Annotated in this window: 55 protein-coding genes, 1 pseudogene and 1 other annotated feature (2 of these 57 only partly in view); of the genes and pseudogenes, 28 read left to right on the top strand and 28 right to left on the bottom strand. The window is 68.0% G+C overall.

The window, feature by feature from the left end; translation table 11 throughout:
- Positions 1-364 carry the end of a SulP family inorganic anion transporter gene (locus FHX71_RS08305; protein ID WP_182615249.1) on the top strand. 1,355 nt of this gene lie to the left of the window's left edge, so the window shows 364 of its 1,719 coding nt (coding positions 1,356-1,719); its start codon lies beyond the left edge, outside the window; it ends in the stop codon at positions 362-364.
- Positions 365-887: 523 nt separating this feature from the next.
- On the opposite strand, the gene FHX71_RS08300 is transcribed toward FHX71_RS08305, so the two are convergent.
- Together FHX71_RS08300 and FHX71_RS08295 are read right to left on the bottom strand one after the other, a co-directional pair.
- Complete coding sequence (locus FHX71_RS08300) at positions 888-2,000, bottom strand: amidohydrolase family protein (RefSeq protein ID WP_182615248.1); 1,113 nt, start codon at positions 1,998-2,000, stop codon at positions 888-890.
- A 241-nt stretch (positions 2,001-2,241) separates the two neighbouring features.
- Complete coding sequence (locus FHX71_RS08295; RefSeq protein WP_312876968.1) at positions 2,242-3,864, bottom strand: sensor histidine kinase; 1,623 nt, start codon at positions 3,862-3,864, stop codon at positions 2,242-2,244.
- Positions 3,865-4,037: 173 nt separating this feature from the next.
- On the opposite strand from FHX71_RS08295, the gene FHX71_RS08290 reads away from it, so the two are divergent.
- From FHX71_RS08290 to FHX71_RS08280, 3 genes are all read left to right on the top strand, one after another.
- A complete protein-coding gene (locus tag FHX71_RS08290; RefSeq protein WP_182615247.1) occupies positions 4,038-4,901 on the top strand; it encodes a universal stress protein in 864 nt (287 codons plus the stop codon).
- 1,155 nt (positions 4,902-6,056) lie between these two features.
- On the top strand, positions 6,057-6,617 hold the full coding sequence (locus tag FHX71_RS08285; protein ID WP_182615246.1) for a hypothetical protein: 561 nt from the start codon (positions 6,057-6,059) through the stop codon (positions 6,615-6,617).
- A 358-nt stretch (positions 6,618-6,975) separates the two neighbouring features.
- Positions 6,976-7,158 carry a hypothetical protein gene (locus FHX71_RS08280; RefSeq protein WP_182615245.1) on the top strand — a complete coding sequence of 61 codons (183 nt, stop codon included), beginning with the start codon at positions 6,976-6,978 and terminating at the stop codon, positions 7,156-7,158.
- A gap of 12 nt (positions 7,159-7,170) precedes the next feature.
- On the opposite strand, the gene FHX71_RS08275 is transcribed toward FHX71_RS08280, so the two are convergent.
- Positions 7,171-8,031, bottom strand: coding sequence for a hypothetical protein (locus tag FHX71_RS08275; protein ID WP_182615244.1), 861 nt, complete (start codon positions 8,029-8,031; stop codon positions 7,171-7,173).
- Positions 8,032-8,446: 415 nt separating this feature from the next.
- Here FHX71_RS08275 and FHX71_RS08270 point away from each other — a divergent pair, with 415 nt between their 5' ends.
- Entirely contained in the window at positions 8,447-9,010 is a 564-nt protein-coding gene (locus tag FHX71_RS08270) for a TetR/AcrR family transcriptional regulator (protein WP_312876967.1), read from the top strand.
- Between the two features lie 170 nt (positions 9,011-9,180).
- Here the strand turns inward: FHX71_RS08270 and FHX71_RS08265 are convergent, their stop codons facing one another.
- From FHX71_RS08265 to FHX71_RS08245, 5 genes are all read right to left on the bottom strand, one after another.
- Positions 9,181-10,407, bottom strand: coding sequence for a cytochrome P450 (locus FHX71_RS08265; protein WP_182615242.1), 1,227 nt, complete (start codon positions 10,405-10,407; stop codon positions 9,181-9,183).
- A gap of 280 nt (positions 10,408-10,687) precedes the next feature.
- A complete protein-coding gene (locus FHX71_RS08260) occupies positions 10,688-11,086 on the bottom strand; it encodes an ester cyclase (RefSeq protein WP_182615241.1) in 399 nt (132 codons plus the stop codon).
- Between the two features lie 346 nt (positions 11,087-11,432).
- Positions 11,433-11,735: a GNAT family N-acetyltransferase gene (locus FHX71_RS08255; protein WP_312876966.1), complete on the bottom strand. Its 303-nt coding sequence runs from the start codon at positions 11,733-11,735 to the stop codon at positions 11,433-11,435.
- A 71-nt stretch (positions 11,736-11,806) separates the two neighbouring features.
- Positions 11,807-12,313, bottom strand: coding sequence for a DUF4188 domain-containing protein (locus FHX71_RS08250; protein ID WP_182615240.1), 507 nt, complete (start codon positions 12,311-12,313; stop codon positions 11,807-11,809).
- Positions 12,314-12,414: 101 nt separating this feature from the next.
- Positions 12,415-13,128 carry a CPBP family intramembrane glutamic endopeptidase gene (locus FHX71_RS08245; protein ID WP_182615239.1) on the bottom strand — a complete coding sequence of 238 codons (714 nt, stop codon included), beginning with the start codon at positions 13,126-13,128 and terminating at the stop codon, positions 12,415-12,417.
- Positions 13,129-13,462: 334 nt separating this feature from the next.
- Here FHX71_RS08245 and FHX71_RS08240 point away from each other — a divergent pair, with 334 nt between their 5' ends.
- Positions 13,463-13,654 (top strand): hypothetical protein, encoded by a 192-nt coding sequence (locus tag FHX71_RS08240; protein WP_182615238.1) that lies wholly within the window; start codon positions 13,463-13,465, stop codon positions 13,652-13,654.
- Positions 13,655-13,664: 10 nt separating this feature from the next.
- On the top strand, positions 13,665-14,783 hold the full coding sequence (gene trpA, locus FHX71_RS08235) for a tryptophan synthase subunit alpha (protein ID WP_312876965.1): 1,119 nt from the start codon (positions 13,665-13,667) through the stop codon (positions 14,781-14,783).
- Positions 14,784-15,215: 432 nt separating this feature from the next.
- On the opposite strand, the gene FHX71_RS08230 is transcribed toward trpA, so the two are convergent.
- Entirely contained in the window at positions 15,216-18,917 is a 3,702-nt protein-coding gene (locus FHX71_RS08230) for a S8 family peptidase (protein WP_182615236.1), read from the bottom strand.
- Positions 18,918-19,985: 1,068 nt separating this feature from the next.
- Between FHX71_RS08230 and FHX71_RS08225 the strand changes: the two genes are divergently transcribed.
- Positions 19,986-21,221, top strand: coding sequence for a tyrosine-type recombinase/integrase (locus FHX71_RS08225; RefSeq protein WP_182615235.1), 1,236 nt, complete (start codon positions 19,986-19,988; stop codon positions 21,219-21,221).
- 81 nt (positions 21,222-21,302) lie between these two features.
- On the opposite strand, the gene FHX71_RS08220 is transcribed toward FHX71_RS08225, so the two are convergent.
- The gene (locus tag FHX71_RS08220; RefSeq protein ID WP_182615234.1) at positions 21,303-21,722 is read right to left on the bottom strand and encodes a hypothetical protein; all 420 of its coding nucleotides are present in this window, start codon (positions 21,720-21,722) and stop codon (positions 21,303-21,305) included.
- Between the two features lie 284 nt (positions 21,723-22,006).
- On the opposite strand from FHX71_RS08220, the gene FHX71_RS08215 reads away from it, so the two are divergent.
- Complete coding sequence (locus FHX71_RS08215; RefSeq protein ID WP_182615233.1) at positions 22,007-22,381, top strand: hypothetical protein; 375 nt, start codon at positions 22,007-22,009, stop codon at positions 22,379-22,381.
- Positions 22,382-22,749: 368 nt separating this feature from the next.
- Positions 22,750-23,937, top strand: a complete 1,188-nt coding sequence (locus FHX71_RS08210; RefSeq protein ID WP_182615232.1) for a chymotrypsin family serine protease — start codon at positions 22,750-22,752, stop codon at positions 23,935-23,937.
- A gap of 672 nt (positions 23,938-24,609) precedes the next feature.
- Here FHX71_RS08210 and FHX71_RS08205 read toward each other — a convergent pair.
- Positions 24,610-25,356: a hypothetical protein gene (locus FHX71_RS08205; protein WP_182615231.1), complete on the bottom strand. Its 747-nt coding sequence runs from the start codon at positions 25,354-25,356 to the stop codon at positions 24,610-24,612.
- Positions 25,357-25,451: 95 nt separating this feature from the next.
- Here FHX71_RS08205 and FHX71_RS08200 point away from each other — a divergent pair, with 95 nt between their 5' ends.
- Complete coding sequence (locus FHX71_RS08200) at positions 25,452-25,799, top strand: hypothetical protein (protein WP_182615230.1); 348 nt, start codon at positions 25,452-25,454, stop codon at positions 25,797-25,799.
- Between the two features lie 358 nt (positions 25,800-26,157).
- The gene (locus FHX71_RS08195) at positions 26,158-28,737 is read left to right on the top strand and encodes a tetratricopeptide repeat protein (RefSeq protein WP_182615229.1); all 2,580 of its coding nucleotides are present in this window, start codon (positions 26,158-26,160) and stop codon (positions 28,735-28,737) included.
- Between the two features lie 27 nt (positions 28,738-28,764).
- Here the strand turns inward: FHX71_RS08195 and FHX71_RS08190 are convergent.
- Positions 28,765-30,001 (bottom strand): annotated as a pseudogene (locus tag FHX71_RS08190) (IS3 family transposase).
- Positions 29,610-29,723 (bottom strand) — a sequence feature (AL1L pseudoknot). Its footprint overlaps the pseudogene before it by 114 nt.
- Before the next feature lie 264 nt (positions 30,002-30,265).
- Here FHX71_RS08190 and FHX71_RS08185 point away from each other — a divergent pair.
- Positions 30,266-30,790, top strand: coding sequence for a hypothetical protein (locus FHX71_RS08185; protein WP_182615228.1), 525 nt, complete (start codon positions 30,266-30,268; stop codon positions 30,788-30,790).
- Between the two features lie 354 nt (positions 30,791-31,144).
- Here the strand turns inward: FHX71_RS08185 and FHX71_RS08180 are convergent, their stop codons facing one another.
- The 5 genes from FHX71_RS08180 to FHX71_RS08160 are packed head-to-tail and all read right to left on the bottom strand — an operon-like array spanning position 31,145 to position 34,682.
- Positions 31,145-31,753, bottom strand: a complete 609-nt coding sequence (locus FHX71_RS08180; protein WP_182615227.1) for a TetR/AcrR family transcriptional regulator — start codon at positions 31,751-31,753, stop codon at positions 31,145-31,147.
- The gene (locus FHX71_RS08175) at positions 31,750-32,163 is read right to left on the bottom strand and encodes a VOC family protein (protein WP_182615226.1); all 414 of its coding nucleotides are present in this window, start codon (positions 32,161-32,163) and stop codon (positions 31,750-31,752) included. Before FHX71_RS08175 ends, FHX71_RS08180 begins: the two co-directional genes overlap by 4 nt.
- 58 nt (positions 32,164-32,221) lie before the next feature.
- Complete coding sequence (locus FHX71_RS08170; RefSeq protein WP_182615225.1) at positions 32,222-33,196, bottom strand: ornithine cyclodeaminase family protein; 975 nt, start codon at positions 33,194-33,196, stop codon at positions 32,222-32,224.
- On the bottom strand, positions 33,193-34,143 hold the full coding sequence (locus tag FHX71_RS08165; protein WP_182615224.1) for a threonine ammonia-lyase: 951 nt from the start codon (positions 34,141-34,143) through the stop codon (positions 33,193-33,195). Before FHX71_RS08165 ends, FHX71_RS08170 begins: the two co-directional genes overlap by 4 nt.
- A complete protein-coding gene (locus FHX71_RS08160; protein WP_246402930.1) occupies positions 34,140-34,682 on the bottom strand; it encodes a TetR/AcrR family transcriptional regulator in 543 nt (180 codons plus the stop codon). Before FHX71_RS08160 ends, FHX71_RS08165 begins: the two co-directional genes overlap by 4 nt.
- Positions 34,683-34,881: 199 nt before the next feature.
- Between FHX71_RS08160 and FHX71_RS08155 the strand changes: the two genes are divergently transcribed.
- Positions 34,882-35,538, top strand: a complete 657-nt coding sequence (locus FHX71_RS08155) for a cysteine hydrolase family protein (protein WP_182615222.1) — start codon at positions 34,882-34,884, stop codon at positions 35,536-35,538.
- Positions 35,531-35,881 (top strand): EthD domain-containing protein, encoded by a 351-nt coding sequence (locus FHX71_RS08150; RefSeq protein WP_182615221.1) that lies wholly within the window; start codon positions 35,531-35,533, stop codon positions 35,879-35,881. The genes FHX71_RS08155 and FHX71_RS08150 overlap by 8 nt, the downstream gene beginning before the upstream one ends.
- Here the strand turns inward: FHX71_RS08150 and FHX71_RS30340 are convergent.
- Positions 35,868-36,746, bottom strand: coding sequence for an SDR family NAD(P)-dependent oxidoreductase (locus FHX71_RS30340; protein ID WP_425566322.1), 879 nt, complete (start codon positions 36,744-36,746; stop codon positions 35,868-35,870). The genes FHX71_RS08150 and FHX71_RS30340 overlap by 14 nt on opposite strands.
- Positions 36,747-36,821: 75 nt before the next feature.
- On the opposite strand from FHX71_RS30340, the gene FHX71_RS08140 reads away from it, so the two are divergent.
- Entirely contained in the window at positions 36,822-37,403 is a 582-nt protein-coding gene (locus FHX71_RS08140) for a TetR/AcrR family transcriptional regulator (RefSeq protein WP_182615220.1), read from the top strand.
- A 123-nt stretch (positions 37,404-37,526) separates the two neighbouring features.
- Here FHX71_RS08140 and FHX71_RS08135 read toward each other — a convergent pair whose 3' ends face one another.
- Positions 37,527-38,015, bottom strand: coding sequence for a nuclear transport factor 2 family protein (locus tag FHX71_RS08135; protein WP_182615219.1), 489 nt, complete (start codon positions 38,013-38,015; stop codon positions 37,527-37,529).
- A gap of 29 nt (positions 38,016-38,044) precedes the next feature.
- Between FHX71_RS08135 and FHX71_RS08130 the strand changes: the two genes are divergently transcribed.
- Complete coding sequence (locus tag FHX71_RS08130; protein ID WP_182615218.1) at positions 38,045-38,407, top strand: winged helix-turn-helix transcriptional regulator; 363 nt, start codon at positions 38,045-38,047, stop codon at positions 38,405-38,407.
- A gap of 56 nt (positions 38,408-38,463) precedes the next feature.
- Here FHX71_RS08130 and FHX71_RS08125 read toward each other — a convergent pair whose 3' ends face one another.
- Positions 38,464-39,636, bottom strand: coding sequence for an MFS transporter (locus tag FHX71_RS08125; RefSeq protein ID WP_312876964.1), 1,173 nt, complete (start codon positions 39,634-39,636; stop codon positions 38,464-38,466).
- Positions 39,637-39,820: 184 nt separating this feature from the next.
- On the opposite strand from FHX71_RS08125, the gene FHX71_RS08120 reads away from it, so the two are divergent.
- Positions 39,821-40,684: a helix-turn-helix transcriptional regulator gene (locus tag FHX71_RS08120; RefSeq protein ID WP_312876963.1), complete on the top strand. Its 864-nt coding sequence runs from the start codon at positions 39,821-39,823 to the stop codon at positions 40,682-40,684.
- 21 nt (positions 40,685-40,705) lie between these two features.
- Here the strand turns inward: FHX71_RS08120 and FHX71_RS08115 are convergent, their stop codons facing one another.
- The gene (locus FHX71_RS08115) at positions 40,706-41,062 is read right to left on the bottom strand and encodes a VOC family protein (protein ID WP_182615216.1); all 357 of its coding nucleotides are present in this window, start codon (positions 41,060-41,062) and stop codon (positions 40,706-40,708) included.
- Positions 41,063-41,217: 155 nt separating this feature from the next.
- Here FHX71_RS08115 and FHX71_RS08110 point away from each other — a divergent pair, with 155 nt between their 5' ends.
- Positions 41,218-42,096 (top strand): SDR family NAD(P)-dependent oxidoreductase, encoded by an 879-nt coding sequence (locus tag FHX71_RS08110; RefSeq protein WP_182615215.1) that lies wholly within the window; start codon positions 41,218-41,220, stop codon positions 42,094-42,096.
- Between the two features lie 11 nt (positions 42,097-42,107).
- On the opposite strand, the gene FHX71_RS08105 is transcribed toward FHX71_RS08110, so the two are convergent.
- A complete protein-coding gene (locus tag FHX71_RS08105; protein ID WP_182615214.1) occupies positions 42,108-42,689 on the bottom strand; it encodes a TetR/AcrR family transcriptional regulator in 582 nt (193 codons plus the stop codon).
- Between the two features lie 98 nt (positions 42,690-42,787).
- Here FHX71_RS08105 and FHX71_RS08100 point away from each other — a divergent pair, with 98 nt between their 5' ends.
- Complete coding sequence (locus FHX71_RS08100) at positions 42,788-43,624, top strand: SDR family NAD(P)-dependent oxidoreductase (protein ID WP_182615213.1); 837 nt, start codon at positions 42,788-42,790, stop codon at positions 43,622-43,624.
- A gap of 128 nt (positions 43,625-43,752) precedes the next feature.
- On the opposite strand, the gene FHX71_RS08095 is transcribed toward FHX71_RS08100, so the two are convergent.
- Positions 43,753-44,385: a TetR/AcrR family transcriptional regulator gene (locus FHX71_RS08095; protein WP_182615212.1), complete on the bottom strand. Its 633-nt coding sequence runs from the start codon at positions 44,383-44,385 to the stop codon at positions 43,753-43,755.
- Positions 44,386-44,513: 128 nt separating this feature from the next.
- Between FHX71_RS08095 and FHX71_RS08090 the strand changes: the two genes are divergently transcribed.
- Entirely contained in the window at positions 44,514-46,106 is a 1,593-nt protein-coding gene (locus FHX71_RS08090) for a tannase/feruloyl esterase family alpha/beta hydrolase (RefSeq protein ID WP_220489565.1), read from the top strand.
- Between the two features lie 75 nt (positions 46,107-46,181).
- On the opposite strand, the gene FHX71_RS08085 is transcribed toward FHX71_RS08090, so the two are convergent.
- From FHX71_RS08085 to FHX71_RS08075, 3 genes are all read right to left on the bottom strand, one after another.
- Positions 46,182-46,604, bottom strand: a complete 423-nt coding sequence (locus FHX71_RS08085) for a nuclear transport factor 2 family protein (protein ID WP_182615211.1) — start codon at positions 46,602-46,604, stop codon at positions 46,182-46,184.
- 52 nt (positions 46,605-46,656) lie between these two features.
- Positions 46,657-47,100 carry an Rrf2 family transcriptional regulator gene (locus tag FHX71_RS08080; RefSeq protein WP_220489562.1) on the bottom strand — a complete coding sequence of 148 codons (444 nt, stop codon included), beginning with the start codon at positions 47,098-47,100 and terminating at the stop codon, positions 46,657-46,659.
- A 103-nt stretch (positions 47,101-47,203) separates the two neighbouring features.
- Positions 47,204-47,680 (bottom strand): VOC family protein, encoded by a 477-nt coding sequence (locus tag FHX71_RS08075; RefSeq protein ID WP_182615210.1) that lies wholly within the window; start codon positions 47,678-47,680, stop codon positions 47,204-47,206.
- Positions 47,681-47,769: 89 nt separating this feature from the next.
- On the opposite strand from FHX71_RS08075, the gene FHX71_RS08070 reads away from it, so the two are divergent.
- The 3 genes from FHX71_RS08070 to FHX71_RS08060 all read left to right on the top strand — a co-directional run bounded on the left by FHX71_RS08070 (position 47,770) and on the right by FHX71_RS08060 (position 49,905).
- Positions 47,770-48,342, top strand: a complete 573-nt coding sequence (locus FHX71_RS08070) for a TetR/AcrR family transcriptional regulator (protein ID WP_182615209.1) — start codon at positions 47,770-47,772, stop codon at positions 48,340-48,342.
- 52 nt (positions 48,343-48,394) lie between these two features.
- Positions 48,395-49,066, top strand: a complete 672-nt coding sequence (locus FHX71_RS08065) for an NADPH-dependent F420 reductase (RefSeq protein WP_182615208.1) — start codon at positions 48,395-48,397, stop codon at positions 49,064-49,066.
- 74 nt (positions 49,067-49,140) lie between these two features.
- A complete protein-coding gene (locus FHX71_RS08060) occupies positions 49,141-49,905 on the top strand; it encodes an SDR family NAD(P)-dependent oxidoreductase (protein ID WP_182615207.1) in 765 nt (254 codons plus the stop codon).
- 434 nt (positions 49,906-50,339) lie between these two features.
- Here the strand turns inward: FHX71_RS08060 and FHX71_RS08055 are convergent, their stop codons facing one another.
- Complete coding sequence (locus FHX71_RS08055) at positions 50,340-51,554, bottom strand: sulfotransferase family protein (protein ID WP_182615206.1); 1,215 nt, start codon at positions 51,552-51,554, stop codon at positions 50,340-50,342.
- A 197-nt stretch (positions 51,555-51,751) separates the two neighbouring features.
- Complete coding sequence (locus tag FHX71_RS08050) at positions 51,752-52,819, bottom strand: cytochrome P450 family protein (RefSeq protein ID WP_182615205.1); 1,068 nt, start codon at positions 52,817-52,819, stop codon at positions 51,752-51,754.
- Positions 52,820-53,302: 483 nt separating this feature from the next.
- Between FHX71_RS08050 and FHX71_RS08045 the strand changes: the two genes are divergently transcribed.
- The 4 genes from FHX71_RS08045 to FHX71_RS08030 all read left to right on the top strand — a co-directional run.
- Positions 53,303-53,587 (top strand): hypothetical protein, encoded by a 285-nt coding sequence (locus FHX71_RS08045; protein ID WP_182615204.1) that lies wholly within the window; start codon positions 53,303-53,305, stop codon positions 53,585-53,587.
- Positions 53,588-53,792: 205 nt separating this feature from the next.
- Entirely contained in the window at positions 53,793-54,986 is a 1,194-nt protein-coding gene (locus FHX71_RS29975; protein ID WP_182615203.1) for a cytochrome P450 family protein, read from the top strand.
- A gap of 164 nt (positions 54,987-55,150) precedes the next feature.
- On the top strand, positions 55,151-56,446 hold the full coding sequence (locus FHX71_RS08035; RefSeq protein ID WP_182615202.1) for a cytochrome P450 family protein: 1,296 nt from the start codon (positions 55,151-55,153) through the stop codon (positions 56,444-56,446).
- 111 nt (positions 56,447-56,557) lie between these two features.
- Positions 56,558-56,671, top strand: the 5' portion of a protein-coding gene (locus tag FHX71_RS08030) for an ABC transporter substrate-binding protein (RefSeq protein ID WP_182615201.1). 1,260 nt of this gene lie beyond the right edge of the window; 114 of the gene's 1,374 nt are visible here — the first part of the coding sequence; the start codon lies at positions 56,558-56,560; its stop codon lies beyond the right edge, outside the window.

The raw sequence follows: 56,671 nt of genomic DNA, 5'->3' as shown, positions 1-56,671 counted from the left end.
GCTGGACGGCGCCATGTTCTTCGGAGCGTCCGACCGGATCCTCAGCGAGGTCACCGACGCCTCGGTCCGCGAAAACGTCCTGGTCGTCATCCTCCGCCTGTCCCACCTGGGCATGGTCGACGCCACCGGAGCGAAAGCCCTCGCGGATCTCGTCACAGCACTCGAACAGCGCGGCATCACGGTGCTGGTCAAGGGCGTCCAGCCCCGGCATCACAAACTCATGGCCACCGTCGGCGTGCTGGACGAACTACGTCACGAGAACCACCTGTTCACCACCCTGAACGACGCCGCCGCGCACGCACGCTCTCACGTGCTGCGCGCGGCGCAGGGCACCGACGTCCCACAACTCGACGGACGCCGGTGACGGCATGCCGGATCTCGACTGACCGCCCGTAAGTTCCTGGCACGCTGGGACCGCACCGCCCAGCAGATCGCCGACCATCTTGTCCAGCCTGTCGACTGTGGAGATCGCTCGGTGCCGACCTCGTCCGAGTCCTTTTGCGGTACTCACAACGTGAGCACCGCAATGGGTCTCGAGGGCACTCGCCGGCATCGCTGCCACCGTGCCGGATTCGCTAGAGCTGACCTTGAGTCCATTTGAGATGGCTAGCGCACGAGGCCAGCGCGGTACGGCGCAGGGCGACCGGCCGCCAAGACGCAAGACATCGGTGCCATCCTCGCCAGTGCTGGAGCCGGTGTTCGAGACTGAACTCAGCGACTGCGCCGGACCTGTGGCGCAGCTACGCGCGCTCCTGCTCGACGGGCCACGGACAGCAGGACAACACGAACAGCCGGTGTCCGCGCCGCCGCTGGAGCAGCCCCGGCACAGGTGCGTTTGCGGACAGGTATACGACCTGACGCCCACACCGTCCCAGGGCCGTGCCACGTCACCCGCGCGACGCTGTCGGCTCGTCCCGCGAAATTCCATCTGTTGTGGGGTACCTGACGCCGTCGATCCAAACACCTGCGATCCTTCGCGTCGAGGTGATGTCCGTGGTGGGGTCCCCATCAACGAGGAGCAGGTCTGCGCGAAGGCCCGGTTCGACCGAGCCACGGTCATCGAGCCCGAACAGGTCAGCCGGAACACTGGTCGCGGCGTTCAACGCCTCCACGGGTGTCAGCCCGGCGTCAACCAAAAGTTCCAGCTCGTGGTGAAGAGAGGTACCGAGCGGGATCGTCAGCGGGACATTCGGTGCGTCCACGGCGTCGGTCCCCGCAGCGATCGGGGTACCGGCCCGGTGAAGTGCAGCGACCGAGTCACGCGCCACCTCGTACGACGAGCCGGGCAGCGCCATCGTGCCGGTGAGGGCTTCGGACACGGTCAGTGTCGGTATGGCTGCTGGTGTCCTGCGGGCAAGTCCGTGCGCCACCGGGGACCTGGTTGGGACGTGCGTGATGATGTCCGCTCCTGCGGCCACGGACATCTTGAACGACTCGATGTGGCTGGCGTGAGCGACGACGACTCTGCGTGCTTCGTGCGCGGCCGTGACGATCGACCCGACAACGTCCGGCGCGGGACCCCCGTGGCCTCGTGGCTCGGTGACGATCTTGATGAAGTCGGAGCCATCGATCAGACGCCGTCGAACCTCCGTCACCGCTTGGTCGGGTTCAGACACGACGGCATGTGACGGCATCCCGAACCGGGCATGCGGACCGGCTGATCCGATGAAAGGCACGCCCGCACTGAAGATGCTCGCCGTTCCACGCACCGCACGCAACGCGGCCGTGCGGGCGGGCGGCCACGACGCCATGTCGATCCCCGTGGTCACGCCGTACCTCGCGAGCGCATCGAGATCTCGACGGTTGGTGATGTGCACGTGCGCGTCGATGAGCCCCGGGATCAGTGTCTTGCCTTCGCCGTGGACGACTTCCGCATTATTAGGAGCGGGACCGCGACGCCGGATACGGGCTATGACGCCGTCCTTGACGATGACCGAGACCGGATCGCTGAGGCTGTCGTCGACCAGGAGACATACGTCGTTGAAGTACGTGACGGTCATGTTGCTGCCTCCAGGTCCCGGTCGTCGCGCACCGCACCTGGTCTTGGCAAGTCCCAGCCTCGCCCCGGCACGGGTATAACTGGCCGAGAGGCGTGGAGCTTCATGAGGAGGAGGCTGACTCGTTCACAGCCGGTGTCGTAACCCCTAGGAACTCGACCGTTCCTGAGCACAATACGACGGGTTGTCCAGATCCTCGGTCCCGGTACTGGGAGGCTTCAGCAGCCTCAGGGCGCCCAGCCGCCTATGTGTTGGGTAGCGGCACCCGCCACTCCAGCCGGGTACCTCCAGCGCTACCTGGCCCGACGCTGAGCGCTCCACCGAGATCGGCTGCTCGACGGGCAAGGTTTCGCAGGCCGCTGTGTACCGGCGTGCTGGGAAGGCCGACGCCGTCATCGACCACTGTGAGGAGGACGTCATCGGACACCGCTAGGCGTACCGAGACCGTTCGCGCGTGGGCGTGCCTGGCAACGTTTGACAGCGCCTCGCGCAGGACAGCGATGACATGCTCGGCGACGTCGGGCGGTATGGCGGTGTCTACTGGCCCGTCGAACCGTAGCCGGGGTGTGTAACCCAGAGGGCCGGTAGCGGTGTCGATCTCTGCGTAGACTCGCGAGCGCAGACCGATCTGCCGTGAGCTCGCACCTCCGGGTTGGAGGCGGTGGACGGTGGTCCGGATCAGGGTGATCGCCTCGTCGATCTCGTCGACTGCTTGGCTCACGCGCTGTGCGTGATCGTCGTCGAGATCGCGACCGGTCGCCAGCAGCGACAGGCCGGTCGCGTACAGGCGCTGGATGGCAAGGTCGTGCAGGTCGCGTGCGATGCGTTCACGGTCGCGCTGCACGGCATACCGCTCGACGTGCGCACGGTGCTCCACCAGTTCCAGCGCCACTGCTGCTTGACCGGCAAAGCCTTGTAGCGCCTCGACAACGAGGGGTCCGAATGGTGCCTTGCCCTCGTACCTCCCGACGGCCAGCACCCCGCGGGTGCTGTCTTGTTCACCCAGCGGCAGGATCAGGAGCGGACCGATCTGACGGCGCAGTTCGAAGGACAGCTGAGCGCGTTGATCCGCCATCGGATCCCCGGTGGAGATCAGTACCTCCGATTCGAACGCGGTGCTCAGGAACCTGTCTGGTGGGAGCATGACGCCGACCAGCCGCTCGGCTTCGGTGCCGGACGCGGACCGCACGACCAGGCGGTCTGACTCTGGCTCGGGCAGAGCGATGAGCGCCAGATCAGCGCCGGCGACTTGCAAGGCGTGATCGGCGACGAGGGCGAGCACGTCCGCCTGCGATCGACCGACGAGCACCCGGCGGGAGATCTCGTCGTTCGCACGCGCAGACCGCTCCCGCAGACGCGATTCCTCGTAGAGGTGGGCGTTCTCTATGGCAACGCTCGCGCCGGCGGCCAACGCCTGCAGCAGCCGTTGGTCCTCTGCGGTGAAGTCGCCACCGTCCTCTTTCTCGGTGAGGTAGAGGTTGCCGAATGCCGCGCCGTGCACGCGCAGGGGCGCTCCGAGGAAGGACCGCATCGGTGGGTGATTCGCCGGGAAGCCAACAGAGGCTGGGTGCTCGGAGAGGTCATGCAGCCGCAGCGGGACCTGGTGACGGATCAACTCACCCAGGATCCCGTGTCCCGTCGGGTACGGACCGATGGCACGTACTTGCGCTGCCGTGAGCCCGACCGTCAGGAATCGAGCGATGCGCCCGTCGTCGCCCAGGACACCCAGCGCGACGTACTGGGCGCCGACCAGGCGGGCCGCCATCGCGCTGATCTGGTTGAGTGTCGACTCAAGGTCCAGTCCGCGTCCGAGGTTCGCCAGGGCGTCGAGCAGCAGCTCGGATCGTTCGTCGGCATGCTCCGCCACGTGTCCTCCTGCCTCACGCCCCTGCGTGGTCCACGGTAGTCATGGCGGGACCTATGAACTACCGCAGTAAGGACCTTGGCCCGGTCAACACGGCCTTCCATCCCTTCCAGACACTGCTCGGATCATGGTGGGCTTGGAATCGACTCGAGGAGTGACGGACCGAGGAGAAGACCATGGGCAAGAGCTGGCAGCGCGGCATCGTCGTCGGTATGGACGGGTCTGAGCAAAGCCTGGCAGCCATGGACTGGGCCGTGCTGGCAGCAGACCGGCACGGCACACGGCTCACCGTGCTGAGCGCTTACGCCGCCCTGCCAGTGGCCGCGGCCGCGCTGGATACAAGCATCGCCGACCTGCGGTCCGAAGCCTGTAACGCGGTCGAGCACGCCGTAGCTCGGCTCGGTCGTGCCCGGCCCGGTGGACACACGGTCGAGCAACAGATCGTCCACGGTGACCCCGCATACATGCTGGCGCAGCGCTCCAGGACAGCTGACCTGGTAGTCGTCGGCAGCCGCGGGCTTGGTGCCCTGGACCGCGTCGTGCTCGGTTCTGTCTCCGGAACGCTCGCAGCGACCGCTGAGGGACCAGTAGCAGTAATTCCAACCGCTACGGGCTCTGGTGACCCAGGTCGGGTGGTGGTTGGCATCAGCACTGAGAACGCCGGCCCCCAGCTCGACCTAGGTTTCGCGGAAGCGCAGCAGCGAGCGTGCCCGCTGGTGGCGGTCCACGTGATGGAAACGGACCCAGCGGCGGCCCCCGACTTCGGCGGACCGAACGCAAGGCACGACGTGGACGAGCGCGACCAGGTACAGCGACAGGTCGCGCGCTGGGCTGAGAAGTACCCGTCAGTGACCCGGCACGTCGTCTTCAGGAGCGGCAACGCTCCGGACGCGTTGCTGGACGAGCTCGAGCCAGACGACCTAGCCGTTCTCGGCGGCCATGCGCACCCCTTGACGATGGGGCGCCTACGCTACTCGATCACAGACGCGATCGTCCGCCGGGCGCACAATCCCGTGATCGTGGCGCACCAGCAGGAGTGACCCCATCGAACACGCCCCTATGTAAAACGGCGATCCCGAGCTCGCAGGCGGTCTCCTTCTCCGGCAAGTGCAGCAGGTCGCGGGGCACCACGACCCGCTGTTGATAGATCGGCAGCTGCGCCAGCCCACGGACCAGCTCGTCGCGCAGCACCACGTGCACGGCGTGATCCGCCGCAGCGGCGACTGGGATCTTGTCGTCACCCGGAAGCGACTCGCGACGTGTGTGCCGCCGGCCATCGATCATCAGTTTCACCAGTTTCCGACGGGCATATGCGCGCTCCGTGCACAGTCGCACCTTGGCCTACGTGCGGTAGACCCGCTCGAACGTCGACTGGACCAGTTCCTCCGCCCGGTGCGGGACTCCGCACCACAGGTATGCGGTCCAATGCAGATACGGCCTGCACTCCCCGACGAACGCCGTGAACTCCGCGTCACGGGTCCACGGCACCTCGACCAGCAGACCGTGCCCCGCACCGCCGCCCAACGGCATGCCCGCCCCGAAGCCGTCCACACTTGCCCCGCTCGCACGTTGCGTTGTTGCGACGACCCGGTGCTCGGCCACCAAGCCCCGTCGGATGGCCAAGCCCTGCGCCTGCTGCGCAGGGACTGTTAACCCGGCGCAGGCTGTCAAGCGCCAGGAACCCCGAGGCTGCGACGATCGGCGCGGAGTTCGTCGCGGGTGGCGCCGTCCGCAGGCCGAGCTGCTGCTGGGTGCCCTGGCCTGCCACTCGCTCCAACCCCGACACCGCACGGTGCCCGCCGAGCTGGTCGACCTCCCAGAACCCACCCGTACGTGACGCGGCGCTCACGAAGCCGGAGGAGACAGGTTGGTTCGGGAAGCCGTCGACCTCATCCTCATCACCGCGACCGAGCGCGCGGACGAGCCCGGGTGCCCGGACTGCGCCCAGCGCGTCGCGCAGATTCGTCTCCGGCTAGGTGCCCTGACCCATCCAGCCCCGGTCACGCCCAATACAGGCTCGGGGCTGCGCACGGCCCCGCCCAACTGGTAAGCACGAGTAGCAGAGCGTGGAGGGCCTCGACTGCTGAACGTGGCGTTGGTTGCACACCTGGGTCTTCGACCGGCCAGCAGCAAGCGGGCCGGCAACCACCCCTGGGGCGCATCACTCCCCCGCGGACATGAGGAGAGGCCGGGCCATGACGGACCTGACTGCTGTGATTCGCAACGCGACCGTGCAGACCGCCGACCAGCTCATGCGGCAGACCGGGTTCTGCCCACCACCATCGGTCCACATGCTCACCGACGACCCCGACCACCCCTACCTCGGGTTCGTCTCGTGCCGCCTGTTCCGCGGGGGCACCGACGCGGCCACGGCGGTCACCGACCTCGGCCTGCTCCCGTCCGTGCTGGGCGCCAAGCGGCTGCTGGTGACATGGGAGGACTGCGACCTGCGCACCGCGCTGCAGCAGACCGGGGTCTCGTTCCCGACCGCGGTGGTGACGCTCGAGGCCACGATGAGCAAGCAGACCCTGGCGTGGCACCCGTTCGACGTGCAGGTCGGGCCACGGTCACCAGCTGGAGTCCCGACCACGGTGGCGCAGTGGCAGCCCACCACCTACGACACCAACGCCACAGTCCTGCCCTGCATCACCGGCCTGCTCGACCTGTGGCGACAGGCCCGGGACGGCAACGCCGGACAGACGATCAAGGGGCTGCGGCGGGCGGGGTACATGGTCAACCTCGCGACCCGTACCTGACAGGCTCATCGATCACGGTGCCCACGGTCGTCGACGACCTGCCCGCCACCGAGGACGCTCTGCCGCGGTTCGCGGCCGGTGAGAGTTCACCCGCACGCGCTCGGGTGAAAACCTGCGGGACGGCGGCCGGGTCGGCGTGCTCGTCTGGTGAAGTAGACCAAACCGACCTGGACTGGACATCGCCGATGAACCCCATACCCCAACTCGACCTGGACGCGAGCCGCTGGGCCAGCACGTTCCCCTGGCTCGAACTAGCACCAGAGGAACGCGAGACCCTGGGCCGTCTCAGCGACCCGGAGCTCGACCAGCTCGCGGTCTCGATCGCGCGCGTGTGCTCGAGAATGAGACAGACACGCCCTTGGACGAGCTGTTCCCGACACTGCCGCCCTCGTTCGAGCTGGAATCCCTGGCGTGGCCGTCACGACACCGCAACGTCCTACACCGCCACCAGCTCGCCCTGGCTGCCGACCTGGGCACGATCACGATCGCCCACCTGCTGAACACTCGAGCCGTCAGCACCCTGATCACCGATTCCCGATGAGCTCGCGTGACGCTACGCAGTCAGGCGCCGTATGACGGAGCCCAGACGTCGAGACCTCCGTTGTGTCCAGACGTCAGCCCGGTCCTGTAGCCAGGCGTACGCCGGCAGGCCGTCCCGGATGAAGTCCCGCAAGTGGTTGTGAGAGAGATCATCGGCCGCGAACTCATAGACTTCCTGAACACGGGGCAGCAGGACGCCGTAGTCGATGAGCCGACCCCAGAAGTTCTCAGCATCGAGGACCTCCTCGATCGTCTCCTCCTGAAGCGGGTACTCGTTGGGCAGAACGTTTCGCAACGACAGGTAGGAGTCGACACTTCGGGATCGTGGGTCACCGACGAGCCTCCCGAGGGGCCAGCAGTATCGCCCGAGTGCCAGCCTGGGGTTCAGCAGCATGCTGTGAACGAACAAGACACGGGCCAGGGTGACGTCCATGAAGAAGCGCTCCAGTGGCAGCTCTTCGTGGGCGAGTTCACGATAGTCGAGGTAGGCGTACGAGATGCTGGTGTTGTGCGCCCGGTACCACGACTGAGGCGTGGGGTGGTCGAGGAAGGCCAGCCAGCGGACCACAGCGGGTCCACTCGGCTGGCCGGTGGCACCAGTCACGAGGTGACGTGCCTCCCACGTGTCACGGAGCAAGCGTGCGTTGACCGCTCGCCACCAAGGGCTACCCGGCCGCGGCTCGTTCAGCGGCGCGAGGACGCCTCGTCGTAGCTGCCAGTCCATGAACGAGAGCTCGGCGCGACGGTAACGGCGGGTCGAGTGGCGTGAGGACCGATCGTCGTAGACGGCCGCCGCCAGTGCACGCCTGCGCACCGGATCGTCCTCGACCGCGCGCACCATGCGATGCGACAGCGTGGCTGCGTCGTCCGTCACGAGTGCGCTGATCTGTTCGTGCCCGCCGGCACCCGTGGCCTGGGGTGCCTGTCCCGCCGTCGTCCTCGGTTCATCGCGACGCCACGCTAGCGCACGCGTCGACAGGACGACCCGTGCGCCGTCGCCCCGAGACCGGCCAGGCGCGCGGACGAGCGGATCGGCTGCCCGTAGGGCCGACCGATCGGTGCGTCGACTGCGGTTGCTCGCCCGGAACTGCGTGCTGCGTGGCATCGTGGAGTGCGAGCGGATTATGACCGCTCAGGTGACTGCTACGTCCCGAGGGATCGCGCGGGCAGTCCTGTGCGGAAATATCCTTTCCGGGTGAACCGTTGCCGGGACATGCGGACTTTCCCAGATGATCCTGAAGTGTGGGTGGTTGTAGATGGCAGGTAGGGGCAGGCCCCGAGAATTTGACGTGGACCAGGCGCTGGACGCTGCCATCAACGTCTTCTGGAAGCAGGGGTACGAAGGGACGACACTCGACAACCTGACGACCGCGATGGGTATCAGTCGCCCGAGCTTGTACGCTGCCTTTGGCGACAAGGAAGCGACATTCAAGCGTGCCGTAGAGAGGTACTCGCAGGTCGACCTGAGCTACGTCGAGACGTCGCTGGCTCAGCCCACGGCTCTCGCCGTGGCCGCCGAGTATCTCCGCGGCCACCTCCGTGCCAGCACCAATCCGAACCGTCCGCCCGGGTGCCTGACCGTCCAGGGTGGTGTCTCCGGCTCGCAGGCCGACCAGCGCGTCGTGAAGTTCCTCGATGGCCATCGGGCTGCCGTGGAGGTACGACTGGCTGCACGCTTCAAGCAAGCGATCACGGACGGCGACCTCTCGTCCGAGGAAGACCCGGCCGACTTGGCCAGGTACCTGCTGACAGTGACCAGCGGTCAGGCCATCCAGGCGGGGGCCGGCGCAACTCGTGACCAGTTGTCGCGCGTGGCCGACCGCGCGCTGGCGGCCTTCCGTCAGGCAACCTGAGCGATGTTGACCCTGCAACGCTGACGGGAGCCACGCCATGTGGTGTGGGCCCCGTCAGTATCAACGACGCTCGATGTGGATCTCGTCGAGGCAAGGCCCCAGGCTTCGAAGCGGTGCCGTTGCGACCCAGGCCGCTGGGCAAGGTCCCTGCCCGCCCCCAGAGCTGTGACTTACCAGGTGACCGGAAGCTCGTGGATGCCGTAGGCGAGTGTGTCTGCCTTGAACGAGAGCTGCTCGACCGGTACCGCCGAGCGGAGGTCAGGGATGCGCCGCAGCAGCGTGTCGAACACGACCTGCAGCTCCAGGCGGGCCAGGTTCTGGCCGAGGCACTGGTGCGGGCCGTGGCCGAAGGCCAGATGGTTGCGGGCGCCGCGCTCGATGTCGAAAGCATCCGGGTCCGTGAACACCTGTGGGTCCCGGTTGGCGACGTTCGACAGGGCGAGGACGCCGTCGCCGGCCCTGATGATCTGGTCGCCCAGCTCGACGTCCTCGGTAGCGACCCGGGCCAGCACGTGCTCCGCGATCGTGAAGTACCGCAGCAGCTCCTCGACAGCGGGAGCTGCCTTGTCCGGATCGTGGAGTATCGCCGTTCGAGCGTTCGCGTCCTGGCTCAGCTGCAGCGCACCCAGCGCGATCATGTTCGCCGTGGTCTCGTGCCCTGCCACAAGCAGGAGGAAGGACAGACCGACCAGATCCGCGCGATCGACGGAGCCGTTCGCCTCCCGCTGCTGCAGAATCTGGCGGCTCAGCAGGTCGTCGGTGAGGTTCTTTTCCTTGGCCTTGAGCAGGGAGTCGAGGTAGCCGGTGAGCTCCTGCATGGCGCTTTGGGCGTTCTCAGTCGCCTCGGGTCCCTCCCCCTGCTTCACGACCAGGGCCGAACGGGTCTGGAAGAAATCGTGGTCCTCGAACGGCACACCGAGCAGCTCGCAGATCACCAGCGATGGGACCGGTAGGGCCAGTGCCCGGACGAGGTCGACCGGACGTGGTCCGGCCAGCATTGCGTCGATCTGCTCGTCGACGATCTCCTGGATGCGGGGCTTGAGCTCGGCCATGCGCCGATGCGTGAACTCTCCCAGGACAGCGCGGCGGGCCACGCCGTGCTCGGGTGCGTCCATCGCCAGCATCACCTTGGGCAGTGCCGCCTCGGGCTGCGCGGCGAGTTCTCCGTCCTGGACACCCACCCGGGGGAACTCAGGTCGCCCGCGGTTGGAGCTGAATCGGGCATCGGCCAGCACCCTGCGGATATCGCTGTGTCGGGCGATGACCCAGGCATCGCTCCCCGAGGGCAGTGTGACCCTGGTGACCGGAGCCTCCTGCTGTAGCCGGACGTGTTCCTTGTGCGGAGCGTACGGGCAGGTACGGGCAATCGGAAAAGCAGCTGCCGGCTCTGCGGGCATGGTTCGGTTCCTTCTGCTCGGGCTGTCGGGGCGGACGCACGTGATCACTTCGAGGCGCGCCGCACGGACCGGACCGGTCTACTGACGTCAGTGGCCACTGATGACACCTGACTTGGTGGCGCCTGGCGCCGCATGGGGTCCCGGACAAGCGGATCCCGGTTTGTGGATCCGCGCGCAGCGCGTGGATGCCAGGGGCGCGCATGTTGGCGTCCAGTTTCCGAGCCGGGGTTCGGCTCGGAAACCGGACGCCACCAGGGATGCTGCCTCTAGGTCTGGGGTGTCAGACGTCGAGCTGGTCGCGAACCGCCTGTGAGTCGATCAGGTAGTTCATCTCGTAGAAGCGACCGTCGCGCACCTTGTGGAACGAGTACTCGGCGAACTCGAACGTCTTGCCCGTGGGCGCGACGCCGAACCACTCCTTGGTGTGGGTGCCCTTGTTGTACAGGCGGGCGGCGACGCGGTCACCGTCGATGGCGATGTCCTGGGGCCGCCACTCGAAGTCCGGCACGGAGTCTCCGTGCGCCTTGAGCTCGGCGATGATGTCGGCGCGGGTGGCCGGCTTGCCGTTCTCGATGAGCTCGTCGTGGACGAACTCGGTCATGCGGTCGAAGTCGTGGGCGTTGAGGGCCTGGATGTAGCGCTCGAAGACGTCGCGGACCTCGGACTCGGACGTGGTCATGGTGATCTTCCTTTCTCTCCCGGCGGTGCCGGGTGCTGTGCACTTGCGGTGGTGATGGGTCGCGACGTGCTTCGCGGGCTGGGCCGTTGCTGCCGTCGCTGTGGGGTTGGAACCCCGCCCCGCAAGATTCTATTCCTTACAGTACAGAATTCAAGCCTGACTCCGTCGACGCCCTATCACCCGGGCGCCGGCAGGTTCGTGAGCCAGTTCCCGGCAGGGACGGAGGCGCTCAGCCCCCGCCGCCGCAGGCCAACAGCGCCGCGTCCGAGCGAGCTCGACGCGACCCCCGCGCACCTTCGCAGGCCGAGAAGACACCGCTCACGCAGCGGGTGAGCAGCCCCTCGAACTACGCGAGGATGTCGGCGCGCTCCGGGTGCCGCCGGAACCATGCCGCGACATACGGACGCTCTGCCCGAACCGTGCGGCCGCCGCGCGCTTCGATCGCAGTGACCGCACGACTGGTGATCTCGCCCGCATGGCTCTGCCCATGCACGGCCAGCACGGTGTAAGCACGAGCGGCAACGGTCATACCGTCGTCGCGGTGGTCGAGGGTGGCAACCAGCTCACCATCTCGGCGCAGGGCGTAGCGCGACAACGAAGCGTGCTCCGCGAAGGTCAGGACCACAGCCTCGTTCTCGACCTCGCCCACAGGCAGCCCCGCCTCTCTCATCTGCATCGAATGGTACGGAAAGACGGCTAATCACACCCCGGTTCGGGTGATCACTGATCCGGTGATCGACCGGACGTCGCACCGCCCGCCATACGGGCGCGAGCGCTGGGGCTCTGGTGCCCCTTACCCACCGGGACCACCTTCGTCGCCTTGGGCAGGCCCATCGCCGGCGTCCCGACGAACATGCTCTCGGCCCGCTCGACGACGAAGGTCTCGTGCCACACCCCGACGGCCTCGGGGTGCTTCCTCGCCATGGCGTTGAACCGCGCCCACGCCGGCCGGTGGCTGCGCGAGCCGGCGGACGCGTACTCGTAGAGCTTGTCGAGCGAGGACCAGTACTGCACCGCGAACGGCCCTCGGCGATTGACCAGGAGCTCGTAGCCGAGCAGACCCGAGTCCGGGTCCTCGTCGAGCTCACGCATCATCGCCGGCATCGAGAAGAAGACCGGCCACCACAGGTCCGGTCGCCACCACCTGTTGAACGTCATACCGATGTGGAACACCACCAGCTCGCCCTCGTACTGATGCGTGATCCTGCCCGGGACAGCCTTCGCCATGTCTCCTCCTTGTGCGTGCCTTCATCTTGTTGATCGTTATGTTGCAGCGGCGAGCGCCCGCGACCGGAACGCGTCACACCGCCGACACTCCGCGGCCGTCGCTATACCCCGGCACGGGTGACAAGGAGCGGGACGAGCAGCGCCGTCGCGTTGTTGACCCCGTGCAGCAGGACGCCGGGCCAGATCGATCCCGACCAGCGGAACAGCAGCGCGGTCAGCACGCCGACGACGAACGCCACGGGCAGCACGGGATTGATGCCGTGGGCGACCGCGAAGATCGCGGCACTGGCGAGCACTGCGATCCATGCCTTGTAGCGCGCCAGAAAGGCGTTGGCGAGCACACCGCGGAAGAACGCCTCCTCGCCCAGCGGTGTGAGCACGGCACCGGCGATGATCGCAAAGGCCAGCGACCACCAGCCGCCCGCAGCAGCAGCCTGGTAGCTCGTCTGGACGTTCTGCGTGTCGCCACTGACGACCATGTAGACGATCGCAGCGACCGTGCCCAGGACGTACGCGGCCACGCCGAGCAGCGCAGCGACGACAAGGTGGCGCGGCTTCGCCCGCCGGATCCCGAAGGCCGAGAGCCCTCGGATCCGGACGAGGACCGCAGCAGAGAACGCGACGAGCCCCATCGCACCCGATACGACGAGCCCTACGATGCCATGGACAGCGGGATCTTCGACGAGTGGCAGCAGCACGGCCACGAGAAGGAAGGCCGCTGCATAAGTGGCACCTCCCGTCAGAATCTCCAGCCATCCCGGCGCCTCCAACCGAGCACTACCGGTCACCGCACCTTCGGGAGTGTCGACAGCCATAGCCCCTCCTTCATCGATTCCGTTCCTGCCACGGGGGACACCCTACCCTCATTCTGTACCGTGAGGGATAGAATACGCTGGCCGGTCTCCACGCCGAGAGAGGGTCGCTCTCCCCTGCCAACCCAGTGGCGCGACTCCGGTGGCGGTGGGTTCGGTCAGCACGCATGAAACGAACGCCTCGGCGACAACCCGACGAGGCCAGCGGGCGCGCGGTCGGCTATGTCGCGCCGACGGAGCGCCTGCATGAACGGCGAGGAGAGAGCCATGGATGCACCCGTCGCTGTCTTCACCTACTGCCCTTCACTGCTTCACCAAGCGTTGGAAAGGAACCTCGATGAACGAGCGAACACCTCGGGCCGACTCGGAAGTGATGTACGACCTGGTGCGAGCCGCGAGCAAGGAACCGCAACAGCTCGAAGCGATGATGAGCTCGCTCATCGACCAGGCACAACGTGACCCCGCGGTGGGCAGGGCGTTGACCATCGCTACGAGAGCCGCGCTGCGCTCGAGACCACGAGCCAAGTGACCGGAGCCCTGTGACAAGGCAGAAACGAGACAGAACACATCATGGCGAGGGGTCAAGAACTGTGGGATCGGGCGGAAGCAGGACGGCGGCACTACTGGACCGCCTGGTCGAGCAAGAAGGCCGCCCCGCACTGGTCGGGTACCTGCCACTCGGGTTCCCTGACCCGGCACGGAGCATCAAGGCGCTGATGGTCCTGGCCGACAATGGCGTGGACATCATCGAGCTGGGGATCCCCGATCATATGATTGACGGACCCAAGACCCACCGAGCCGCACAGGCACCCAGGACGCGGTCAGAGCACCTTTTCGAGGCGGTGCAGCAGCTGCGTCAGCACACGCCGAACGTCGAGGTGCTGGTCACGACCTGTTGGGACCCGATCGCGCGCTACGACGTTGACCGCTTCGTCCACGACTTGGCCGAAGCCGGCGGGGCGGGACTGATCACCCCGGACCTGCCTCCGGACCAAACCGATGAATGGCTCGCGGCCAGCTATCGGCACGGCTTGGACCTCATTTTCCTGATGGCACCGAACGCGAACTCGCGGCTCGATGCCCTGGCCGGTACGGCACAGCTGTCACGTGGCTTCGTGTACGCGGCCTCCACTATCGACGTCACGGCGACCCACGAGGCCATAGGGAAACAGGCCGAGGAACTTGTCAAGAACGCCCGGAACGCGGGAGCGAACAGGGTGTGCGTCGCCCTGAGCATCTCCTCCGGTGATCAGGCGGCCGAGGTCGGCAGATGGGCCGACGGCGTCATCGTCGACTCGACCCTGGTGCGCGCGCTGTTGACGCACAAACCATGGCAGGACCGGCTGGACAACCTCGCTCTCGTCGCCCGGGATCTGGCCGACGGCGTCCGCCGCTCCCGACCGCGGGCTGAGCCCGCCGGTGACGCCCCCTCTTACCGATCGATCCACCCCCCGGCGAAGGTACGCAAGACGACGAGCACCATGACACTGCCCGGCTTCGACGAGCAACTGCGCGACGAGCTGGACGACAAGATCCGCGCCGGGGCCGTCTCCGACACGGAAGCGGACACCTACCTGTGGCTTCTCCAAGAGAACCCTGGCCGGTACGAGACCTTCGAACAACTCATCAAGGTGGTTCGCTACGTAACTGGCGACTGAGCACAACCGAACAACCCGCCGTAGAGACCACCTGCGGCGGGCAGTCGCCAGTTTCATGTAGGCACCGCTAGCCGCTGATCAAGCCGATGGGCTGGACATTGACGCGGGCTGGTTGGCACCAACCGCTCACCCTGGCTCCAGGCGTGTCAATGTACGCGTGGCGCTGACGTTTGTCTGGGAGGCGTGAATGCCCCACCGACGAAACACGCGTCTGCGGGCGGACGACCGGAACCGCTGTGAAGTGTGCACTGCCAGAACGAGTGGCGCCCCGTTCGGCGCCCGCCTCGCAGACGTTCGGAGGCAGGATCCACCAACTGACCCAGGTCGATGACATTGCGCTGCCGTAGCACACACGACCTGTCGGCCGGACCACCCTCCCGGGAACGCGTCCCTTCGGGTGGGCCCGCCGACAGGTCGGCCAGGCTCCCCCGGTCAGTCCAGCCCGTAGGCCCGCACCACCGACTGGGTCACCGTGCTGCCGTCGGAGTCCGTCGCCCGCACCTTCAGCGAGACCGGACCGTCCTGGCCCCGGTGGCGGACCTCGGCGTCGAAGCCGTCCCGGTGCCGGTCGACCCGCACCTTGTCCCAGGTGCGGCCGTCGTCGAACGACGCCCACGCCTCGACCGAGGTGACCCGCGGGGCCCGCTGAACGCCCGGGTGCGCGACGGTGAGGCGCACGTCGTGGGTGGAGCCCTTGGTGCTCACCAGGTTGTCGAGGCCGACCGGCACGTCGTAGTCGACGCGCATGAGCGGCAGCGACGACGTCGCACCGGAGCGTGGCCGCTCGGACCGGAAGGTCCACACGCTGTCGGTGGCGGTACCGAAGGTCCACTCCGGGTCGTCGCGCCGGGTGCTCAGCTCCACCCGGTACGTCGCCGACCGCTTCGTGGCCGGGTACGTCCCGGACAGGCCGGCGCCCTCGCCGATCACGACGCCGTCCTCCAGGACCCGGCTCGTGGACTCCTCGGGCACGGCCGCCCGCTGGTAGGTCTCCCCCGGGCCCTGGACGAACTCCGCGGCGTCGAGCCTCAGCGAGTCACCGGTGCGCTGCGCCCCACCGACCACCGGGCGCTGCACCCCGCCGAACCAGTCGTAGGTGATCCGCTCACCGGGCCGGTAGGTGCGCGTGTCGTGGACCGAGCCGCCGATGAGCGGGTTGAAGGAGTCCCAAGAGCTGTAGTGCAGCACGTGCTGGCGCCACAGGGTGTCCGGGTCGCCCGAGGAGACGTACTCGGTGCGCGACTGCGCCTCCCTCAGCTCGTGCTGGCGCTCGACAATCGTCGTGGACTGCCAGGGCCGCCAGGCGAACCGCTGCTCCTTGGCCCAGTCCTCACCACCCATGGAGTGGTAGTTCGCCGTGACCGTCGTGGTGTTCCTCGACGACACGGTGTGCCGCACGCGTTCCGGCACACGGTCGGCCGACACCTGGACCACGTCGTACCGGTAGGGCACCTGCTGGTCGCCGTCGAGCCGCAGCCGGAGCTTCGGGAAGCCCCGCTCCAGCCGGTCGGCCACCTGCTGCGCCTCCTGGGCGGACAGCACCGCCGTGGGCAGCGCCATCCGGGGTCCCTGGCCCGTGAAGCTGACCCACCACAGGTCGTCCGCGGGCGGGGCGATCAGCAGCAGCACGGCACCGGCCCGGACGGCGGCGGCCACGGCGTCGTCCGTCGCGCCCTTGTCCTCCAGGTGGGCCACCGCGATCGCGCCGCGCACGTCGCGACGGCCGGCGTAGTCCTCGGGCCGCCCCTGGCCGACGTCGACCACCGGCACGAAGCCCCGTACGTCGGCCTCCGGCGAGTGCTGCTCGTACCGGGGCGTCAGCGACAGGCCCCGCAGGCCGGGCTCCTCGGCCCGCAGCATCGGCGCGGAGAGCTGCCAGCGCGAGGTGAACTCGAACTCCCCGCCCTCCGCGCGGTCGGTGGGCGTGACATAGATGTCCGACGTGCCGTCGAACTTCATGGTCGAGTTCGTGAAGGACCGCGAGCCGAGCTGCCGGTAGGTGGTGAACCCGAGGGTGCCGCGTGCCACGGAGGGCTTGGGCGTCTCGATCTCGACGTGGTTGGCCGTGCGGGCGTCGAGCACCAGCTCCATGTCGCCCGTGACCTCCAGGTCCGGGTCGACGACGACGGAGGTGTCCCGCTCGTCGGCGCCGTCGATCGCGGCGTGCAGGAAGTAGGTGCCCTCGGCCAGCTCGATCGTGCGGGTCTCGGTCGCGGAGTCGAACGTGACGACGTCGAAGCGCGGGTCCGCGCCGAACAGGGCGACCGGCGAGGCCTGGGCGTCCTTGCCGTCCCGGCCGAGGCCGCGGAGGGTGACGGTGTGCACCGGCGGGTCCTTGGTCACGGCCACCGTGGTGCGGGCCACCACGTCACCGGCCCTGGCCGTGAGCCACCCGGTGAACTGGCCCACGGGCAGTGCGGCCACGTCCACGGTCAGCGGAGCGGTCACCGTCTCTCCCGCGGGGACCGTGACGGTGTCACCGTCGACCGTGATGGCGTCGCCCGGCGAGTCGCCCCGGGCGTTCGTGAGCGCGAGCTCCAGGTCGAGCTCCACGTCCGTGTCACCGGAGTTCGTCCAGGAGACGTCGCGGGTGACGGTGTCGGTGTCGCCGTCGTCGAAGGCCCCCAGGCTCAGCGAGCCGGTGGCGACCACCTCCTGGGTGGTGACCCGGGCGACGTCGACCCGGCCGCCGCCCTGCTCGTACACGCCCAGGTCGGCGGGGGCAGCGGTGCTGACCAGTGCGTCCTTCAGCGCCGACGACGACCAGCCGGGGTGCTGCGCGGCCAGGATCGCCGCGGCTCCGGCGACGTGCGGCGAGGCCATGGAGGTGCCGCTCGCCCCGGTGTACAGGGCGTCGACCGGGGTGCCCATGCTGGTGCCGCCGGAACGCGCGGCGACGATGCCGACGCCGGGCGCCGTGATCTCGGGCTTCACGGCCAGGTCCCCCACGCGGGGGCCGCGGCTGGAGAACTCGGCGAGGCTCTCGTCCCGGTCCACCGCGCCGACCGTCAGCGCGGTGGTCGCGGCGCCCGGCGAACCCACGGTCGACGCCCCCGGGCCGCTGTTGCCCGCCGCCACGACGAACAGCGTGTCGTGGGCGGCGGACAGCTCGTCCACGGCAAGGCTCATCGGGTCGGTGCCGTCGGTGGGGTCACCGCCCAGGCTCATGTTCACGACGTCGGCACCGGACTCCGCCGCCCACTGCATGCCGGCGATGACCTCCGACTCGGAGCCGCTCCCCGAGTCGTCCAGCACCTTGCCGACGATCAGGTCAGCGCCCGGGGCCACTCCGGCGCGCAGGCCGCCGGACCCCGCGCCGGTGCCGGCGACGGTCGCGGCCACGTGGGTACCGTGCCCGTGGCCGTCGTACGGGGACGACTCGGGCGTGAAGTTCTCCTGCGCGACGACCTTCCCCACGAGGTCGGGGTGGGTCGCGTCGATGCCGGTGTCCAGCACCGCGACGGTGGCGCCGGTGCCGTCGAGCCCGGCCTCCCAGGCGGCCGGCGCGCCGATCTGCGCCGTGCTCTCGTGGAGGTCGACCTCCACCTTGCCGTCGAGCCACAGCTTCTCGACGCCGCCGGCCAGGTCCGCCGCCCCTCCGGCGGACGCCGCGCCGACGTCGCCCGAGGTGATCGAGGCCCAGAAGCCCCCGGCCCGGCTCTTGTCCACGGCGAGCGCCTGGCCGTCGATGCTCTCCAGCAGGTTCTCGGGCTCAGCCCCGGCGAAGGCTTCGACGTCCTGCGCCCGCATGCCCTCGCCGTACGTGGCGATCACGGGCAGCGTGTCCGTGGAGGCGTCGTCGTAGCCCTGGTCGATCAGCGCGTCGATGCTGAACAGCTCCAGGTCGAGCGCGTCGTCCGCCACGTACGGGAGCGCGTCCTGGGGCAGCACGTGCAGTTCGCCGTCGATCTCGAGCTGGTGGACGGTGACCGCCTCGCGCCCCTCGGCCGGCTCGATCGTCGCGGACCGGCGGCCGTCGAGCGCCGTGACGCGTACGGTGTCGCCGGTGAGCAGGGTGACGGACGTCGCCGCGCTCCCCAGGGTTGCCGGCGTGGTGTCGGACGGGTCGTTCGACGCGGCGGCCATCTCCGTGGTGGTGACACCTACGATCGCCCCGACGAGACCTGCGATCACTCTTCGATACATGTTGGCCGTGCCTCTCGGTCGCCCGGCAGCACGACAGGTGCTTCCGGTTGCATGAAGGCTGTCTAGTCAGCGTCACGGCCAGGAAGCAAGAGCGTCAGCGACCGGTCCAGGCCACTGGCCGGAAGTGGCCACGAGTTTTTACACGGCCGTGACACAGGCGGCCAGATTTTGGGGCCGGTGCCCCTGAGCTCAGTTCGGCCTCAGCTTCGGCGTCAGACCTTGCAAGGAACCTCGCTCGGCGGTGACCGTGAGGTTTCGGCCATCGATACGTCTGAGGCATGGCTGCAGTGCGCGTGGGCAGCGGACGCCCCTTCCGGGCAACGTCCAATGACGTTCCACCGAGCTGAGGAAGACAGCGGGTGCTGTCGTCAGACCGTTCCGCGGGGGTCCGCGGCCAGTTCCGTGTCTGACGAACCCCACACCGATCAGGTCAACGAGGCGTCACGGTGGCAGACAGGCATCCACGGCAACGAGAATGGCGCCACCCGCGCTAGGTTCCTGACCCGAACTGGTCAAAATCTGTGGATAGCTCTGCCCCATGACTGCGCTTCGTAGCGCTGACCTGGCCTGGCACCACTGACCAGGTCAGATTGGGCACTGGTTGGGTTTCGTCCGTCGGTAGTCGTTACTGCCAGAGGCGAGCAACGGGCACGATATGAACAGCAAGGAGGGCTGTGTTCCTCGGTTCGCGAGGCGGGCGCCTCGCGGGTTCAGGCTAGCGGCCGAGCAGCAGCCTCGCGTGCCTGGCGGCAAGGTCACGTGGAGCTTGGCCCACGGCAAGGGGTCGCAGGTTCAAATCCTGTCAGCCCGACAGATCAGGCCCGGGATTCCAACGAATCCCGGGCCTGAAGGGTCTCTGAGACTTGAACCACTCTCCATTTACTCTCCACTTTGAGCGCTCCGACGCAGGTGGACCCTCCCCCGCACCAAGGTTGGTTCGGGTTCCGTCGCGTCCTGTCGGGTTCGACAGGCTTCGAGCATCGAACACCACCACAGCACTCGGGCACGAGCCCCAGCGGCCTCTCCTCCTCCGGTCTGCGGGGCCGGTGATTCGCCATGGCTAGGTCACGGATCCCGATCGGAACGTTCGGCAGCATCAACACGACCAAGAACGGCCCCCGGTCGTGGACCGCGCGGGCGAGGTTCCGGGACCCGGACGGGGTCCTGCGTCCTGTGGAGGCCACCAGCGCTGGCTCCGAGACCGCGGAGCAGGAGCTGAAGATCAAGCTCGCCCACCGCACCCGGATCGTCGCCGGTGTCAGCGATCTGCACCCCCACAGCCCGTTCTCCGAGCTGGTCCAGGTGTGGCTCGAGGACCTCGATCTGGACCCCGACCTCGCCCAGGGCACCAAGGATCTGTACGAGCGCGACATGCGCACGCTGGTGCTGCCGGCATTCGAGCACTTCGTGCTGCGTGAGATCACGATCAGCAAGGTCGACCGGTTCCTGCGCACCCTGGCGCACCAGTCCTACTCCCGGGCCAAGCACGCCAAGGTCGTCCTGAACCTGGCGTTGGGCATGGCGCACCGGTACGAGGCGATCGAGAAGAACCCAGTCACGGGCACGAAGCGACTCAAGCGGCCCGTCACTCAGGCCACGGCGTTGAGCCTGGAGGAGATTCAGGCGATCCGGGCCGCGGCCCGCACCTGGCGCCGCGGAGACACCAAGACGCCCGGGCCAAAGCCGGACGGGCAGCTGGAGGTCATCATCGAGGTCATGCTCGGCTCCTCACTGCGCATCGGCGAAGTCCTCGCCCTGCGGAAGTGCGACATCGACCTGACCACCACCCCCGCCACCCTGCAGGTCTCGGGCACGATCGTGTCCCCGAAGGGGAAGCCGACCTACCGGCAGCCGCATCCGAAGACGCGGACATCGGTGCGGCGGATCGCGATCCCGACCTACACCGCCACCGCCCTCAGGGACCGCATGGTCGATCTCGCCGGCCACGAACCCGACACCCTGGTCTTCCGGACCCGTAACGGAACGCCGTTGACGACGAACAACATCCGACGACGCCTGCGCGACGTCCTCGCTACCGCGGGCATCACCGGGGTCACACCGCACTCCTTCCGGCGGACGGTGGCGACAACGATAAACCGTGCCGCCGGCGCCGACCTCGCCGCCCAGCTCCTCGGCCACACGTCGAGCGAGATCACCCAGAAGCACTACATCGAGCCAGACACGAACATCGACACCCGCACCGCCACCATCTTCGAGACACTCACACCCGGCTCGAGCCATCGCGCTGGTAGCCGTAGCGCTGGTTCACAGCCACCCACTGCGAGGCCATAGCCCCACAGCCGCAATGCGCCCGACCGTTGCGGCGCGCGTTCCCCGTGGGGCGCGCGCCGCTTCTGTGCACGCTTGTCTACCTCAGGTGGGTAGAAGCACTGCAACGACCTGGACGTCATCCTCGTAGACCACTCGTCCCGGCGTTGTGGTACTCCGCTCGACCCACGGAACGTTGTACCGATCGAGGAGCACCAGGTACTCACGTGTCTTGTCGATTAAATGTGTCGCCGTGCCCTTGAACCAGGCTTTCGCCCCGGGGTTGACCGTTCGGTCATAGACGAGCGGGTCGACCGCGGATGGATCAGGGTATGCAGCGTTGCACCAGTCGTTGCTGCGACGCCACCAGGCGTGGTCCTCGGGTGTCAGTGCGCCACTTCTCGCAAGCCCGTTCGCCAGTCCGAAGACACCGACATGAAGCCCGCGGGAGTTGGCCACCGGGCTCTCGAACCGGACGAGCTCAAGGTCGCTGCCTACCAATACCTGCTCCGTAACTCGATCCATGGGTTCCTCGGCAGGCAAGCCCCGGGCGGCGATTGCCTTCTTTGCTCCTCACAGCGACGAAGTCCACCACATCGGCGAAGTCAACGACTCGCGCTACTGCTTGAGTATCCCGCCTGACCGCCCAGCCCGAGCAGACATCGGCTACAGGCGATCTGCCCTTGGTCGCGACTGGGCGCGAGGATAGCCGTGTCCGGTCAAGCAACGACCTCCGCCGAAATGAAGGGTCAGCAAACACCTCTACCAGGCCTTAACGTCCGCGCTCACGTTGGATAGGCTTCCAGGTCGTGGGAGAGGCCGACGCGAAGACACAGATTTCCGGACGCACCGTCGGTGTTTTCGTGCTGACGGTCGAGATTGTCCTCGCCACTGTGATCGCGGCCTGGGCTCTTGTGGACATCTGGCGACTCGCTTACCCGGCCGACGCAGGGACAGCCTGTGCGCTGATCTACCCAGGGCCACCTGGTTGTTGGCCGCACGCACGGTTTACGCCGGCCTTCATCTCAGCAGTTGTCATCTCCCTGGGTTACAGCACGGTGGTGTTCCTCTTGATGACGGTCGCCCAACGCCGGGCGGTCGGAGCAATACTCGCGCTTGGTGGTCTTGCTGTCCTCGGCGTCCTCGCCACCCAGTTCGTCACCTGGGGCGGCGTGCCTGGGTGAGGCCGCGGGTCGGCCACCGTACCCATCTGTCCACCCGAGATAGTCACAAGCGGCTGGCGCGAGCGATACCGACCCAGCGCGTGCCGCTTGGCCGGCGCAGGGAGGCGGGTGAAGTTCTGGCGATTGCTCGACCCTGCGGTGCGGAGGAAGTTACGTTTGATACGCGACATTTCAGGCACGAAAGCACGGCGCCCAGCGAGGCGACAGCTGCCACAGTGTCGGGTTCGCTGGCGTCTCCTACCGACCGATCAAGGGTTGAGGTGAAGCTCGCAATGCTCAGAAAGCCGCTTGTCATCATTACTGCGGGGGCGTGTGCCGTTCTCCTTGCTGGAGCTGTAGGACCAGCCAGCACGGTGCCCCCTGAAGACATGCCGAAGGACCAGATCACCAAGTACACCGCTGGCGATGAACCAGACCTCGATGCACTCGTCGCACCACCCGTCTCCGTAGAGATGGTCGAGTTCAGCGAGGAGGTGAACGACCGCTTCGCCGACCACCCGGACTTCGGTGGCGTCGAGTTCTCACGCGACCGGACCGAGATCACGGTCTGGTGGCACGGCGCTCCCACCGCGGCCCTGACCTCGATCGTGGCCGAGGCCCCAGTCCAAGCCGAGGTCTCGTCGATGGAGTTCTCCGCCGCGGAACTGACGCAAGCAGCGCAGAAGCTGGTCGAAGCCGACCTCGGTGCCATCGACGTGGTCGCTGCGGGTCCTTCTCCCAGCGGGGACAGGATCGATGCTGTCGTCGCAGGCGCCGACGCCCAGGCTCTCGGCACAATTCAAGAGGTCCTGCAGGAGTCGGTCGAGGGTATCCCCGTCTCATTCGAGACCGGAGAAGCGACGAACCTTGATCTCAACCGGCAGTACGACACTTACGGGCTGGGCGGGGCGAGAATTCGTCACCTGGACGGCGTCTTCCTGACGAACTACTGCTCTACCGGCTTCGCCGTCTACAACCCGGCGAACCCAAGCCAGACCGGACTGATGTTCGCCAACCACTGCGGACCACTGGGCAACGACTGGACGGTCTACGGCGGCACCGACCTGCCGACTTACCTAATCGGGAGCGAGGTGGCCGAAGCCCCGAGCGATGACGGCGCGATCATCACGCATCCTGGCAGCCAGCCCTACGTCTACACCGGCCCGTGGAACAGCGGAAGCGTTGCGCCGATCGACTCGCAGGCGACCCCAGCGATCGGCACCGAGATCTGCTACGGCGGCTCCTACAGCGGCACCACCTGCGGGAGCTTCGTCACCGCCCGCCCCTGGACGTGGCAGGACCCGGACGGCGGCGGCACCATCCGCGGCTTCCAGACTGAGCGGAGCGGCACCATCGCAGCCGTTGGGCAGGGCGACAGCGGTGGACCCGGGTACATCATCGCTAGTAGCGGCGGCACCACGTTGCGTTACGCCGCTGCGATCGTCTCCGCCGGCCCCATCAGCTCCGAGGCGACGTGCAACGGCATTGACGAGGGGCGGTTCTGCGGCACTACCGCCTGGGTGACGGAGCCTGCTCGCATCGAACTCGCCACAGGCTGGGAACTGCAGACCTTCTGATCGCGAACAACTATCCAGGCTGACGATTGGCACCTTCTGGTAGTGGCTGAGGCGACAAGCCTCAGCCACTACTTCGGGTGGAGTCGGCGCCCGTTCCACAACGACCCCTCATGGCCCGGTTTCCGCTCCGGGATCTGGCCGGAGATGTCACGCCTCGCTGGCATCAAGCGACGCCACGGCAACGCTTTGGCCGTGCCAAAAGTACCAACACGTCAGAAGATGACGGCCAGAGCGCAAGGCATCTCGGAGAGCGCAACGTCTCGACCAAAGCATTCGACCAAGCCCTCGCAGGCGGGGCTGAGAGGCAGTGCCGAGTCCACGAGGTCAGCGAAAGGCCGCCTGACGAACCACGACGCCACCCGTTAGAAGCTCAGTGCTCCGAGGCGTCAGAACTGCCAGTCTCCCGAGAAGGACCAGAACCCTTCATGGCATCTCTCGCGCGGAGCGCCAGAAATATCGCAATCGAGATAATAACAGTCACCGCCAGAATGGCGAGAAACACGAAGAGCAATACTTCCCACAGGGACAATCCAAACACTGGACCAATCCTTCCATTTTTGCATCATCCTAGCAGATAGCGGGGGCCTGCCCGCAAGCGGTCGCTTGCGGACAGGCCCCCTATCTGGCGGTTGCGGGCTCACCCGGCCCACTCGTCCACGCGTCTACCAATCGTCAGAGCGGCGGATTGGTCCAGTTGATTCCCCAGCCATCAACAAGGACCTCAAGCCACATCGAACCCGACACGCTGCCGAGATCGTCCAGCAGGGCCGCCGTGTAGTTCAGTCTGGCGATCGCCGGATCTCCGGGGATTGGAACTTCGCGATTGACGGTCAGCTCACATTCGCTGACAGAACCGAGAAAGACGCGGCAATCGTCTGAGTCGGCGCGCAGGATCTCGTTGGGAACTTCATCAACGAGACTGAACCTCCACGAGGTGGTGAATCCTGCGTAGGAAATCAAGTCTTCGAGGTAGATCTGGCAAGGGCCATAGATCCAGATTCCCGCCCCGTCTTGCGATTCGCAATTGTGGGCGTAGGGAACGATGACCCCAGAATCATCGGTGCCGAGCGGCCGCGAGCCGGAGATCGCGCGAGAGCCGTCTGCGTATTCGACGATCGTGGCGGTGCCGCCATCGCGGTCCTCGGTCCAAGATCTCACCTCGTTGGAGCCCGTAGCAGAGTCAGGGAGCTGCCCCCGCTCCAACTGCGCGAGCAGGCGCGGGCGGGCCTCGCTATCGATGCCCAGATCGACAAACCTCTGCTCAAGAACTGCACGCTCGTCGCTACTCAGCACGTAGACGTCATCCGATCCAGCCGGGACGGGATCGGAACTCGCGGCTGCAGGCGTGGCGGAGCTTGCCACGACAGCACACATCACCATGAATGCGCCGAGGATGTGGCGCAAAGCACGTCGACTCATGTAGCTCCTCTTTTGTGAAGAAGTGGAACATATCGGACATATGCTAGCCTCGGGCGACAGTCATGACAAGACCACTTTTAGGCCAAGCATCAGACATGTATTTCGTGATGCGACGCGGCCGCTGGGCAGGAAGTAGCGTTCTGGCCCTGTCGATCGGCGCGCCGAGCCCACGAGCGAACAACGCCGGCAGGTCAGCCCTTCGCTTCAGCCAACGTGGCGGCCGTGGTGTTTACCCGGGCGTCATGCAAGCACGTGTCATCGGTGGCCGTCGCCGTATCACCTACGCGAGGGCTAGCAAGCCGTCGATGCGGTCACAGCAACCGGCAGCCAGCGGCGACGTGAAACAGCAGTACAGCATGAACGACCATCCCACCCGCCAGTCGCGCCATTGCCGCGAACGACGCTTCGGTGACGCCGCGGGTGACGCCAGGTTGCTGCGCTGACCGAGCTAATTTCCCCGGCTGCTCTCATGACCATGGTCCGGCCTCCTGGAGGATGGACCATCGCCGTCTTCGACTGGTCAGACCGCAGTGTCGGCAACTTGCGGTTCGGCTCCGGGCCTATGGCGTGCAGTACTAGATAGGCGGCCCCTACAGCACGCGCGGCAGGGCTGCGACCACAGGCGCTCTTGCGCTCTTCCACCAGCGCCTCGAGCCAAAAATGCGCGATCCGACAGGCCTGCGAGGGTGCAACACAAGCACCAACGCCACATATGCGAATTCATGAATCGACACGCTAAGCAATCAACACAAGATCTCGATATTCATTGCTTTCCGCGTCCGATTCGCGTAGTTATGTTGCATGGGCGGGGTGCGGATGCGGCCGTGGTGGTGGCTGGTCGCCGGCGGGTTGGTCGCCGTCAGCGCGGGGCTGTTCGCGATGGCCGAGGGCAGCACGCCATGGTTGGTCCTGGGGTTTGTGGCCGCGTGTGCCTCGCCGGCTCTGCCGTTCGTGGCACGGTGGTGGGCCGACAGGGAACGCACGCGCGTGGAGCGGCAGGCGGTGGATGAGTCGTCCGTCCTGCCGGATGACACCAACGGACCGTCGTCCCTGCTCGCGCCGGAACATCAGGTCGTCCCGTTCCAGGGGCGGTCGGTGGAGCTAGCCGCACTGGTCACCTGGTGCGAGGGAGACGGTTCGCCACTGCGACTGATCACCGGACCAGGCGGCGTCGGCAAGAGCCGGCTGGGAGGCGAGCTGCGCGCGCTCATGAGTCGGCTGGGGTGGCGGTGCGTCGCAGTGGGCGACGAGCAGGAGGGGGCGATCCTGGCAAGGGTGCGTGGCACTACCGACCGTCCGATCCTGCTGGTGGTTGACTACGCCGACACCCGTCGCGAGATCGAGGTCCTTGTCCGTCAGGTCGCCTCGGACCCCGCAGGAGTACGCGTCCTGCTGATCGCACGCAGCGCGGGCGAGTGGTGGAAACGGCTGTCGGTAGGCAGCCCCCGTGTCCGGGCGATGGTCCAGGGCGCCTACGACGGCACCGACCTGGCCTACCGCATCGACGCCGGTGCCACCGACCAACAGATCCTGGACACCGCCGCCGCGGCCTTCGCACAGCACCTGGGCATCCCGACTCCGCCAGTGCACCTGACCGGGCCTGGAGGCGGCAGGATCCTCGACCTGCACGCGGTCAGCCTCGTCACGGCCCTGCGCGCCCTACGTCACGAACCACTGGACGTGGAGGTGGCCGACGTCTTCGCCGAACTGCTCGGTCACGAACAGCGGCACTGGATCGGCACGGCGGCACACGCAGGCCTGCTGGACGGGCCGGACGGGCTGACCACCCAACTCCTAGGACAAGTGGTCGCAGCCGTCTACCTCGTCTCCCCCGCCGACGAGACCGAGGCTCGTGACGTGCTCGCCCGGGTGGATCCACGCCTGGCCACACCGAAGGTGCTGGCCTGGCTGCGCGACCTGTACCCACTCAGGGGCAACCAGCAGTGGATCGGGTCCCTGCAGCCGGACCGCATGGCCGAACTGCACCTGGTCAACGAGCTGACTGCCTCGACGACCCTGGCGGCGGTGTTTTTGGACCGCCTCGCCGATCGTGAGGCCCGCAACGCCATCGCTGTGCTGGCCCGGGCGGTGGCCGACCACTTCTCCGACCAGCAAGTGCGAACTCGCGCCCTCGCACTTCTGAACCGAGCCATCGGTGGCCTACCGGATGATGTCGAGCTGCTGCGGTCGATCTCGGCAGTCATCCCCTACCCGTCCGAGGTCCTGACCCGACCGAACCTCGACCTGCTCGAACGCATCCTGGCCCTCACCGCCCCCTCAGACCCTGCGGGCCGGTCCTGGGCGCTACACGAAATCGCCCAGCGCCGCTTCCGACTCGGCCTCGCCACCGAAGCCCTCGGCCCACTGCGCGAGGCGATCAGCCTGCGGCACGCCCTGGCCGCCACAGAACCCGGTGAAAACGCACCGCTCCTCGGCTCGTCCCTGCGCTACCTCGGAGTCGTACTGTCCGAGCTCGGAGAACCCCACCACGCCCTGAAAGCCACACAACAAGCCGTACAGATCGAGCTGCGTCTGCCACGCACCGACCGCCTCAACCGCCTGCCCCAACGCGCACGCATCCTGTGCGACCTCGGCGCCCGCTACCACGAAGCCGGACTACCCGACCAAGCCATCGGGCCCCTGCGCCAGTCGGTCGAGATCAACGAACGCCTGGCACGCAGCGAACCCGAGCAGACCAACCCGCACCTGGCCCGCGCACTGATGAACCTCGCCATCGCACAAAACATGCTTGGCCAGGCCACCCAAGCACTGCCCTCGATTCGCAAAGCCGTGGCCATCCGGAGGGTCCTGGCCCGCGACAATCCCGACAGCGACCTCGTGTTCCTGGCGCGGGCGTTGACGGATCTGAGTTCCTGCCTGGTCAACGCCACGCGCCCACAGGAAGCCATCGAGCCGAACCTGCAAGCCGTCCAGATCCTGCGCGAGGTGGCCAAGGCCACCCCAGGCAACCACAACCCGGGCCTGGCCCGGTCACTGCGCCAGCTCGCGACCGCCTACCGCGACGCCGGCCATACATCTCACGCCGCGGCCTGCTACCACGAAGCCATCGCGATCCACCGCGACCTGGCCGCCACCCGCCCCGGACGCCGCACCTGGACGGCACTCGCCGAATCTCTCGCGGGACTCGTCACCCTGCAATTGAGCGTGCAACACCCTGCCGAATCCCTGCCCCTGGCCCAGGAGGCTGCGCAACTGATCGCCTGGCGCACCCAGGTGACCGAACCCGAGCACCTCGACCCGTTCTCACAGACCTTGGCAACCGTCCTGATCGCCGTTGCCAACGCCCTGGACGCCAACGACCTCACCAGCGAGGCCCAAGAATTCAGGCAGGAGGTTGCTGCCCTACGCACAGCAACGTGAACACACTCTGGGTGTCTCGCCCCGGGTTTAGTGGAGGCTCGGAACTGACGCGTCGAGGTTAGTCGGCGCGGGGTTGTGACGGTAGTAGGTGTCTTCGAACTCGGCCGGTGGGACCAGGCCGATCTCGCCGTGCAGGCGATGGTGGTTGAACCAGTCGATGTACTCAGCGATAGCGAGCTCGAGGTCGTCGATGTTCTTCCACGGTCCCTTGTTGCGCACCAGCTCGGCCTTGAACAGGGAGTTGAACGCCTCGGCCGGGGCGTTGTCGCAGGAGTCGCCGGTCGAGCCGACCGAGGCGACGACGCCGGCCTCGGCCAGCCGCTGGGTATAGCGAACAGCGACGTATTGCACGCCTTTGTCGCTGTGATGGGTCAGCCCGGCCACGTCCTGACCGGCCCGGGTGCGGTTCCACAAGCCCATCTCCAACGCGTCCAACGCGAGGTCGGTGCGCGCAGCGACTTGGAGACCTGCCAGCCGACCACGCGGCGGGAGAACACATCGATCACGAACGAGGCATACGCCCAGCCGGAGAACGTGCGGCAGTAGGTGATGTCAGCGACCCACAACCGGTTCGGGCCGGTCGCGGTGAAGTCACGCTCGACCAGGTCCGGGCGTGTCTCCGGGCCGGTGCCGGCCACCGTGGTGCGCGGCCCTTTGGCCCGGGTGATGCCCCGCAACCCCGCGGATCGCATCAGCCGTTCGACGGTGCAGCGCGCGATCTGGTGGCCCTGCCGGCGCAGCTCGGCATGCGCCTTGCGGGCACCATAGACACCGTAGTTGGCGCCGTGGACCTGCTCGATCAACGCTGACGAGGCAGCGTCGGTGATCGACCGGGCCGAGGGCGGGCGGGACGTGGCCGCGTAGTACGTCGACGGGGCGACCTGCAACACCGCACAGATCGGCTCGACCCCGAACCGGTGCCGGTGGGCCTGGATGTAGTCGACGATCATCTTTGTGGGCGGTCGAGCTCCGCCGCGAAGAAAGCCGACGCACTACGCAAGATCGCCTTCGCCCGCCGCAGCTCGCGCACCTCGCGTTCCAATTCCGCCAACCGCTGCGCGTCGTCGGTACTCGTGCCCGGTCGTTCACCAGCATCGATCTCAGCCTGGGCAACCCAGTTGCGCAGCGTCTCTGGGTGGATCCCGAGCTGCTCACCCACCCGCCGCAACGCGCCAGGCTTCGTGGCCGGGTCCTTCCGCAGGTCCACCGCCATCCGGATCGCTCGCTCCCGAAGCTCCTCGGGGTACTTCCTCGGTGCAGCCATAACTCTCATCCTTCCCTGGAATGAGAGCCTCCATCAGACCCGGGGCTAGACACGACGTCATCTCCGCGACGTACCGCGAACTGGTTCGTCGCAGCTAGAACGGGCCGACCCAGACATCGGCTCTGACGTCGCCGTGCACGCCTCTCGGAAGAACGGAGTGCGCCCTCCCGCCCAGGCGCGTTTCGGACTTCCCCGAAACACATCGCGCCCGCGGCGCGACCACTCCTACGTTGTTGACTCCCATCACCAACGGAGGAGATTGAAATGATCGTCAGATCACGTGGCACTCTCTCTGTCGCGATCGGAGCAGCGTTCGCGCTGTTTGTGAGCCTGCTCGCCGCGAGCCCCGCGGCGGCCGCAGGTACGGGCTCCGGAAGCCAGGCAGGTAGGCACTGCGTCCTGGTCCTCGCGCCCCTCGAAGACGGCGAGACCCTCTCGCGGGTCCTCAGCGAGACCTGCGGCGAGACCAAGTCCATGGCACTGCAGGCATCCGACATCGACGCCTCGGCCGCCGCCATCGACCTGTTCATGATCGCCGAGCACAGCGGCTGGGGCGGCCAGTACTACTGGGTGACAGGCGGCGCGGCCTGCGACAACGCCGGATACTCGTTCACCCCGTCCAGCTGGTGGCGCACACGCATCTCGTCCTCGAGCTACGAGAACAACTGCGACCGGATGAACATCCAGAACTCCAGCGGCAACCGCGCCAACGGCATCGCGTCACACCGCGACACCATGCCACTGGGCTTCAACGACAACGTCACATTCATCAACTTCTACAACGGCTGACCCGCCCGGCGCCCCTCGGCCGCCTGCCGAGGGGCGCCACACCCCGGCCCTGCCGCCAGCCCGTATCGGCCCCCTCGAGCCATCGCCGGACCTGCTGCCTGGCCGGATAGCTGCTCGTTGCTTGCCATCCGCACGCGCACGTCAACGTGCAGGTGTTGCAGGGCTTACCACGTGTCAGATGTGACAGCAGTACCGATGGTGTTTCTTTCGCGCTCCGACCGTGGCGCTCAGCCCGAACGACTTCTAGAACGAGACGCGCCGGGTCCTCGCAACCGGACCGCACGTGACCGCGATAAGTCGATGCCGACGCTCCCGCACCTCGTCGAGTGGTGACCGTGCCGGATGACGTGCTGGTCAAGCCTGCGTCAGCAGGCTGGCGCAGCGCTCGGCCTGCCCGACGGCGAGATCGAGCCGAGCGATGACGCCTTGCAGATGAAAGACTGCGAAGCCGTGGGCGTTGGCGGCGATCGCCAACACGAGCCGGTGTGCGTCGTCCGCGTCCTGGGCCAGGTCCTGGGCAGGAGCGGTGATGACGTCCAGCACCCGGTTACCGGCCTCTTCGAGGCGGGGGTGAGCGGCCTTGTCCAGCGTCCCGCCGAACGTGAGGGTGAACAGTGCGGGTTCTTCCGCGGCGAACCTCACGTAGGCGGCGGCGAACGCCACGAGGGCGTCCGTTGGTGTTGCCGCCTCTGCGACAGCTGTGCTGAACGCGGAGTGCTGGCGTTCGTAGCAGCGCTGGACGAGTGAGGCGAGGAGGTCGTCCTTGTCCGCGAAGTGCTTGTACGGGGCCGCCTTGCTCACTCCTGCTCGGCGGCTGACCTCGTTCAGTGTGAAGCCGCTCGGGCCGCGCTCGGCGAGCAGGTCGAGCGCGGCTGCCTCCAGCGCGTTGCGCAGGTCGCCGTGGTGGTGACCGACCGGTCGCGTGACGGCCGGTGTCGTGGACCCACCGTCTGGCGGGGTCACTGCGCTGCCGGCTGGATGAGTTCCAGCAGGTTGCCCTCGGGGTCGTGCACGTAGGCAAAGCGGGCGCCGGGCCGGACGGCGTCAGCGGGTGGGGAGACGACGGTCGCCCCAGCGCGAAGGACGTGGTCGAAGACGGTGGCGAGGTCGTCGACCTGCAGGGCCCAGTGGAAGTACCCCTGCGTGCCGGCGCCGTCGTACGGGTCCGCGAAGCGTTGTGGCGCCGATCCGGTGCGCTCGACGAGCTCAAGCTTCATGCCGTCCGCTGATCGCAGGATCGCAGACCGCACGCCGGCCTCGGGCATGGCGAACTCCTCCTCCACCTCCGTCAGAGCGAGCCCGTCCGCGTAGAAGGTCCGCTGCTTGTCGAGGTCGGCGACGGACAGTCCGGCGTGGTCGTGGGTGATGCGCATGATGGCCCCTGGTGGACGACGTTTACCTGGTGAACGCCGTTCATCTTACGCCGATCTCTCAGTGGAGCAAGAGGTTCCCCACGATCTCCGCGATGGCGGCGTCCTGAGCGCCCGTTCCTGACAGGTCGGCGACCGAGGTGCGGGTAGCCGTCCATGGCGGTGCCCCGTCGTGGAGCAGCGTGCCGAGCGTGGTAAGCGACCCGTTGCTCGTCGCGGCGGCGAGGTCGGCCTGGGGGATGTCCTGCAGCTCGCCGATCCGCGCGGACTGTCTAGGGTCGTCGACGGCGACAATGTCGGCGGCCAGCAGGATTGCGGGGTCGAGCTCGCGCTTGCCCGGGCTGTCGGAACCGATCGCGGTGACGTGCACGCCGGGCCGGAGCTGTGCCCGGGTCAGGATCGGGCTGGTCGCGGCCGTCACGGTCACGACCGCGTCGGCGTCGATCGGTGAGCCGTCGAGCTCCTGGGCGCGGACCTCGACGTCGTAGTGGTGGCGCGTCCAGTCGGCGAGCTCGGTCGTGCGGCGCCAGTTGCGCGCGATCAGGAGGAGTGTTGAGGGCTCGCGCACGTGCATAGCGCCGTCGATCTGGTGGCGGACCTGGCCGCCCGTGCCGATGAACGCGATGGTGTCGGTGCGCGGCGGGCCGAGCAGGTCGAGGGCGACGGCGCCGGCCGCGCCGGTTCGCAGCTCGGTCAGGTAGCCGCCGTCCAGGAGCAGGGCACGGATGCGCCCGGTATCGGCGTCGAGGATCGCGGTGAACCCGTCGGAGGTCGGCAAGCCCCGGTCAGCGTTGCCGGGGAAGCCGCTGGACAGTTTGGTCGCAAAGGTCCCGGCCCCGTCCAGGGCACCGCCTTTGACGTGGACGGAGCCGTCCGGGGTGTCCAAGTGCCACGGTTCGGGTGAGTGAGCCTGACCCTGGGCCAGGGCGAGAAACGCCCGCCGCGCCGAGACGATCGCGTCGGGCATCCCCACAGCGGCGCGCACGTCGCTCTCGGTGAAGATCGCCGGGGCCGGTTCGCTGGGTGTGGTGTTCATGGCACCAGCAGTGCGGCGAGGCGAGGACCGGTGATGTTGCGCCCGGTGATGACGAAGACGGTGGGCAGGTCCGTCGGCATCAGCGCGTTCATGGCGGCAGCGATGCCGACAGCACCCGATCCCTCGCAGACAATTCCGTGGTCGATTGCAAGAGCTGTGACGGCTCGTTCGATCGCGAGTTCGTCGGCCGCGATGACGTCCACGCCTGCGGCTGTGAGAATCGACGGGGCGAGCGTGTCGGGCGCGATGTTTCCGGCGAGGCCGTCGGCGATGGTCGAACCGACGGGCACCTGGACGATGCGGCCGGCCGCCATCGAGGCGGACACAGCGAGAGATGCCGCCGACTCGACGCCCAGGACCCGGTAACGATCGGGCACACCGAGCACCGTCCCGGAAACCAGTCCGCCACCGCCGACCGGTACCACGATCTGGGCAGGACCGGGAAGCGCGTCAGCGATCTCACGCACGACGGTGGCCTGCCCGGCAATCACGTCCGGGTCGGTGTACGCCGAGATGTACCGCGCGCCGTCCTCGTAGGCGATCTTCTGCGCGGCGCTCTCGGCCCCGTCGTAGCCGTCGCCGATGAGCCGTAGGTCGATGTCGAAGCGGCGCAGGGCTTCGACCTTCGCCGGTGACGCGGTCTGCGGGACGACGACAGTAGCCCGAGCACCCATCCGGGTCGCGGCATAGGCGATACCGAGCCCGTGGTTGCCCGCGGAGGCTGTGACGACGCGGCGCCCGTCGGCGGCCGAGGCAGCGACCGCGGCCAGCGCGCCGCGGACCTTGAACGAGCCGGTCGGCTGCAGCGTCTCGAGCTTGAGGTATGTCGGTGCCGCGAAGCCGTCCAGCGTGATCGGCACGAGCGGCGTCGGCGCCAGGTGGCCGCCTACGACGACGGCGGCGTCGGCGATCCGACGGTCCCATTCCGTGCTGCCTGGCGTAGTCATCGGCTCTCCTTGAGGTCGCGCACGACACCGTCGATCGCGTCGCGCAGCGCTGCGATCTGCGTGTCCTTGTCGTAGGTCTGCGGGTCGAGGATCGACAGCGTCGGCAGGCCGTCGGTCAGCGCGACCAGGCGAATCGCCCCGGCCCTCAGACGGTGCTCGTCGCCGACGCCTGGTGCGCACGCCGCCAGGAGCCGGGTGATCCGCCCGACCCAGTCACGGTTTCCGGCCACGTGAACCGCCGCGAGCTCGGGATCAGCGACGGCTGCGGCAGCGAAGCCCAGCCAGACGCGGATCTCCGCAGCGCGTTCCTCGTCCAGCGGCAACGCGCCTTCGAGCACCGCGGTCAGGCGAGTGACCGGTTCGGCCTCGGCCGCCTCGGCCGCGTTGGCCCGCTTGGTCGTCCTGCCGAACAGCAGCCGGCGGGCATGGACGAGCATCGCCGCCCGTGAGCCGAAGTGGTGCATGATCAGCCCGGTCGTGCACCCGGCCGCGTCCGCGACGGCGCGGACCGAGGCGCCTTCGATCCCGCGCTGCGCCATCACGTCCCACACCGCGACCGACAGGCGTTGGGCCGTCTGGGCATCTGGTTCTGTTCGCATTCCACTCCCTCGTAACGATCGTTACGTAACGAACGTTACGACCATTGAAGAGCGAGGGCAAGGCCTGGTGCCAGCCTGGTACGAACAGCACCAGGCACGGCGCGCCAGACGCCGCCCGGCGGGTGCCACCATGGGCCAGATGAACACCTCTGACCCCTCGCTGGGCCTGCGTCGGACGGCGCTGGTCACGATTGACGTGCAGCGCGACACTCTCGACGGAGCGCCGTTGGAGATCCCGGGCACGAGTGCAGCGGTGCCCACTATCTGCGACCTGGCGGCCGCCTTCCGCACGGCCGGGCAACCGATCGTCCATGTCGTGCGGCTCTACCGGGCCGACGGGACCAACGCCGAGCCGGTGCGCCGTGCTCTGGTCTCGGGGCCGACGCCGCTGTTAAGGCCCGGGACGCCGGGGCGGCTCCTGGCCCCGGGGCTCGTCCCGCACGACCCTGATCTGGACGACGACGAGCTCCTGGCCGGCCACGCTCAGCAGGTCGGCGACCGGGAGATCATCCTCTACAAGCCGCGGTGGGGCGCGTTCTTCGCCACCGACCTCGACCAGCGACTACGGCGGGACGAGGTGGAGACCATCGTGTTCGCCGGCGCGAACTTCCCCAACTGCCCGCGCACATCGATCTACCAGGCCAGCGAACGTGACTACCAGATCGTCGTGGCCGACGACGGGATCTCCGGCCTGGACGGGCAGGGACGCGCCCAACTGAGCGGCATCGGCGTCGAGCTCGCCCCCACCGAGCAGATCATCGACCGGATCCGCCTGGAAGCAGGAGCACATGCCTGAGAACCAGCCCGAGCTGTCGCTCATCACCGTGATCCGCAAGCCCGCGGACGTCTCCACCGCCGACTTCCGGCACTTCATGGAGCACGAGTACGGGCCGACATACACCCGGATGCCGCAGGTCGTCTCCTACACGCAGCACTACGTCACCGACATGGCCAACGACGGCAGCGAGGACCCGATCGACGCCGTCGTGCAGATCACCTTCGTCTCCGAGGACGGCATGCGTGCCGCCCGGGACACCGACGCCTACCGGGCCGCCCACGCGGCACGCGAGCGGTACATGCGCCCCACCACCGCGGGCATCCACAGGATGCGCGTCGAACGCTCGCTCACCCCGGCCTAAGGTCCCCGCCGTGCCCCGCTGCCCGCCGCCCATCTGGGTGGCGGGCAGCAGTGGGTTCAGGTGTGGGCGATGGGTTCAGGCGGTGGGACGCGGGCCGCGGACCGCGACGCCGGAGCGGCCGCCGTCGATGTCGAACACCGATCCGTGCACGAAGCGTGCCTCGTCGCTGGCGAGATAGACCGCTGCGGCGGCGATCGCCGCCGGCCGCCCGCTCGCGCCGGCGGGTGTGCCCCACATCAGCGTCTCGCCACGCTCGTCGGGGTCCGGCTGCGTCTCGCGGATGACGCCGGGTGAGATCGCGTTCACGGTCACGCCGGAGGGGGCCGAACTCGGCCGCCCAGGAGCGGGTCAGAGTCTCGATCGCACCCTTGGACGACGTGTACAGCGCCGAGCCCGGGACACCTAGCCGGGCACCCCAGGACGCCATGTTGATGATCGCCCCGTCCCCGCGTTCGACCATGGCCGGTGCCAGTGCGGCGACGAGGAAGAACGGTGCCTTCACGTTGACCGCGTACACCAGGTCGACGGTCTCCTCGGTGATCGTCGCCGTGGGCCCCCCGGGGAAAAGCCCGGCGTTGTTCACCAGGACGTCGAGACGTCCGCCGAGCGCTGCGGTCGCCTCGCGCGCCAGAGCCTCCGACGCCGCCTTGCTGCCGTCCAGGTCCGCGGCGACGAAGACGGCCTCGCCCCCGGCCCGCACGATCCGGTCCACGACCGCGTCGCCGCGGTCCTTCGACCGGCCCGAGACGACCACGCGCGCCCCTTCGGCCGCGAACCGTTCGGCGATGGCCGCCCCGATGTTGCTCGTCGAGCCGGTGACCAGAGCCGTCTTGCCCTGCAGTTGCTTCGACATGGTTCCCTCCACTCTCTAACCGGACGTCGCGTCCGTATTCAATAGGCTGCGATACGGACGCACCGTCCGAATATCAAGGGAGGCATCGTGGCGACAGCGGAGAAGCGCCCGCGCGCGGACGCCGTGCGCAACTTCGAACGGCTGCTGGGGACTGCGCGGGAGCAGTTCGAGGCCCGGGGCGCCGAGATGGTGTTCGAGGACGTCGCGCGGGCCGCCGGGCTGGGCAAGGGGACCCTGTACCGCCACTTCCCCACTCGGGACCATCTGCTCGCGGCGCTGCTGAGCTCGACGTTCGACGGCCTGGCGGGCGAGGCCGACCGGCTGCTCTCGACGCGTTCGCATCTGGAGGCATACGTGGCGTGGCTGGGCGAGTTCGACCGCATGCCCGCGCCGTATCGCGGGCTGCGGGCAGTACTGATGGAATCGCTCGGTGATGACGCGTCCGCCCTGGCGGTGGCCTGTGAGCCGCTGAAGCGCTCGTTCGCCGCGATCGTTGCGGCGGTGCAGCGCGAGGGCCTGGTCCGCGGGGGCATTGACCCGGACGAGCTCATGACGGTCGTGGCCGCGTTGCCCGACCAGCTGCGCCGCCGGTCACCACGGCACCCGTGGCTCGATGTCGTCATCGACGGCACGCTCACGGACGCGGGCCGTCAGGCGCGCCGCACGTGATGTCGGCGGGCTCGGGGTGCCGGCCCGGGCCCGCCGCAGGTGGAGCCGCCGCTGACGCCTGATGGCGAGTTCACCATCGTGAGGTCACGGTCGTGAGGCTCCAGGCGGGGCCCCACGCAGGGCTCACACAGTCGGGAAGGTCTGCATCCAGAGGATCTCCAGCGTGCGGTGCACGATGCGCCATCCCTCGGGGCGGCGTTCGAGCCGGTCGACGAAGAACCCGGTCTGCATGGGGTTCCAGTCCTTGCCGTCCGTGGTGCCGGTGTGGGTGTGTAGATGCTGGGTCCGGGCGGTGGCGATGTCGCCGTCGATGTCGACGGCGGCGATTCCCTGCAGGTGCTGCCAGTTGTCCAGCCCGGCCATGGTCCCGCCCGGGCCGCGCATGGTCTGGATGAGGGTCGTGTAGTCGAGGTCGGGCGCCGCGCCGCCCGCGCGGTAGTCGAGGTGGGCGTCCGGGGCGAAGACCACGTCCCACTGCTCCTGGACCTGGTCGTCGCCGTTATCGTGGAGGTCCTGGCCGAGCGCGTACTGCACGATCAGATCCTGGATCGCGAGGCGGTCAAGGACGTACTGGAGCGCGGCCGGGTCGGTCGCGTCGGTGATGGTTGCCATGCGTTCGACGCTAGATCTACGCTCCCAATGTGACCAGTACCGACAAAAAAGTAAGTGTCCCGCCGTGCACGATCGACCAGGTCGAGCGGGCACTGCGGGTGATCGAGGGCCGGTGGAAGCTGCTGATCATCCACCACCTGCTGGTGCAAGAGCCGCGGCGCTTCTCCGACCTGGAGCGTGCGATCCCGGCCGTGACGCAGAAGATGCTGATCCAGCAGCTGCGTGCGCTGGAAGCAGACGGGGTGGTCAGCCGCCGGTCGCGGCCGGTCGTACCGCCGCACGTCGAGTACTCGCTGACACCGTTCGGCCGGGCACTGGAGCCGGCGCTGAACGCCTTGCACGACTGGGCCCGGGACGGCGCCGACGTGCTGAACCTGCCGATGAGCAGCTGACGACAGCGCGCGCAGCGTCATGGCAGGTGGCGCACGCAGGGGCCCCAGGGGGCTGATCAGGCCGGGCGGCATGTGGCCCGCCACGCGAACAACGCGAGAATCACCGCGACGCCGAGCCCAGCGACGGAGATCAGCACCGTGGTGGTGGCGCCGAGCCCGCTGGTCAGCAGGACGCCGCCAGCGGCCGCGCCGACGGCCTGGCCGACGTAGGTGCCGGTCGAGTTGAAGGAGATCACCACGCTCGCCATCTGGGGGTGCAGGCCGGTGAGCATGTGGTTGTCGGGAGCGACGAACGCCCAGCTGCCGATCCCGCCGAAGAACATGGCGGCTATGACCAGGGCTGGGGACTCGGCGAACGCGATGACAGTCAGGGCGGCCGCGAGCAGGGCGATGGCGAGGGCCGATGTCAGGCCCGCACCGATGCGGTCGATGAACCAGCCGCACCCGAACGCGCCGATTGCCCCACCGATGCCCCAGATGAGCAGGCCGGTCGCCAGCGCGGTGCCGGAGATGCCGGCGATGGCTTGCGTGATGGGGGCGATGTAGGTGTAGACGAGGATGCCGGCCCCGGTGGCCACCGCCGTGACCAGGACGACCAGGATCACGCGCGGGTCGCCCATCACGGCGAAGCGGTGGCGCATGGGCACGGTCGCCTCGCCCTGCAGGCGGGGCAGGACCGCCAGGAGCGCGACCAGGGCGATCAGACCGACGGCGGCGACGAAACCCAGGCTGGCCTGCCATCCGAGATGCTGTCCGATCGTGGTGCCCACGGGGACGCCGAAGACCGTGCCGAGCGCGATCCCGCCCAGCGTGATGGACAGGGCCCTGCCGCGCCGGGCGGGCCCGGCCAAGACGGTCGAGACGGCGTTCGCGGTCGGTGTGAAGGCCGCGGCGCCCAGGGCGCACAGCACGCGTGTGACGAGTAGGACGGCGAAGTTCGGAGCGAGAGCGCCGGCCGCGTTCATCAGGACGAACACGGTCAGGCCGACCGTGATCAGGGTCTTGCGCGGCACCCGGTGCGTCAAGGCTGAGAGGAACGGGGCGGCGACCGCGTAGGTGATCGCGAACGCGGTAACGACCTGCCCGGCGGCGCCCTCGGAGATCCGCAGGCCGGTGGCCAGCTCGGGAAGGATGCCCGCTAGGACGAATGAGTCGGTGCCGATGGCGAAGGTGCCGAGCGCGAGCAGGGCGACCGGGATGATCCAGCGATCGGCCGGCCGGGGCGTCACTGCGGGGTCGCGCTGCGGTGACGCCGACGAAGCCGTCGGTGCCGGTGCGGGCGTCGGTGTCGGTGTGGATGTCGGTGTAACTGCTGCTCTGGTGGTCATGAACAGCATGGTGTTCCGGATGCTCAGCCTGGTACAGACGGTAGTTATGCTGGTATAAGGACCACCTGGTTCCGGTGTTCGAGGAGTGGTGAGATTGTCCGACGTGATCCAGAGACGAGAGCTCGCAGCCTTCCTGAGGTCCCACCGCGAGGCCACCGACCCGGCGACGGTCGGGCTGCCGCGGGGACCGCGTCGCCGCACACCGGGTCTACGCCGGGAGGAGCTTGCTCAGTTGTCCGGAGTGAGCGTCACCTGGTACACGTGGCTCGAGCAGGCGCGGGACATCGGCGTCAGCCGGCAGGTTGTCGAGGCGATCGCCCGGGCCCTGCGCCTGGGCAGGGACGACCGGGAGGTGCTGTTCACGCTGGCCGGCCTCGCCCTTCCCCCGGCCGTGCCCGAGCCCGTGCAGGTCAGCGACACGCTCCGGCGTCTGGTGCAGACCATGCAGCCGAACCCGGCGTACGTGACCAATCCCTGGTGGGATGTCCTGGCCTGCAACGACATGTACGCGGAACTTCTGGGTGGATACGAACAGCGCCCCGTCGCGGAACGGAACGTCCTGTGGCTCACGTTCACGCAGAACCGGTCGCGAGGTCTGTTCGTGGACTGGGAAACGGAGGCACGCCAGCTCGTCGGGCAACTGCGGGTCAACCTCGCTCAGTACCCCAAGGATCCCCGAGGCGTTGAGTTGCGCGACGCGCTTCTGCAGGAAAGCCCCCGGTTCGCCGAGCTCTGGCAGGAGCAGCAGGCGCGCCGGTTCACACCGGCACGCAAGCAGCTACGGCACGACCGGCTCGGGGTGCTCCAGCTCGACTACGTCAAGCTCGACGTCGCCGAGCAGAGCCACCTCATGATGCTGGCGTTCCTGCCCGCGGACCAAGAGACCGCGGACAAGCTCAGCACCCGATTCGTCCCCTACGGCGCCACCCACGACCTGATGCCCGTTTGACACCGCAGGCTTGATCGGCGCTCATCCGCCTTGCGGCGTGAAGACCTCGAACGGGTTCCCGTCGCGGTCCGCCACGATTGTGCGGGTCCCGCCCGCCGAGGCCGTTGCGGCCTCCAGCACCTGCCCGCCCGCGGCGGTGAAGGCAGCCACTGCGGCGTCGTGGTCCAACGCCATGAGGGTCGCAGCCCGGCGGAACGGCGCAAGGTGCTCGGGTGTGCCCTCGATCAGCATGAATGTTCCGACGATCGCCATGCGGAACTGCGGGAACTCCAGCCGGCGCACCTCGTCGGTGTCGGCGAGCGTGCGGTAGGTGGGGAGCGCGGCATCGAGGTCAGTGACCTCGATGCGCGACATCACGGTGTCGATGATCTGTGTCATGCCCTCGACCGTAGGTACTTGCCCAGGTTGCTGGTACCCGGGAAGCAGGTGGCTCTTATACCAGTTTAAGAGCAACTACCACCAGGTATAGCGCAGCGTCCAGGACTCGCCGCAGGGTGGAAACGCCCCTATCGGACCGGAGAAGGAGAGTTCCCATGACCACTACCCCTCGCGTGGCACTCGTCACCGGAGCAACACAAGGCCTCGGTCTAGCGCTCGTCGGAGAACTGGCTCGACGCCTGGAGCCGCACGACGTCGTCTACCTCACGGGGAGGAACGGCGCCAAGGTCAAGGAACTGGCAGGTACCTTCTCGGGCTCGCCCGGCGCGACCGTGGTACCGGAGCACTTCGACGTCGCCGAAGCGGACAGCGCCGAGCGTGTCGCGGCGCTGCTCCAGGACCGCCATGGCGGCGTGGACATCGTCTTCAACAACGCCGTCATGCGCGTTCGACCGAACGACGATGCCTCCGCAGTCGTCGGCGAGTACGTGGAGGTCAACAACCTCGCGACCACCCGTGTCCTGCGGGCGTTCGGCCAGATCGTGCGCGACCACGGGCGGCTGATCGTCGTGGCCAGCTCGCTGGGAACGCTCGACTACCTCGCCCCGGTCCTGCATCCCGTCTTCCGCGACCTGCACACGCTGAACGAGGTCGACCACGCCATCACGGCCTGGCGAGATCAGGTAGTCAGTGGAGAAGTCCTGGGTAGCCCCTGGCCCGGGTTCATCAACATCCCGTCCAAGATCGGGCAGGTCGCCGCGGTTCGGGCACTGGCCGAGGCACGACATGATGCCGACCTGGTTCGCGGGATCCTGCTCGCGGCGGTGTGCCCCGGCATGATGAACACGCCGACGTCCGAAGCGTTCTGGGATGTGGCGGACGCACCGACTCCGGAACACGCGGCCGCGCCTTTGGTAAACCTGGCGCTCGGCCCCGCCGACCCCGAGCTGTACGGCGAACTCTCTCGGGACGGGCGAGTGCTCACCTTCGACCCGCTGCGCACGCCGGCCCAGAGCAGGCCGAACCACCCGTAGGCCGGTCACCCTCAGCTTCTGGGGCCTACGGTCGACATAGCCCTGTCGATCGCGGCAGCGAAGCTGCCGTAGCCGTTGGACGCCAGCCAGGAATGCTGGGCCGCAACCAGGCAGCCGAAGGCGGCTGCGGTCAGGGCACGAGGTGCAGGGTCATCGTCCGCGTAGGCGCGTCCGGTAGCGGCCGCTCGTTCTCGCAGTGCGGTGACGACGGCATCCTGCATCCGTTGAAGCTTCTCCAGGTAGCGCGCGAACAGATGCGGGGTGTCGAACACGATGCGTTGCATCGGCTCGGCGACCTCTCGCTTGCCCGGCGCGTCGACGTAGGGCACGAGCAGATCGAAGCATCGACGCAGTGAGTCCCAGACCGGTTCGTCGATCGGCCGGTCGTGCAGAACGGTGATCATGCCCTCGGCGACCAGGTCGAACTTCCCGACGACGAGGTCCTCCTTGGTGGGGAAGTACCGAAACACGCTGCGCTGTGAGATCCCGGCGGTCGCGGCGATGTCGTCGATCGTCGTCTGCTCGTACCCCTGCTCGACGAACAGAGCATTCGCCACCTCGGTGATCTGTGCGCGCACCGCCTCACGGGTCATCTCACGAAGCCCTGCCCGCCTGTCCTTCATAGGCATCGATAATAGCAACACCCGCCCGTCTTGACAGTTACTGACAGCATCGGCATACACTGCCAGGCATGACCTCCAAAACCATCGTCATCACCGGAGCGAGCGACGGGATCGGCGCCGCGGGCGCCCGCAGGCTCCACCAGGACGGCCACAACGTTGTCGTCGTGGGTCGGTCGCCTCAGAAGACTCGGGCGATCGCCCATGAATTGGGTGCCGACTCGTTCGTCGCCGATTTCGCCACGCTGGGCGAGGTGCGCGAGCTCGCCGCCGCCCTGGACGCTAGGTACCCGGTCATCGATGTGCTCGTCAACAACGCCGGGGGAATCTTCGGCGACCGGACCAGGACCGTCGACGGGTTCGAGAAGACCTTTCAGGTCAATCACCTCGCCCCGTTCCTGCTCACCCAGTTGCTCCTGGACACGCTCATCGCCAGCAGCGCGACGGTCATCCAGACGTCCAGCTCGGGCGCCCGGCTGTTCGGCAAGCTAGCGATCGAGGACCTGAACCACAACAAGGACTTCACTCCCCAGCTGGCTTACGGCACCGTGAAGCTGGAGAACATCTTGTTCACCAAGGAGCTGCACCGCCGCTACAACGGCCAGGGAGTCTCAGCTGCCGCGTTCCACCCGGGGGCAGTCGCGACGAGTTTCGCGACCGAGTCGGACAGCTTCATGAGGCGTATCTACAGCTCGCGCCTGGGCCGCGCTCTCATGGTCAGCCCGGAGAAGGGTGCCAACCAGATGGTGTGGCTTGCCGAGTCACGGCCCGGCGCAGACTGGCACTCCGGCACCTATTACGAAGGTCGCAAGCCGGCCAGGCGTAACAACCCTCAGGCTCTCGACATGGATCTCGCACGCCAGCTCTGGGACCGTTCCGAGCAGCTGCTTGCCCAAGCGGCTTCCTGATCGGGCCCCACCCAGACCTGGCCACGGTCGGGTCCGGGTCCGGGTCCGGGTCCGGGTCCGGGTCCGGGTCCGGGTCCGGGTCCGGGTCCGGGTCCGGGTCCGGGTCCGGGTCCGGGTCCGGGTCCGGGTCAACGATCTCCCGTCGGCCGCTCCACGGGCGGGTTCAGCACGTCGAACGAGCGAGCTGCCAGGTCGGTCAACAGGTCCGCGCATCCGCCCGCAACCCAGACAGAGACAGCCGCGTTCAGCATCCCGGCCGCAGCGCCCGCAACGGCACGTGGCGTCGGGTCCACGTCGGGGTCGACGCCGAGCCTGCTCGCCAGTGCCGAAGCGACCGCTTCTTCCCACGCCGGCTGGATGATCTGCCGGTAGTAGCCGCCAACCGTCGGCGAGCTCTTGGTCAGCTCGGACCTCGTCCGCACCAGAAGCCGATCACGGTCCATCAGATCTGCGGTGCTCATCGCCGCTGCCCTGACCGCAGACAGTGGGGCGAGCGCAGGGTCGGCCTTCTCGATTCGGCGGGCGAGCTCCTCGTGGTCGCGACGCCAGTCGCCGAACAGCACCGCCTCCTTGGAGTCGAAGTAGCGGAAGAACGAGCGTTGCGAGATCCCGACCTCCTGGACGATCTCGTCGATCTTCGTCTGGTGATAGCCCTTGGTCGTGAACAGGCGCCAGGCGGCTTCCTCCACGGCGCGACGGGTCGCGATCTGCTTGCGAAGACGAACTCCGCCCGTCGTCCCGGGCGCTCCAGCCTCGATCATCTCATCAACCTAGCACCCTCTTGTGTCAGTCATGCCACTTCGCTGTCCCCTCGAAATAATCCCAGGGATATGCTTGGCTCGGCGTTCGTGACAGTTCTGCCACTTTCTGAAGAGCCGAGGAGGCACCGGTGAGCACATCCGTCCGCATCAAGGTGACGAGCCCAGTCCAGTGGGTGACGATGGCCGAGGCACCCGCCTCTGCCGACGTCATCGAGCGCTGCAACACCGTGACGATCCAGCAGCATCTGGCCGGGTTCGGCGAGCTCGAGGTTGTCTCGGCGACGGTCAACACCACCGGGCAGGCCGACGCTCCACGGATGCCAGGTACCGAAGGGCCGCCGATTGCGGCCGTCGTCACTGGCCTGCCGGACTTCTGCGACGTCCGTGTGCACCACCGCACGCCTGGCGGGCACGTCGCCCACATCACTGTATGGGTCCCGCTTACCTGGAACCGCCGGTTCCTCGGCACCGGCGGCGGCGGCAACCGCACCACCGGCATGTGGTTCTCGGACCAGCGGATGCGGATCGCTGAACTGCCGGTCGCCCTGCGCAACGGTTTCGCGACCGCATCGACCGACGCAGGGAACCGGGACCCCCGCTTCGCCGACTGGGGGCTCGACGAAGCTACCCGCAAGCTGGACCGAGAACTCGTTCGCAACTGGGCCTACCGCGGAACCCATGACATGACCGTCGTGGGGAAGGCCGTGACCGAGGCGATCCACGGCTCTGCGCCCGAGTACTCGTATTTTCAGGGCGAATCTGGGGGTGGTCGGCAGGCCCTGATGGAGGCCCAGCGCTACCCGGACGACTACGACGGAATCTGGTCCGCGGATCCCGCGATCAACTGGACCAAGATGATCGCGGCGTCGATGTGGCCCGCACTGGTCATGAAAGAAGCCAGGAACCCCATTCCCGCAGCGAAGTTCAACGCCTTTCGCGCAGGCGCCACGGCGGCGCTCGACGGAGTCGACGGCCTGGACGACGGGATCGTCGGCGCGACCGATCTCCGTGACTATGATCCCCACCGGCTGGTCGGCACGGCCACGTCGGCTGGGACCATCACCACGGCTGACGCCGATGTAGTTCAGCAGATCTGGGCGGGCCCGACCACCCCGACGGGGAAACGCCTCTGGTTCGGGCTTCGGCCGGACACCGAGAGCTGGGGTGAGAACCTCAACGGAGCGGGTCTCTGCCAGGTCGACGAGGTCGACGGCGAACTCGTCATCTCCCCGTTCGTGATGCCTGTGGCCTGGTTCGGTGGCTGGCTCCTGCGGGACCCGAGCTGGGACTGGACCACCCTGACCCACGAGCGGTATCTGAGCCTCTTCGATCAGGGCGTTCGAGAGTTCGCCGAGGTCGCAACCGACGATCCCGATCTCTCCCGTTTCCGGGACAGCGGCGGCAAGCTCCTGCTCACGCATGCCGGCAACGACGAGGTGATCTTTCCCGAGGGGACCATCGACTACTACCGCCGCGTCCAGGACAGAATGGACGGTGCCGACGAGGTGGCTACCTTCGCGCGGCTCTTCCTCTCCCCCGGCGACGGACACGGCCACTGCACCGGCACAGGCCCCGGCCTGACGCTGGCCGCCGGGATGGTCGCATTGATGGAGTGGGTCGAGAACGGCACGACGCCGGAGTCGATCGTGGCGCACCGGTTCACGCGTGACACTGCCGCAGCCACGATGACCCGGCCCCTGCTCCCCTACGCTGCCGGCTGAGTGTCGTGCCGGGGCGGGCGAGACACATCGCCTGCCCCGGCACCAGTACGGACTCGCCCGAGCCTGCCGCTCCCGTCACTCTCCGCCAGGATTGAACGCCTGATGGACGGCCAGGGTGTCCTCGTAGAGGTGCATGCGGACGATCTGTCCGTCCTGGACCTGAAGGTGCATGGCGGACGGCGTGGTGAACTCCTCGCCATTGGCCGCGACGGTGTGCGTGAAGATCCCGAGCAGCATCACGTCGCCCCCGTCCACGATGATCCGCTCCAGCTCGACCTGTGACTTGCCGGGCTCGAAGACCGGCCACATCGTCGTGAAGTAGGGCGCGACCTCCTCGCGGCGGGAGCGGCGGCCGGTCCAGGGCAGGTCGTCGCTGCCAGGGACATGCCAGTCGATCTCGGGTGCGAAGAGCTCCTGGATGCCGTCTTGGTCCTGCCGACCGAGACGTTCGACGAACTGCTCCGCCACGGCGCGCGAGGTCTGAGTATCTGTTGTCATTGCGCTTGTCCTTGTCGTTCGTGAGGGTGAGCCGCCCGGCCCGGTGGTCGCGTCAGGCGGCCCGGAGCACGTCCCGCAGGACGTCCTCCAACGTGGTTCGCACCAGTTCCTTTCGCAGGGCGACCTCGATCTCGTCGTAGACGGCGGCCATCGCCGGTCCTATGCCGTGGCCGACAACGCACTCGGGGTCCGGCGTCGAGCGGTGCAACGCGAAGAGCGGTCCAGGCTCGAGGGCCTCGTAGACATCGAGGAGGGTGATCGCGGCCAGGTCACGTGAGAGCACCCAACCGGCGCCGGTGCCCCGCCTCGACTCGACCAGACCGGCCCCGAGAAGCTGGGACAACAGCCGACGAATCACCACCGGATTGGTGTTGACGCTCGCCGCGATCTGGTCGGAGGTGGCAACCTCCTGGCCGCGGCGCTGGTACAGCCCTACCCAGGTCAGCGCATGCGCCGCGATGGTCAGCCTGCTGTTGGCACTCACGTCGTGCGCCACCTTTCTCGCCTCTCCATGATCGTAACCATACTTGTTACAACGAACTACGCAAGCCCCCGCGGAGAGAACACGCTTCCGGCCCGGGCCGTCAGCGCGCGCCGACCTACAGGTCGGAGTCGAGGACCGGCGGCCCGGCATGGCGAGAGCCTGCCGGGAACAGGTCCCGCAACTGAGGGCGGTCGCTGTGCAGGTCGCAGAGCTCCACGACCGTTCCGGACGGTCCGGCGCTCAGCAGCGGCCGTCCACCGACGGTCGCGTAGGGGCCGAATCCGAGCGCCGCCAGGCGCTCACCCTCCTCGGCGATGTCGTCGACCCAGTAGCCGATGTGATGCACGCCTCCGCCCGGCGGGGCCGCCAGCGGCGTGCCCGGGATCGCCTCCCACAGCTCGACGGCGAACGGGCCGCCCTCGGAGAAGGTCACGTGGCACTCGACCTCATGGTCGTCGCCGTGAGCGTCGGTCAGGGTCAGCACCCGAACTCGCGTGGGGCGCCAGGACACCCCGAACACCTGGGAGAACTCCGCCTTCCCCGTCTCGAGGTCATCGACTGCCACTCCGACGTGCCAGATGTTCTGGCTCATCTCTCACTCCTGCCTCTTGGTGGATCCGTGCGCCACTCACGGTACGCCATAAGTGGGCACTGTGTCCGTTTAGCTGTTACGGTCGAGCCATGACAGGTTCCAGCCGGACGATCCGCGCCGATGCGGCACGCAACCTCGACGCACTCGTCACCGCCGCGGCAGAGGTCTTCCGGGACCTGGGAGCGGATGCCCCGCTCGACGAGATTCCTCGGCGGGCGGGGGTGGGCCGGGCGACGATGTACCGCCACTTCCCCACCCGCGAGCACCTGTTCGCGGCGATCCTCCGCTCACAGGTGGGCACCCTCGTCGAGGCCGCCGAGACCAGGATGGAAGCCACGGACCCCTGGCAGGCGCTGCTGGAGTGGATGGACGCCTACGAGGAGATCGGCGCTCGGTACCGCGGGATGAGTGCCCACCTCAGCGCGGCGTTGCTGGCGGACGAGTCGCCGGTCGGGGAGCTCTGCGCACCGATGAAGACTGCTTTCGACGGCCTGTTCCGCCGAGCGCAGGAGCTGGCCAGCGTCCGCCGCGACATCTCCGCGGCCGATGTGCTCGCCATCGTCTCCGCGTTGCCGCGCGATCCGGTCACGGGCCGAGCGAGAACTGCGCATCTCACGGTGGTACTGGACGGGCTCCGGGCAGCCGCTGCGCCCGCCGCATGAGACGTACCTGGCAACGTGAAGCAGCCCAGCACATGAAGAAGAGGGACAACCCATGGACATCTCCATCATCGGGAGCGGCAGCATCGGTGGCACCTTGGCGGGGCAGCTCGCCCATCGCGGTCACACGGTGAGGATCGCGAACTCTCGCGGCCCGGCCTCCCTCACGCAGCTCGCGGACCGGACAGGCGCCACCGCGGTGGAGACGACCGAGGCCACCGAGCGAGCCAGCGTGCTGTTCGTCTGTGTGCCGATGGGCGCGCTCCCAGGCCTGGGCGCCACGGTCGACGAGCACCTGCCGGCCGATGCCGTCATCGTCGACACCAGCAACTACGTGCCGGGCCTGCGCGACCAACACATCGCCGCGATCGACGACGGACTCGTGGAGAGCCGCTGGGTCGCCCAACAGCTTGGTCGGCCGGTCATCAAGGCGCTGAACACCGTCGGGGCGGCAAGCCTCTCCTCCGGCGGGCGGCCGCACGGAGACCCCCTGCGGATCGCCGCCCCGGTGTCAGGTGCCGACCCAGTCGCGAAGCAGACCGTCATCGCGCTGCTCGACGAGATCGGTTTCGACGGATTCGACGCCGGCGACCTCGAGAGCTCCTGGCGGCAAGGGCCGGGTACCCCCGTCTACACGACGGATCTCCCGTTGGACCAGGCGCGCCGAGCTCTCGACAAGGCCGTTCGTGGCGACACCACGGCCTGGCGGGAGCACATGGCCAGATGAACCAACAGCAAGCAGGCAGCAGGCAGACACGACGCCAGGCGACCGTCACTCCCGTCGCCCACGAAGGAGCAGTCATGAACGGCAAGCTGGACGGCACGGTGGCACTGGTGACCGGCGCGAGCAGCGGCATCGGAGAGGCGACGGCACGCGCCCTCGCCCGCCAGGGCGCTGCAGTCGCCCTGGTAGCCCGGCGCAGGGACCGCCTGGAGGAGGTCGCGGAGTCGATCCGGTCCGACGGCGGAACCGCACTGGAGATCGAGGCGGACATCACCGACGGGACCGCGGCCCAGGGCGCCGTGGAGCGCACGGTGGAGGCGTTGGGCCGGCTGGACACGTTGGTCAACAACGCCGGCCTCATGCTGATCGGACCGTTCGCTCAGGCCCCGGCCGACGAATGGGACCGCATGCTCGCGATCAACGTCCAGGGGCTGCTCCGCATCACCCAGGCCGCGCAACCCCACCTGGTGCGCGCCGCGGAGGACACCCCGCGCCAGGTAGCGGACATCGTCAACATCAGCTCCACCGCCGGACGCGTGGCCAACGCCGGGAACGCCGTCTACAGCCTGACCAAGTTCGGTGTCGTCGCGTTCACCGAGGCCCTGCGCAAGGAGCTGCTGCCGCAGCGCGTCCGCGTGAGCGTCGTCGAGCCCGGCACCGTGGACACGGAGCTCGGGACCCACGTACGCGCGGAGCTCCAGGAAGCCATCGCACGCCAGACCGAAGGGCTGGAGAAGCTGCACCCCGAGGACATCGCTGACGCGATCGCCTACATCGTCACCCGCGACCGCCGGGTCGCGGTCAACGAGATGCTCGTCCGAGCCGGCGCCCAGACATGGTGACGTAACTTCTCGCAACGGAGCATCATGACAAATTCCGGACCGTCTCCTATAGCGGAGAGTTCTCGTTAAGGCATGCGCAGCCCGACCGACGGCGGGGTCGCCCTTAGCCACCGGATGCTCAGCAGGACGCCATCTCGTACGAACACGACGTCGTCGAGCGCCAGCTCCGGTGCCGATCTCGCCGCAGGACGGCGTGGCAGTGCGCTGCGTGACATTCAGTACCTCCAGCCGGAATACGGCCGCTCGAGCGGTCCGTTCAGTGCCATACCAATGTCCCGCCCTGATGTCTTGAATACGCTTCGCGGCTATAGAGCCTCTTCGGCGCCTTGGTGCGATGGTGCACGCCATCGGGTGCCACTTCAAGCAGCACTCGCACCAGTACCAAAAAGATGACTTTGTCGACCCTACGACCCTGTCCCGGTCGATGGGGTCTGTCAGAGTTCGATGGCCGGGGTGGCGTCGCGGAGGTCGAGGCGGTCCAGCATGCGGTTGTACGGCGCGAAGGCAGCTTCGGCCTCGGCGCGGTCGACGTAGCGGGAGAGGTCGTACCGGTGGGACGGGGCGCCCTTCGGCTTGGCGATCACCTCGGCCAGGTGCTCCTGGTCGCGAGCGGTCCACCTCGCCCCGATCGCCGCGTACAGCCGGGGAACCTCCGTGAACGGGTCGGCGGACAGCTTGTGGTAGGGCACGTCCACGATCGAGGACGGCGGCATGCTCATCCGCGTCTGAAGGCCGTTGTTGACCTGGGTGACCACGTGATCCAACACGGTTCGTCCGACCACTTCGGGATCTACCTCATGCTGGACCATGCCCTGCAGGGTCTCCAAGAGACTCGCGCACGAGCCGATGACCGTGACCGGGTCACGGTGGGTCCACACGAACGTGGCGTCCGGGAACACGTGCCGGATCGTGTCCATGTCGCTCAGGTGCCCCGGGTACTTCAGCACCCACCGCCTGGGCTCGCGCCCGTGCTGGAGGACCTGCAGCCCCAGCTTGAGGTACTTGTACTCCGCCAGCACGTCGTAGTCGGCGAGCCACGCACTGTAGGACGGCATCGGCCCGCGCTGGAGCAGCCAGTGCACCCCGTGCGCGAAGAAGAGCACCGACTCCTCCGGTCGGTCGATGTACATCGGGTGCTTCTCCTGCAGGCCGGGAGCGAACAGCTCCATCAGGGACAGACCCTGCTGCAGTTGCTTGATCACCTTCCGCTCCGTGTGCGGGTCGTGCAGCATCGTGTGCTGCAGCTCCCAGGTCAGCGGACCGCGGTGGTCGGGTGACTCCGCGAGGACCCGGTGGGCCAGCGTTGTCGCGGTGCGCGGCAGCCCGCACACGAACACCGGCGCGGTGATCTGCTCCTCGGCGACCTGCGGGTGCTCGGCCAGCACACGGTTGACCCGCAGCCTGTTGGCATACTTCCCCTTGACCTCGTTGCTGATGAGGAACCAGCCCAGCGGCGACAGCCCCGGGATCTCGGCCGCTCCCTCGATGATCCTGCCGAGGTCGTCGGCGAACGGGCGGTCCTGGGCACCTGCCTGCTTCTCGACCTGCGCGACCGCCTTCGCCCAGGACCCGGCCGGGTTCCGGTAGCCCGTGACGAACGGGGCAAGTGCAGTGTTCAGGACTCGGGTGCTGCGTGGGGTACGGCTCACGACTCTCCTCGGTAGTAGCTGGATCTGTTGCCGGTCACGACTCGCACCGTTCACACCTCACCATCGCCGCATAACGGACTATCGGGGCAGCCAGTGGCGGTCAAGAGACGATGCGCCATGCGGAGCACATTCACCCCTCCCACGGACCCTGGCCCGCGATGCCGTGCGGTCGCTGCCCTGTGATCACAACTCGGTGATCACGGTCCTCTGGTGATGCCGAGGGTGGCCGGCAGGGTGGTCGGGCGGCGGAACCGTAGGTCGAGCGCCCAGGTGATCTGGTTGGCGTCGATGGTCAGGGAGGGTTCGACGTGGCGCAGCACCGTCTCGACCGCGGTGCGGACGATCAGCCGGGCTTGCCCTGATGCGGGGCACCGGTGCGAGCCCGCGCCCCAGGCCAGATGGGCACGGTTGCCGAGCCCGTCCCAGGCGCTCGTGCCGCGCACGTGCGGGTCGCAGGCAGCGGCCCCGACCGCTAGAAGGAACGCGTCGCCCGGCTCGATCCAGATCGCCTTGCCCACCAGGTGGCCGCCCTGGAGCGCGAACCGTGGGGCCAGCATGCTGACCGGGGAGGCGTCCCACAAGACCGCCTCGAGCGCGTCGTCGGTCCCCAGACGTCCGCCGGCCAGCCGCCGGGCGAACGCCTGGTTAGTCAGGGCACGCAGCAGTGCCTGCCCCAGCCATGCCTGCAGACCTGCGGACGCGCCGGAGACCAGGGACAGCGTGCCCAGCACGGCCTCGCGGATGCCGCGGTAGCCGTGGTGGGCCGCGAGCAGGCCCGCCGGTGTCATACCGCCGCTCGCGTCCCGCATGGCCTGCCCAGCGATCGGGAAGCTCAGCTCCCCCAACCCCGCATCGTCCAGCACCGCATCGTCGAGCCCCGCGGGGTCCTGGTTGGTTACGGTGTCGCTTGCGAGCTCGAACAGCTGCCGGGCCGTGACTGGGGCCACACCCAGGAGCGTGCCGAACCCGAGCCGTGCTACGGGCTCGACGTACTCGCGCATCAGGTCGACCTCACGGCCCGGGTCGGATCGGGACAGGTCCACCAGCCGGGAGACCATCTCCCCGCACACCGCCCGCACGGCCCGGCCGATCTCAGCCGCATCGATCGCGGCCATGACATCGTCCAGCGGGGCGCGCAGGCGCGCGTGCTCCGTACCAGTGCTCGTCTCGACCCGCTGCCAAACCCCGGCCCGGAACGCCGCCCGGAGATACGCCGGCAGCCCGCCCGCGTCACCGTTCCAGACGGTGGTCTCGGTCGTGACCATGCTGGAGTCCCGAGCCAGGGCAGCGATCGTCGGGTAACTGGTCACCAACCAGGCCCGCGCCCCAGACCCCAACCCGACCGGCGCGACCGCTCCCCACTGCTGACGCAGCCAGGACCAGGCCGCGACCGGGTCTCGGACCGAGAGCACGTCGGCCAGCAGCGGGACATCGACCGGATCGTGCAACCGCACCGGTGGACGGCCCGTCTCCGAGAGCGCCGCGGATCCGTTCGCTGCCGGGTACATCATCTGGCATCTCCCATGGGCTGCACGGTCAGCGGTCGCCCACGACGGGAGGCCACGAGCCGGTCGCGAGACTCCGCCTGGGCGCCACGCGGTGACGCTGGCGCCGGCCAGGACACGCTGAGCGTCCCGTGCGGTCGGGCCAAGAGGCTCACACCCGGGTGGGTGGCGGTCGCAGCCAGGTAGTCCGGGGCCTGGTCAGGCCACCAGTGGAACCCGACGTCACCGCCCCCGGTGGCGGGTGTGGAAGCGGTGCATCGAGTCAGCCATCCGTCGAGTCAGCGCATCGGCGACAGGGCCCTTGCCGACGGAACCGACCTCGATGCCCCCGTCTGGCAGCACGCGGCCCCCGTTGCCCTCGATGTCCACAACGGCGTAGTCAGCGGCGGTCGAGTCCTGCTCACGAGCCACGCAGAGTCCTCCAAGGATGTGCCGACCCGCCGTGCGGGAGTGGTCAAGCGCTGGAGCGGACGGTCGAATCAAGTGATCGTCGAGTTGTTCGATTTCTCACCGGATGCCATTGCATGAATTCACCACGCAATCCACCGCGGACGACTCTACTTCCACGAACGCACGAAAGGGCGCGCCAGCGTTGCATTTTCCGAAAATGCAACGTTGCTTTTCTTAAAATGCAACGGTTTTATCTTGTCAGTGGCAGTTGTCGGGTGGTGCGGTTACGTCTATGACTTCTGAGGCGCCTGCGCGGCACGTTCTGGACCCGACCGGGCAAGATGTGTATGGCGAGATCGACAGGCTGCGCGCCGACGGCCCGGTAGTCCGGGTCGAGATGCCCGGCGGGCTACCCGCCTGGGTGGTCCTCGGATACGCCGAGGCCGTCGAGCTGCTGAAGGTCCGCAACCGGGCCCCGTGGGTGTCCAAGGACATCGCGTACTGGGCCGACTTCATCGCCGGGCTCGTCCCGGCGGACTGGCCGCTGCTGATGTGGGCGATCAAGGCCGGCATGTTCACCGCCGACCCGCCGCGGCACCGGGACCTGCGGTCCTGGGCCGCTCCCGCGTTCACGCCACGCCGGATCAAGCGTCTGGCCCCGGTCATCGAGCAGATCGTCGCCGACCGTCTGAACACCCTGGCACCCGCAGCGCAGGCGGCGCAGGTCGTGGATCTTCGGGCCGAGTTCTGCCTCCCGGTGCCGATCGAGGCCATCGGCGCCCTGCTCGGTGTCCCGGACGATCTGGCCGGCATGTTCCGCTCCGGCGCGGACGCACTGTTCGACACCTCGGTCACGCCTGAGGACGCCCAGGCCCGGTTCTTCGCCTTATTGGGCGCGATCGAGACGATGGTCGACCGCAAGATCGCCGACCCCGGTGTGGACCTGACCAGCGACATGGTCAAGACCCTGGGCACGAAGGACGCCTACACCCGCGAGGTGCTGCTGGAGACGGTGCGGCTGACGATCGTGGCCGGGTACGAGACCACCGGCAACCTGATCGACCAGGCCGTGTTCGCGCTGTCAACCCACCCCGAGCACCGGGCTGCAGTGCTGGCCGGGGAGATCTCCTGGGATGCCGTGATCGACGAGACCCTGCGTTGGGCCGGCATCGCCGCCAACCTCCCGCTGCGCTTCGCGGTGAAGGACTTCGAGCTCGGCGGCGCCCAGATCCACGCCGGTGACGCGATCCTGGTGAACTACGCCGGCGCCGGGCGTGACCCGGCCAAGTTCGACCGGCCCGAGGTATTCGACCCGACCCGCGCCTCCCGGGAGCATCTCGGGTTCGGGCACGGCACCCACTACTGCCTCGGCGCACCCCTGGCCATCCTGGAAGCCAAGACCGCGCTGCCCGCGCTGTTCGACCGGTACCCCGATCTGAGTCTGGCCGAGGACGTCGCGACGATCCCGGCCAACCCTGGGTTCATCACCAACGGGCACGCCCGCCTCCCGGTCCACCTGAGCACCACCAGAGCCTGACCACCGGGGCCTGGCAGCCCAGTGCCGGGGCCGCCACAGACGGCGGCCCCGGCCGACAGTTTGACGAGCGTCCGCCCACCGATGGCCCGGCGCTGCCACCCCGCTTACGTCCCGCCTGGGCTTCGTGCGCCCTGAAACCACCCATTGCTCGAGGAGATCCTGCGTTGTACGGCACTTCTGATGTCCGTCTGGACGACCTGTCCGCCGACCCTGTTCCGGGGCTGCCGCTGCTGGCCGCGGCGACCATGGCCCCTGACCCGGCCGCCGTGTATCGCACGTGGCGGGCGCAGTGGGGCCCGGTGGTACCGGTCGAGCTGTCCGACGGGGTGCTGGCCTGGCTCGTGCTCGACTACGAGGACATCAAACGAGTCCTGACGGGCTGGTCCACCTTCAGCCGCGACGTCGAGCACTGGGCCGCGTTCCACGACGGACGAGTGAGGGAACACACCGGGCTGCACGCGTTCTTCAGCCCACGTCAGAACGCGTTCTACACCGAGGGCGAACGACGCGTGCGGTTACGGAACGTCGTGGACGACGGATTCGCGAGCATCGACGAGACCAAGCTCGTCCGAGCAGTACGAACCGAGTGCCGGAGACTGCTCGCCCAGATCGCGCCCCTGGGTGCGGCGGACCTGGTCGCCTCGTACACCGCGGCAGTGCCGTCGCTAGCTGTGGCGGCGATGTACGGGCTGCCGGCCCAGTTGGCCGACCGGATGCGGCAGTACGCGACCGACATCTTCAGCAACACGGCGGCGGCCGTGCCCGCGTTCGTCGGGTTGAACGCGATGCTGACCGAACTCATCGCCATTCGCCGCCAGGACCCGGGCGACGATCTGCTCTCCGCGATCGTGCACCACCCACGGGCCCTGGACGACGTCGAGCTGCTGGACACCGCGCAGATGATCCAGTCGGCCGGGCACGAGATGTCCGTGGCCTGGACGACCATGGTGCTTCTGCACCTGCTGTCCGACCGCGACTTCGGTACCCGTACCCGCCACGGCCGCCTCGGTATCGACGAGGCCCTGGACCACGTCCTGGTCCACCAGTCCCCCACCTGGCACACCCCCGCCCGGTTCATCACCGGCGACACCGAGCTCGGCGGCCGCGTCCTGCACCAGGGTGAAGCGATTGTGTGCGCGGTCGCGCACGCCACCAAGACCATGCACGAGGGCACGGACCCGATCTGGGGCGCCACCAGTCGCGCCACCCTCGCCTTCGGCGCCGGCGTGCACCACTGCCCCGCCTCGCGCGTCTCACGCATCATCACCAAGACCGCCGTCGAGGAAGCCATGCGAGGCCTGCACGCCCTCAAGCTCGAGCTCCCGGTCACCGACCTGCCGTTCGTGCCCGGCCTCTGGGCCCGCTCCGCAGCCACGCTCCCGGTCACCTACGAACCGGGCCACCTGACCATCCCCGCCCACCAGGCCGCCTCCGCCGAGTGGGACCTCGTCGGCGCCTGACGCGCCCGGGCGACACCGCCAAGACCCGACAGGCCGCCACCGGCGCGCTCCATCACAGGTGGTCCCGACCGCTCCTACGCACCCCACCCGTCTCCTGAGAGGAACTGCTCCATGCCCCGCCCCAACCCGGACATTCACCGACGCCACCGCCCCTGTCAACGAGCGGCCGTCGCGACGGCCGCCGTCGCCGGACTCCTGACCCTGGCGGCGTGCACCACCAGCCTC

Origin of the sequence: Promicromonospora sukumoe, assembly GCF_014137995.1 — a bacterium.
GTDB classification, from domain to species: Bacteria; Actinomycetota; Actinomycetes; order Actinomycetales; family Cellulomonadaceae; genus Promicromonospora; species Promicromonospora sukumoe.
This window is presented reverse-complemented; position numbering and strand designations above follow the sequence as displayed.

Excerpts from the sequence above, each read along its gene's own strand:
- FHX71_RS08300 (WP_182615248.1), bottom strand. The coding sequence starts at position 2,000 with ATGACCGTCACGTACTTCAACGACGTATGTCTCCTGGTCGACGACAGC.
- FHX71_RS08290 (WP_182615247.1), top strand. The coding sequence starts at position 4,038 with ATGGGCAAGAGCTGGCAGCGCGGCATCGTCGTCGGTATGGACGGGTCT.
- FHX71_RS08285 (WP_182615246.1), top strand. The coding sequence starts at position 6,057 with ATGACGGACCTGACTGCTGTGATTCGCAACGCGACCGTGCAGACCGCC.
- FHX71_RS08265 (WP_182615242.1), bottom strand. The coding sequence starts at position 10,407 with ATGCCCGCAGAGCCGGCAGCTGCTTTTCCGATTGCCCGTACCTGCCCG.
- FHX71_RS08260 (WP_182615241.1), bottom strand. The coding sequence starts at position 11,086 with ATGACCACGTCCGAGTCCGAGGTCCGCGACGTCTTCGAGCGCTACATC.
- FHX71_RS08250 (WP_182615240.1), bottom strand. The coding sequence starts at position 12,313 with ATGGCGAAGGCTGTCCCGGGCAGGATCACGCATCAGTACGAGGGCGAG.
- FHX71_RS08245 (WP_182615239.1), bottom strand. The coding sequence starts at position 13,128 with ATGGCTGTCGACACTCCCGAAGGTGCGGTGACCGGTAGTGCTCGGTTG.
- FHX71_RS08240 (WP_182615238.1), top strand. The coding sequence starts at position 13,463 with ATGAACGAGCGAACACCTCGGGCCGACTCGGAAGTGATGTACGACCTG.
- FHX71_RS08225 (WP_182615235.1), top strand. The coding sequence starts at position 19,986 with ATGGCTAGGTCACGGATCCCGATCGGAACGTTCGGCAGCATCAACACG.
- FHX71_RS08220 (WP_182615234.1), bottom strand. The coding sequence starts at position 21,722 with ATGGATCGAGTTACGGAGCAGGTATTGGTAGGCAGCGACCTTGAGCTC.
- FHX71_RS08210 (WP_182615232.1), top strand. The coding sequence starts at position 22,750 with ATGCCGAAGGACCAGATCACCAAGTACACCGCTGGCGATGAACCAGAC.
- FHX71_RS08205 (WP_182615231.1), bottom strand. The coding sequence starts at position 25,356 with ATGAGTCGACGTGCTTTGCGCCACATCCTCGGCGCATTCATGGTGATG.
- FHX71_RS08200 (WP_182615230.1), top strand. The coding sequence starts at position 25,452 with ATGTATTTCGTGATGCGACGCGGCCGCTGGGCAGGAAGTAGCGTTCTG.
- FHX71_RS08195 (WP_182615229.1), top strand. The coding sequence starts at position 26,158 with ATGGGCGGGGTGCGGATGCGGCCGTGGTGGTGGCTGGTCGCCGGCGGG.
- FHX71_RS08185 (WP_182615228.1), top strand. The coding sequence starts at position 30,266 with ATGATCGTCAGATCACGTGGCACTCTCTCTGTCGCGATCGGAGCAGCG.
- FHX71_RS08175 (WP_182615226.1), bottom strand. The coding sequence starts at position 32,163 with ATGCGCATCACCCACGACCACGCCGGACTGTCCGTCGCCGACCTCGAC.
- FHX71_RS08170 (WP_182615225.1), bottom strand. The coding sequence starts at position 33,196 with ATGAACACCACACCCAGCGAACCGGCCCCGGCGATCTTCACCGAGAGC.
- FHX71_RS08165 (WP_182615224.1), bottom strand. The coding sequence starts at position 34,143 with ATGACTACGCCAGGCAGCACGGAATGGGACCGTCGGATCGCCGACGCC.
- FHX71_RS08160 (WP_246402930.1), bottom strand. The coding sequence starts at position 34,682 with ATGGCGCAGCGCGGGATCGAAGGCGCCTCGGTCCGCGCCGTCGCGGAC.
- FHX71_RS08155 (WP_182615222.1), top strand. The coding sequence starts at position 34,882 with ATGAACACCTCTGACCCCTCGCTGGGCCTGCGTCGGACGGCGCTGGTC.
- FHX71_RS08150 (WP_182615221.1), top strand. The coding sequence starts at position 35,531 with ATGCCTGAGAACCAGCCCGAGCTGTCGCTCATCACCGTGATCCGCAAG.
- FHX71_RS08135 (WP_182615219.1), bottom strand. The coding sequence starts at position 38,015 with ATGGCAACCATCACCGACGCGACCGACCCGGCCGCGCTCCAGTACGTC.
- FHX71_RS08115 (WP_182615216.1), bottom strand. The coding sequence starts at position 41,062 with ATGACACAGATCATCGACACCGTGATGTCGCGCATCGAGGTCACTGAC.
- FHX71_RS08110 (WP_182615215.1), top strand. The coding sequence starts at position 41,218 with ATGACCACTACCCCTCGCGTGGCACTCGTCACCGGAGCAACACAAGGC.
- FHX71_RS08105 (WP_182615214.1), bottom strand. The coding sequence starts at position 42,689 with ATGACCCGTGAGGCGGTGCGCGCACAGATCACCGAGGTGGCGAATGCT.
- FHX71_RS08100 (WP_182615213.1), top strand. The coding sequence starts at position 42,788 with ATGACCTCCAAAACCATCGTCATCACCGGAGCGAGCGACGGGATCGGC.
- FHX71_RS08095 (WP_182615212.1), bottom strand. The coding sequence starts at position 44,385 with ATGATCGAGGCTGGAGCGCCCGGGACGACGGGCGGAGTTCGTCTTCGC.
- FHX71_RS08085 (WP_182615211.1), bottom strand. The coding sequence starts at position 46,604 with ATGACAACAGATACTCAGACCTCGCGCGCCGTGGCGGAGCAGTTCGTC.
- FHX71_RS08075 (WP_182615210.1), bottom strand. The coding sequence starts at position 47,680 with ATGAGCCAGAACATCTGGCACGTCGGAGTGGCAGTCGATGACCTCGAG.
- FHX71_RS08070 (WP_182615209.1), top strand. The coding sequence starts at position 47,770 with ATGACAGGTTCCAGCCGGACGATCCGCGCCGATGCGGCACGCAACCTC.
- FHX71_RS08065 (WP_182615208.1), top strand. The coding sequence starts at position 48,395 with ATGGACATCTCCATCATCGGGAGCGGCAGCATCGGTGGCACCTTGGCG.
- FHX71_RS08060 (WP_182615207.1), top strand. The coding sequence starts at position 49,141 with ATGAACGGCAAGCTGGACGGCACGGTGGCACTGGTGACCGGCGCGAGC.
- FHX71_RS08050 (WP_182615205.1), bottom strand. The coding sequence starts at position 52,819 with ATGGTCACGACCGAGACCACCGTCTGGAACGGTGACGCGGGCGGGCTG.